The 57,082-nt window shown below is 59.7% G+C and carries 46 protein-coding genes and 1 pseudogene; 21 read left to right on the forward strand and 26 right to left on the reverse strand.

From position 1 onward, the window contains the following. Positions 1-72 precede the first annotated feature (72 nt). Positions 73-1,047, forward strand: coding sequence for a hypothetical protein (locus tag QVP03_RS03165; protein ID WP_141405568.1), 975 nt, complete (start codon positions 73-75; stop codon positions 1,045-1,047). Positions 1,048-1,336: 289 nt separating this feature from the next. Here QVP03_RS03165 and QVP03_RS03170 read toward each other — a convergent pair whose 3' ends face one another. Both QVP03_RS03170 and QVP03_RS03175 read right to left on the reverse strand, forming a co-directional pair. Next, a complete protein-coding gene (locus QVP03_RS03170) occupies positions 1,337-2,410 on the reverse strand; it encodes a TIGR04133 family radical SAM/SPASM protein (RefSeq protein WP_022332166.1) in 1,074 nt (357 codons plus the stop codon). 3 nt (positions 2,411-2,413) lie between these two features. Then, positions 2,414-2,740, reverse strand: a complete 327-nt coding sequence (locus tag QVP03_RS03175; RefSeq protein WP_022332167.1) for a hypothetical protein — start codon at positions 2,738-2,740, stop codon at positions 2,414-2,416. 290 nt (positions 2,741-3,030) lie between these two features. On the opposite strand from QVP03_RS03175, the gene QVP03_RS03180 reads away from it, so the two are divergent. Together QVP03_RS03180 and QVP03_RS03185 are read left to right on the forward strand one after the other, a co-directional pair. After that, the gene (locus QVP03_RS03180) at positions 3,031-3,837 is read left to right on the forward strand and encodes a toxin-antitoxin system YwqK family antitoxin (protein WP_022332168.1); all 807 of its coding nucleotides are present in this window, start codon (positions 3,031-3,033) and stop codon (positions 3,835-3,837) included. A gap of 237 nt (positions 3,838-4,074) precedes the next feature. Beyond that, complete coding sequence (locus tag QVP03_RS03185; protein ID WP_018697260.1) at positions 4,075-4,275, forward strand: cold-shock protein; 201 nt, start codon at positions 4,075-4,077, stop codon at positions 4,273-4,275. Between the two features lie 147 nt (positions 4,276-4,422). Here the strand turns inward: QVP03_RS03185 and QVP03_RS03190 are convergent, their stop codons facing one another. Then, a complete protein-coding gene (locus tag QVP03_RS03190; protein ID WP_022332170.1) occupies positions 4,423-4,995 on the reverse strand; it encodes a DUF4251 domain-containing protein in 573 nt (190 codons plus the stop codon). 184 nt (positions 4,996-5,179) lie between these two features. Between QVP03_RS03190 and QVP03_RS03195 the strand changes: the two genes are divergently transcribed. Beyond that, positions 5,180-6,415, forward strand: a complete 1,236-nt coding sequence (locus QVP03_RS03195) for a 6-phosphofructokinase (RefSeq protein WP_022332171.1) — start codon at positions 5,180-5,182, stop codon at positions 6,413-6,415. 125 nt (positions 6,416-6,540) lie between these two features. Here the strand turns inward: QVP03_RS03195 and QVP03_RS03200 are convergent, their stop codons facing one another. Next, positions 6,541-7,728 carry a DUF418 domain-containing protein gene (locus QVP03_RS03200; protein WP_022332172.1) on the reverse strand — a complete coding sequence of 396 codons (1,188 nt, stop codon included), beginning with the start codon at positions 7,726-7,728 and terminating at the stop codon, positions 6,541-6,543. 49 nt (positions 7,729-7,777) lie between these two features. Beyond that, positions 7,778-8,284, reverse strand: coding sequence for an SLOG family protein (locus QVP03_RS03205; protein ID WP_022332173.1), 507 nt, complete (start codon positions 8,282-8,284; stop codon positions 7,778-7,780). Between the two features lie 70 nt (positions 8,285-8,354). On the opposite strand from QVP03_RS03205, the gene QVP03_RS03210 reads away from it, so the two are divergent. Continuing rightward, entirely contained in the window at positions 8,355-8,564 is a 210-nt protein-coding gene (locus QVP03_RS03210; protein WP_022332174.1) for a YtxH domain-containing protein, read from the forward strand. Positions 8,565-8,591: 27 nt separating this feature from the next. Then, positions 8,592-8,924, forward strand: a complete 333-nt coding sequence (locus QVP03_RS03215) for a phage holin family protein (RefSeq protein WP_055202971.1) — start codon at positions 8,592-8,594, stop codon at positions 8,922-8,924. A 52-nt stretch (positions 8,925-8,976) separates the two neighbouring features. On the opposite strand, the gene QVP03_RS03220 is transcribed toward QVP03_RS03215, so the two are convergent. Together QVP03_RS03220 and QVP03_RS03225 are read right to left on the reverse strand one after the other, a co-directional pair. Then, the gene (locus QVP03_RS03220) at positions 8,977-9,531 is read right to left on the reverse strand and encodes an NADH peroxidase (RefSeq protein WP_018697267.1); all 555 of its coding nucleotides are present in this window, start codon (positions 9,529-9,531) and stop codon (positions 8,977-8,979) included. A gap of 216 nt (positions 9,532-9,747) precedes the next feature. Further along, positions 9,748-10,674 (reverse strand): DUF5106 domain-containing protein, encoded by a 927-nt coding sequence (locus tag QVP03_RS03225; protein WP_022332176.1) that lies wholly within the window; start codon positions 10,672-10,674, stop codon positions 9,748-9,750. A 140-nt stretch (positions 10,675-10,814) separates the two neighbouring features. Between QVP03_RS03225 and gadC the strand changes: the two genes are divergently transcribed. The 3 genes from gadC to QVP03_RS03240 all read left to right on the forward strand — a co-directional run bounded on the left by gadC (position 10,815) and on the right by QVP03_RS03240 (position 14,159). Next, positions 10,815-12,362 (forward strand): putative glutamine/gamma-aminobutyrate antiporter GadC, encoded by a 1,548-nt coding sequence (gene gadC / locus QVP03_RS03230; RefSeq protein ID WP_022332177.1) that lies wholly within the window; start codon positions 10,815-10,817, stop codon positions 12,360-12,362. A 20-nt stretch (positions 12,363-12,382) separates the two neighbouring features. Further along, a complete protein-coding gene (gene glsA / locus QVP03_RS03235; protein WP_018697271.1) occupies positions 12,383-13,366 on the forward strand; it encodes a glutaminase A in 984 nt (327 codons plus the stop codon). A 541-nt stretch (positions 13,367-13,907) separates the two neighbouring features. After that, on the forward strand, positions 13,908-14,159 hold the full coding sequence (locus tag QVP03_RS03240; protein WP_022332178.1) for a helix-turn-helix domain-containing protein: 252 nt from the start codon (positions 13,908-13,910) through the stop codon (positions 14,157-14,159). 193 nt (positions 14,160-14,352) lie between these two features. On the opposite strand, the gene QVP03_RS03245 is transcribed toward QVP03_RS03240, so the two are convergent. The 6 genes from QVP03_RS03245 to QVP03_RS03270 form a co-directional block, all read right to left on the reverse strand. After that, the gene (locus QVP03_RS03245; protein WP_022332179.1) at positions 14,353-16,080 is read right to left on the reverse strand and encodes an acyl-CoA dehydrogenase family protein; all 1,728 of its coding nucleotides are present in this window, start codon (positions 16,078-16,080) and stop codon (positions 14,353-14,355) included. Then, positions 16,080-17,099, reverse strand: coding sequence for an electron transfer flavoprotein subunit alpha/FixB family protein (locus QVP03_RS03250; protein ID WP_022332180.1), 1,020 nt, complete (start codon positions 17,097-17,099; stop codon positions 16,080-16,082). Before QVP03_RS03250 ends, QVP03_RS03245 begins: the two co-directional genes overlap by 1 nt. Positions 17,100-17,113: 14 nt before the next feature. Then, complete coding sequence (locus tag QVP03_RS03255; RefSeq protein ID WP_022332181.1) at positions 17,114-17,992, reverse strand: electron transfer flavoprotein subunit beta/FixA family protein; 879 nt, start codon at positions 17,990-17,992, stop codon at positions 17,114-17,116. 22 nt (positions 17,993-18,014) lie between these two features. Then, on the reverse strand, positions 18,015-19,280 hold the full coding sequence (locus QVP03_RS03260; RefSeq protein ID WP_022332182.1) for an adenylosuccinate synthase: 1,266 nt from the start codon (positions 19,278-19,280) through the stop codon (positions 18,015-18,017). A 258-nt stretch (positions 19,281-19,538) separates the two neighbouring features. Beyond that, a complete protein-coding gene (locus QVP03_RS03265) occupies positions 19,539-20,147 on the reverse strand; it encodes a leucine-rich repeat domain-containing protein (protein ID WP_022332183.1) in 609 nt (202 codons plus the stop codon). Between the two features lie 7 nt (positions 20,148-20,154). Next, a complete protein-coding gene (locus QVP03_RS03270) occupies positions 20,155-20,490 on the reverse strand; it encodes a hypothetical protein (protein WP_018697278.1) in 336 nt (111 codons plus the stop codon). A 139-nt stretch (positions 20,491-20,629) separates the two neighbouring features. Between QVP03_RS03270 and ligA the strand changes: the two genes are divergently transcribed. From ligA to QVP03_RS03290, 4 genes are read left to right on the forward strand one after another with little or no spacing between them, the layout of a single operon-like run. After that, positions 20,630-22,747 carry an NAD-dependent DNA ligase LigA gene (gene ligA / locus QVP03_RS03275; RefSeq protein ID WP_022332184.1) on the forward strand — a complete coding sequence of 706 codons (2,118 nt, stop codon included), beginning with the start codon at positions 20,630-20,632 and terminating at the stop codon, positions 22,745-22,747. Between the two features lie 54 nt (positions 22,748-22,801). Beyond that, positions 22,802-23,692: a 4-hydroxy-tetrahydrodipicolinate synthase gene (gene dapA, locus QVP03_RS03280; protein ID WP_018697280.1), complete on the forward strand. Its 891-nt coding sequence runs from the start codon at positions 22,802-22,804 to the stop codon at positions 23,690-23,692. Between the two features lie 39 nt (positions 23,693-23,731). After that, positions 23,732-24,469, forward strand: a complete 738-nt coding sequence (locus tag QVP03_RS03285; protein ID WP_018697281.1) for a DUF4919 domain-containing protein — start codon at positions 23,732-23,734, stop codon at positions 24,467-24,469. Continuing rightward, positions 24,430-25,959: a clostripain-related cysteine peptidase gene (locus tag QVP03_RS03290; RefSeq protein ID WP_022332185.1), complete on the forward strand. Its 1,530-nt coding sequence runs from the start codon at positions 24,430-24,432 to the stop codon at positions 25,957-25,959. The genes QVP03_RS03285 and QVP03_RS03290 overlap by 40 nt, the downstream gene beginning before the upstream one ends. Positions 25,960-26,326: 367 nt before the next feature. Here QVP03_RS03290 and QVP03_RS03295 read toward each other — a convergent pair whose 3' ends face one another. Then, positions 26,327-27,712, reverse strand: a complete 1,386-nt coding sequence (locus QVP03_RS03295; protein ID WP_022332186.1) for a pseudouridine synthase — start codon at positions 27,710-27,712, stop codon at positions 26,327-26,329. A gap of 176 nt (positions 27,713-27,888) precedes the next feature. Between QVP03_RS03295 and QVP03_RS03300 the strand changes: the two genes are divergently transcribed. Further along, complete coding sequence (locus QVP03_RS03300) at positions 27,889-29,214, forward strand: MATE family efflux transporter (RefSeq protein ID WP_018697284.1); 1,326 nt, start codon at positions 27,889-27,891, stop codon at positions 29,212-29,214. 148 nt (positions 29,215-29,362) lie between these two features. Then, a complete protein-coding gene (locus QVP03_RS03305; protein WP_018697285.1) occupies positions 29,363-30,109 on the forward strand; it encodes an AAA family ATPase in 747 nt (248 codons plus the stop codon). 244 nt (positions 30,110-30,353) lie between these two features. On the opposite strand, the gene QVP03_RS03310 is transcribed toward QVP03_RS03305, so the two are convergent. Continuing rightward, positions 30,354-31,703 (reverse strand): tetratricopeptide repeat protein, encoded by a 1,350-nt coding sequence (locus QVP03_RS03310; protein ID WP_022332187.1) that lies wholly within the window; start codon positions 31,701-31,703, stop codon positions 30,354-30,356. A 37-nt stretch (positions 31,704-31,740) separates the two neighbouring features. Further along, positions 31,741-34,290, reverse strand: coding sequence for a DNA gyrase subunit A (gyrA, locus tag QVP03_RS03315; protein WP_022332188.1), 2,550 nt, complete (start codon positions 34,288-34,290; stop codon positions 31,741-31,743). Between the two features lie 233 nt (positions 34,291-34,523). Between gyrA and QVP03_RS03320 the strand changes: the two genes are divergently transcribed. Then, entirely contained in the window at positions 34,524-35,303 is a 780-nt protein-coding gene (locus tag QVP03_RS03320; protein ID WP_022332189.1) for a formate/nitrite transporter family protein, read from the forward strand. A gap of 3 nt (positions 35,304-35,306) precedes the next feature. Here the strand turns inward: QVP03_RS03320 and QVP03_RS03325 are convergent, their stop codons facing one another. The 8 genes and pseudogenes from QVP03_RS03325 to QVP03_RS03360 all read right to left on the reverse strand — a co-directional run bounded on the left by QVP03_RS03325 (position 35,307) and on the right by QVP03_RS03360 (position 46,899). Then, on the reverse strand, positions 35,307-36,344 hold the full coding sequence (locus tag QVP03_RS03325; protein WP_022332190.1) for a hypothetical protein: 1,038 nt from the start codon (positions 36,342-36,344) through the stop codon (positions 35,307-35,309). A gap of 2 nt (positions 36,345-36,346) precedes the next feature. Continuing rightward, the gene (locus tag QVP03_RS03330) at positions 36,347-36,997 is read right to left on the reverse strand and encodes a hypothetical protein (protein WP_022332191.1); all 651 of its coding nucleotides are present in this window, start codon (positions 36,995-36,997) and stop codon (positions 36,347-36,349) included. A gap of 7 nt (positions 36,998-37,004) precedes the next feature. After that, positions 37,005-39,954: pseudogene (locus QVP03_RS03335) on the reverse strand (DNA translocase FtsK 4TM domain-containing protein). Positions 39,955-40,054: 100 nt separating this feature from the next. Further along, positions 40,055-40,861 (reverse strand): glutamate racemase, encoded by an 807-nt coding sequence (gene murI, locus QVP03_RS03340; protein WP_022332194.1) that lies wholly within the window; start codon positions 40,859-40,861, stop codon positions 40,055-40,057. A gap of 89 nt (positions 40,862-40,950) precedes the next feature. Continuing rightward, positions 40,951-41,475: a shikimate kinase gene (locus QVP03_RS03345; protein ID WP_022332195.1), complete on the reverse strand. Its 525-nt coding sequence runs from the start codon at positions 41,473-41,475 to the stop codon at positions 40,951-40,953. A gap of 10 nt (positions 41,476-41,485) precedes the next feature. Then, the gene (locus tag QVP03_RS03350) at positions 41,486-44,287 is read right to left on the reverse strand and encodes a DNA gyrase/topoisomerase IV subunit A (protein ID WP_022332196.1); all 2,802 of its coding nucleotides are present in this window, start codon (positions 44,285-44,287) and stop codon (positions 41,486-41,488) included. A 5-nt stretch (positions 44,288-44,292) separates the two neighbouring features. Beyond that, complete coding sequence (locus QVP03_RS03355; protein ID WP_018697296.1) at positions 44,293-46,167, reverse strand: DNA topoisomerase IV subunit B; 1,875 nt, start codon at positions 46,165-46,167, stop codon at positions 44,293-44,295. Between the two features lie 3 nt (positions 46,168-46,170). Further along, positions 46,171-46,899, reverse strand: a complete 729-nt coding sequence (locus tag QVP03_RS03360) for a lysophospholipid acyltransferase family protein (RefSeq protein ID WP_022332197.1) — start codon at positions 46,897-46,899, stop codon at positions 46,171-46,173. Positions 46,900-47,587: 688 nt separating this feature from the next. Here QVP03_RS03360 and QVP03_RS03365 point away from each other — a divergent pair. From QVP03_RS03365 to QVP03_RS03385, 5 genes are all read left to right on the forward strand, one after another. Continuing rightward, positions 47,588-49,954: an outer membrane beta-barrel protein gene (locus QVP03_RS03365; RefSeq protein ID WP_022332198.1), complete on the forward strand. Its 2,367-nt coding sequence runs from the start codon at positions 47,588-47,590 to the stop codon at positions 49,952-49,954. Between the two features lie 591 nt (positions 49,955-50,545). After that, complete coding sequence (locus tag QVP03_RS03370; protein WP_022332199.1) at positions 50,546-51,853, forward strand: retropepsin-like aspartic protease; 1,308 nt, start codon at positions 50,546-50,548, stop codon at positions 51,851-51,853. Between the two features lie 40 nt (positions 51,854-51,893). Beyond that, complete coding sequence (locus QVP03_RS03375) at positions 51,894-53,051, forward strand: 6-bladed beta-propeller (RefSeq protein ID WP_256166105.1); 1,158 nt, start codon at positions 51,894-51,896, stop codon at positions 53,049-53,051. A 153-nt stretch (positions 53,052-53,204) separates the two neighbouring features. Continuing rightward, on the forward strand, positions 53,205-54,359 hold the full coding sequence (locus QVP03_RS03380; protein WP_022332201.1) for a DUF4396 domain-containing protein: 1,155 nt from the start codon (positions 53,205-53,207) through the stop codon (positions 54,357-54,359). A 135-nt stretch (positions 54,360-54,494) separates the two neighbouring features. Beyond that, a complete protein-coding gene (locus QVP03_RS03385) occupies positions 54,495-55,208 on the forward strand; it encodes a Bax inhibitor-1/YccA family protein (protein ID WP_018697304.1) in 714 nt (237 codons plus the stop codon). A 75-nt stretch (positions 55,209-55,283) separates the two neighbouring features. On the opposite strand, the gene QVP03_RS03390 is transcribed toward QVP03_RS03385, so the two are convergent. Beyond that, positions 55,284-55,859, reverse strand: coding sequence for a LemA family protein (locus QVP03_RS03390; RefSeq protein ID WP_018697305.1), 576 nt, complete (start codon positions 55,857-55,859; stop codon positions 55,284-55,286). Between the two features lie 138 nt (positions 55,860-55,997). Then, the gene (locus QVP03_RS03395) at positions 55,998-56,906 is read right to left on the reverse strand and encodes a TPM domain-containing protein (protein WP_022332202.1); all 909 of its coding nucleotides are present in this window, start codon (positions 56,904-56,906) and stop codon (positions 55,998-56,000) included. Between the last annotated feature and the right edge of the window lie 176 nt (positions 56,907-57,082).

A 57,082-nucleotide genomic window follows, 5' to 3' on the forward strand; every position in this document is an offset into this window, starting at 1 on the left:
AATCAGTCCAAACTTTGGGGTGCACATCATTCGATATCCTCTTTTTTCGTATTGACCCTAACCTATCCCACGATGAAACTACTCCACATCTGTTTTTGCGTGCTGATCGGCACCGCGCTATCCGGTTGTGAAATACCGATGACCGCCCAAGACCGGATCGCCGTGACACGAATTTGCGAGGTGCTGGAGCTGAAAGCCCAGGTTGCCGCAGCCGTCTGGCCGGGATTCGACGATCCGCAATTCGAAGTGCCGCTGGTCTACTTCACCGACTCGCTTTGCTATGCCGTAAATCCCGAAGCGCGGTTTCTGGCGCAATATCCGGCAACGCTGCGTTACAGGGACGGTGAGTTGAAAATCTATACGACGCCCACGATCGACTCGCTCGAATTCCACATGCAGGGAACGATTTCCTTAGACCCGGCCGATGCCGGTTCGGCATACGACTACCGTTCGGCATACCTGCTGTGCAGTTCGCCCGAGATTACGGCCCGCTGCATACCCGGCACGGAAGAGGTAGCCATATGGCGGACGATGGTGCTGCATGAATATTTCCACGGATTCCAATTCCGGCATCCGGCGTATCTCGCGCAATTCGAAGCTTCGGGAGCGGGCCTCATCCCTTCGTCGGAGCTGGTAGGACACTATCAAAGATACGGCTGGTACAAAGAATCCGTAGACCGGGAAAACGCCTTCCTGCTGGATGCACTCGGGCAAACCGATGCAGAGATTATCCGCAGGGACATCGACGGGTTTAGGAAACTGCGCGCGGAGCGCCATGCAAGAATGCGGCGCGAACTGGCCCCGGAAGCAGTCGGAGCGGAACGGGTTTACGAAACGATGGAGGGCACGGCGCGTTACATCGAGTTCCATGCCTGTCCGGGCGGCTACGACCTTGACGCGAACGACTGGCTCTACCGGACGGACATATCCCAGTATATGTATGCCACAGGGTTCAATATCGTCCGGCTGCTCGACAAGCTGGGGGTCGATTACAAGACGAGGCTGTTTGACGAGGGGCTCGCATTGGACGGGCTTCTGCCCGAATAAACGGACACGGGCACAGGTGCCCCGGCAATGCCGCGGGTAAAAGCCGCCGAGGAAAGAACATCCGAGGATGAGCAGTCGAGATCGGAACAGCTAAGATCGGAGCCGACAAGGGAAGAACTGCCGAGCCCCGAGGAAGAGCCGACAAGGGAAGGGCATCCGAGGATGAGCAGTCGAGATCGGAACAACTGAGATCGGAACCGCCGAGGTAAGAGCCGACAAGGAAAGGGACAACCGAGAAAAAAAACAGCCGCCGACGGACGGCGGCCCCTTTTTCAGGAAGGGATATGCGTCAAAGCCGGTGATAGTGGCAATAGAGCAACCCGCCGTCGTCGCCGTGCAGGTGCATACCGCCGCCGAGGCAATAGCGGAACATCTTGCAGGAGGCGCATTCGCCGCACCGCGCCCACTCGCGGTTGCGGAAGGGTTCGAAGCGGTTTTGCCACACGTCCCAGAATTTGTCGCGGTAGATATTGCCCTGGTTGAAATTGGCACGGATCGACGTGCAGCCCGAAATGGCGCCGTCGACGCGGATCGAGGCGACGGAAACGCCCGCGGCGCACTGGTAGAAATGGTCGCGCACCTCGGTTTCATACCCGCCGAGGAAGCCTTCGCAGGCATAGCTGACGTCGATGCGCCCCTCACGGCGGGTCTGCCGGATAAATTCGAGCATCGTGCGGAACTGTTCGTCGGTCATGCGCAGCGTCGGATCGTCCTTGGCGCGTCCCATGGGGAAGATCGAGAAGAGCCGCCAGTGCTTCACACCCTCGGCGACGAGCATTTCGCAAAATTCGCCGAGCCTGGGCACCATCGCCCCCGAGACGCAGGTCACCACGTCGTAGGCGAGCGACGGCTCGCGGACGATCATGCGCAGGGCACCGAGCGCCCGTTCGTAACTGCGGGGGTTGCAGCGGATATAGTTGTGCTCGCGTTCGAAGCCGTCGAGGCTCACCGAGACCGTACGCAGCCCCGCATCGAGCAGGCTGCGGAAGCGGGATTCGGTCAGCCCCAGCCCGTTGGTCACCATGCCCCACGCATAGCCGCGGCGGGTGACCTCCGCTCCGGCGCGTTCGAGGTCGGGACGCACCAGCACCTCGCCGCCCGAAAAGATGACGAGCACCTGCGCAGGGTCGACATGGGGCGTGACCTCCTCATCGAGCACCTTCAGGAAATCTTCGAGCGGCATGTCCCGCACACCGGGATCCACGCGGCAATCGCTGCCGCAGTGGCGGCACGAGAGGTTGCAGCGCAACGTACATTCCCAGAAGAGCGTATCGAGCCTGTGCTCGGCGACGGCCGAGGAGTAAAGGTCGGAAAAAATATTGAGGGCCAGACGCTTGCGCAGCCCCAGGCGGCGACGGGACATGGGTTACTTCCCCCCTTCGGGAGCCTTCTTGCCCTTCGTGTCCATATAGGGCGTGTCGTCGGCGGGTTTCTCGGCTACGGGGTCGAGCTGCTCGTCTTCGGCAGGGCCGACCGCCGACTCCTTGAGCGGCACGCCGATCGTTTTCTGTCCGGGAGGGCGAACCCCGTACATCACCATCACGCGCGGGGGCGCAACCGAATCCCTGACTTCGGGCGCTCCGGCTTCCTGTCGCTGTTCGCCCTCGCCCTTGGCGGGCGCATTCCTGACCGTGGAACAGGCTGCCGAGAATCCCAGCAGTGTCGCAAGTGCGAGTTTCAGTTTTTTGTTCATATTGCGTCGACGTTAAAAACAATCTTCAGGACAAAGATACGAAATAAAATAATAGCGCATGCCATTGATATCATTATTTATTTGCACTTGCCTGAAGTTGACTGCCAACAAAAAAAGCCATTGAAAGAATACTCTCTCGGATAGAAGTCTTTCTGTGTATCCTATTGTAAGTAATTTGTTAATAGCACATTATCGGGCAGGGATAATAATTGGAAAACAAAATGATCGTTTTGGACAACTGATTATTTATGGATAACCGCTATTATTGCAAAATAAAAACAAATTTAAACATGGTAAAGTTAGCGATTTCACTCCTTTTCGTAGGATTGACACTTACAGGTATGGCGCAGGAAAAAGTCTATCAGGTAGATGAATTATCCGTCATCAATTATGGCGACGGACGGTTACTCTTTCGCCAGTATGACAAAGACAACACTCCGTTGAACGGTTCGCACCGCATTATCGACGGATACAGGTCGGAATATATCCTCGCCGAATTCAAAGACGGAATGTATAATGGCGACTATAAGTATTTTAAAAACAACAGGCTCAAAGAAGAGGGAACATATAAAGAAGGCTGCAAAGACGGAGTTTACAAGGAGTATTATTCGGATGGCGTAGCATTAAAAAAAGAGGCTCCGTTCAAAGAGGGTAAATTGAACGGCATCGTAAAAACCTATTACACCAACGGCAAACTTGAAACGGAGAAAGGGTATGCCATGAGCATAGAGGACGGAGTTGAACGTGATTACGATTATGAAAGCGGGGAAATTACCACGAACCGAAATTACAAGAACGGCGTTTTGCACGGAAGCCAAATTGCGCATTACGGCAGCAATATCGGTGATTTTATTCAGCGCGTCACCTACGAGAACGGAAAAATGACAGGTTCGTTTTCCGAAATCTTCACCGATGGTACAATCAAAAAAACCGGTAAATACAATAAGGACGGCGAAAAGGACGGCGAATGGTTGGAGCGTGACGACTTTCCCAATGATAAGGGTAAGTTCTCAGGCAAGCGTACCTTATACAAAGACGGCGAAATTATAAAGGAGGAGATCATTAAGGATTTTGTAAAGTTCCAGCAAAAAAAGTAATAAGGGAACGCATCCCCGCATCCATATCTGGGTTTCCCCATCGTCGTCCGACGACAAAACAATTCGATTTTTCACCTGCTTTGGCTGCCGATGGCAACGGTTACAAATGATAAGATGACTTTTAAACAAAAAAGATAAAAATTTTCTGCCAAAGATGAAAAAACATGCCAAAAAGTTTTGAAAGCCAATGTTTTTTATTTTACTTTGCCGAGTACAAACTTTTTAATTTACATTTTTATGACAGGCAAGGTTAAATGGTTCGATAGCAAAAAAGGCTACGGATTCATTACGGGAGAGAACGGCAAGGAAATCTTCGTTCATTTCTCGGGTATCGTGACGGACGGTTTCAAGTCGCTCAACGAAGGGCAGGCAGTCGAATTCGAAGTCGGCAGCGGTGCCAAAGGCGAGCAGGCTGTGAACGTAACCGTGGTTGAATAACCCGGCGTCCTCCAAATTCAGGGAATAAGAGCTGTATTTACTCAATATATCCAAGCACTGAATTTTATGTAATTTACGGTGTCCGGAGTTCCGGACACCGTTTTTCTTTGCGGAGCGCAGACCATGCGGCGGGCGGCCGCAGCCCCATCACTCCCCTGCCGGATGGATATGCCCGGTGAAATTGAGGAAATGGCTGCGCCTGTTGAGATCTTTATTGATCCGGACAAAGCACTTGTTCGAACCCTTATACAGCGTCACGATCACCTCCCGGTCCTGCGCGGTTTGGGGGCCTACGATCAAGAGCCGGTACTGCAGGTCGCCGTTGCGCTTGCGTTTGAGCAACGTCATTTCGGCAGCATCGTCCTCGATGTTCAGGGTGCGCCACGTACTGCGGGGAAAGAGGCTGGGTGACAGCCGGATGACGGCATGCGTCCCCTGCATGGAAATGTAACTGTCCGGAGATTGTTTCACCGGGATTTTATCGCCCGGCAGGTAAAATTCATCCCCTTTGATCACGAACATGCGGGCATCGAGCGCCCGGAGCGCCTGCTCGTGCAGGGCGGCCGAGGCGGCGTCCCCGTCAACGGATCGGGGTTCGGGGGCAGAGGCGGATTTGGTTGCCGCACAGCCGGCCAGCACCAATGCCAGCGCCAGGGTGGCGGAATATAAAAAATTCGATACGGTTCTCACGGCGAAACAATCGCAAAGAAGCTTTTTCACGGCAACATTTTTTAGTGAGACATGTTTATTATAAAGTCTACGCTTTATTTTATTCACAATATAATAAATAAAATTGCATCCTGCAAGAGGGCGGGCATTTTTTTGCCCGTTTGAAAAATAAATCGTAATTTTGGGCGGCAATTTAGGTTAATTCAGGTTCAAACATAAAAACCCAATCACAATCATGAAAGAAGCAATCGCAATTCTGACTGGCGGCGGCCCCGCACCCGGTATGAACACCGTGGTAGGCAGCGTCGCAAAGACTTTCCTCCGCAAAGGTTACCGCGTAATCGGCCTGCACGAGGGCTACACGGGGCTCTTCAACCCGTCGCCCCGCATGGTGGACATCGACTACCCCATGGCCGACGGCATCTTCAACCAGGGAGGTTCGTTCCTGCAGATGAGCCGTTTCAAACCCAAGGATTCGGATTTCGAAAACAACTTCAACCTCAAGTTCTTCACCGACAACAACGTCAAGCTGCTCGTGACGGTCGGCGGCGACGACACGGCATCGACCGCGAACCGCATCGCCAAGTTCCTGGAGGCCAAGAAATACCCCATCGCAAACATCCACGTGCCCAAGACCATCGACAACGACCTGCCGCTGCCCAAAGGCACGCCCACGTTCGGTTACGAGTCGGCCAAGGACAAGGGTGCCGTCATCGCACGCGCCGTCTACGTGGACGCCCGCACGAGCGGCAACTGGTTCGTACTGGCTGCCATGGGCCGCAGCGCCGGCCACCTGGCATTCGGCATCGGCGAGGCCTGCCACTACCCGATAATCGTCATCCCCGAGATGTTCGACAAGACGGAAATCACGGTCGAAAAGATCGTGAACCTCGTCATCTCGTCGATCATCAAGCGTAAGATCATGGGCATGGACTACGGCGCCGCCGTCATCTCGGAAGGCGTATTCCACGCACTGAGCGACGAGGAGATCCGCAAGAGCGGCATCCATTTCACCTATGACGAGCACGGGCACCCCGAGCTGGGCAAGGTGTCGAAAGCGCACATCTTCAACGAGATGATCGAGAAAAAGCTCAAGGAGATCGGTCTCAAGGTCAAGAGCCGCCCCGTGGAGCTGGGTTACGAGATCCGTTGCCAGACCCCGATCGCATACGACCTGACGTACTGCTCGGAACTGGGTATCGGCGTACACAAACTCTTTGCCGAGGGCAAGACCGGATGCATGGTCTACGTGGATTCGGAAGGCAACGTCAACCCGCTCTACCTGAAAGACCTGCAAGATCCGACGACGGGCAAGATACCGCCCCGTCTGGTGGACATCAAGTCGGACAAGTTCTCGTCGGTGGTGGACAACATCATCAACGCCATCACGCCTGCGGACTACGAGGCTGCGAAGCAGTATGTCGCAAACCCCGAGGAGTACGACTTCCACAAGATCCTCAACTGGAAATAATCCCGCGCAGGGACATTTTGAAAATCCCCGGAGGCGGAAAGTCTCCGGGGATTTTGCTTTGCAGCGGGAAGCAGCGGGAGGCGGCAGCGGGAGCGGAAACGGAAACGGAAACGGAAACCGGCAGGCTATTTATCGGTTCCGATCCAAGTCCACTTATGCCAGATATACTCCAACGGCCCTTGTTTGTATCTTCCCAGCCACCATTTGCAGAACCGCACCTGCAGCAGGAACACCAGAATCCCGACCAACAGGCTGGCCGTGTATCCGCACCGAGGGGCAAGATAAAGGCCGAACGGGAAATAGACGAAGGCCCCGATAACGGACTGGGATATATAATTGGTAAGGCTCATCCTGCCGTAGAAGCGCAGGCCGGCAACGGCGGCACTGAACTTCCTGCGCTGGTAAAGCAGGATGAACGAAGCGACCAAGACCAGCGTAAAAGCCAGCTTCTGCCACATGTCGAGCGCCGTTCCGGCTGTCTGCCCGACGACTGCACCGTTGTCCGTGACAAGCTCCCTGAGCGTATACAAAGGGGCAAAGGCAATGGCGGAGACGATCAGCGTTTTCACCCAGAAGCGGAGATTCTTTTCGGTGGCGGCGAACAACTGTTTCCTGCCGATATAGAAACCCAGCAGGAACAACCCGGCGGTCTGGACGAAACGCCCGGCGTTTACCGCCCACAACAGACTGGCCTTCTGCCCCAAGGTGACATTGCCCAGGATGAAATCCCCAAAATTCCCGGCTTTCGTGTATTCGGCCACTCGGGCATACATTTCACCGACCCCCAGGTCGGGCAACCGGTGGGCCGGATTCAGCAGGGCGGCTATGCAGTGGTACCATTCGACAGGCTGCAACAGGAAAACGACGGCGGCGGCGAGGATAGCCCCGTCGCCCCAGTTGCGCGTAAAAAACAGGACGAGTCCCGCAACGACGAACAGCAGCAGGACATCCCCGGCCGGGAAAAAAGCCGCGTTCAGGGTTGCGAACCCGGCCAGCAGCACCAGCCGCCACAGGAAACGATAGCCGAAGTCCCCGCCCCGCCGCTTCAGGTTGTCGCTTTGAATGTAGAACGTGAATCCGAACAGGAGGGCGAAAATCGCGTAGGCCTTTCCGGCAAACAGGGTAAAGACGACGTTGAAGACCCCCTGATCCAATGCATTCAGCCAGCCCGGGGAATCGGCAGGATAGACCGGGAAGATAAAATGTTCCAGGTTGTGAACCAGGAGAATAGCCATAACGGCAAAACCCCGTAAAGCATCCACGGCCTCTATGCGCGGGTGCTTGCCGATGAGTTGTTCCGATGAATTATTCATATATTATTTACAATTTGTCCGAGCCTTTTGTGCCGCGGGAGGAGCCGTGTCAGAAAAGCGTCGGTTCGGTCAGCGCGACTCCGGCACGCTGCGGGTGGAGGTTCACGAATTCCAGGCCCCGGCGCAGGGCGCGGGAAACCGTATGGCGCGTGCCGCCGGGCGAACCGTCGTACCAGGCGACGAGCAGCGAGGCATGGTCGACGAGGTAGTTGTTGCGCACGGCATAACACCCCGCACGGTAGACCGGAGACAGGACGACGGCATCGTCAGCCGAAGCCATCGCAGCGCGGTAGCGGGCGCGGTCGGCATGGGAGAAGCGCGCCTCCTGCCCGCCAAAGGGCACTACGGCGACGAGCCGCAGCCCGGGGAGGGAACCGCGCAGTTCGAGCACCGCCTCGGCGGCGGCCAGGTCGAAGCCTACGGCCATGCCGCAGAGGAACGTCCTGAAACCATGGGCATGAAGCCCGCGGATGGCGGCGGCAAGCGCGGCGGCGGCCTCGCCGCAATAGGTACGGTGGCCGGTGAAGGCCACGGTTGTGCAGGGATCGGGGATCATGCTCCCAAAGGTAACAATTTGGCGCGGACTTTGCAACTCGAAGGGCTGAATCAAATAAACACCAACAGCTATGAAAAACACAGGAATCGTCATCGCATCGCTCGTGGGCGGCATGATTATCGGATCGGCCCTCACGATGCTCTTCACGCCCCAGTCGGGTGCGGAACTCCGCAAACAAATCAAAGACCTGATCGGCGACGAAGTCGACAAGGTACGCGAAAAAGTGGACGAAGTGCGCGGCAAGGTCGAGGAGGCACGCTGCAAATGCGAGGAAAAGTAAACATCGCCTGAATGACGTCTCATGGGGATGGATAACAGAAAAACTTCGGGCGGCTCCTTCGTCGCGGCGCTGGTCTTCTTCGTGATGACGGCCTCGATCGCCATCTTCCTGCTGCTTACGGCACTGGTCGTATGGCTGTCGGAGGTGACGGGCTCCTTCATCCTTTCGTCGCTCATCGTCGGGGGATTCTTCGCCGTGCTCGCAGCAGTGATCTACCTGCTCGCCATACGCGAGGGCGTGGAGCGCATCCGCGACCAGGTCGAAACGGTCTACGACGTGGCACGTGCCGCAAAGGAGGGGTACGAGTGGCTCACAGACAAGTTTTTACTGTTTATGAAGCTGCGCGAAATGCGCAAATGAAAAGGGCGGCACACTGGTGCCGCCCTTTTCGCATATAGTGCAATACCTAATACTATTTGCCGAAATAACGCTTGTAGAGGCCTTCGAAACCTTTGCCGTGGCGGGCTTCGTCCTTGGCCATTTCATGTACGGTGTCGTGCACGGCATCGAGGTTCTGCTCCTTGGCCATGCGGGCCAGACGCATTTTGTCCTCGCAGGCGCCGCTCTCGGCGTTCATGCGCTTGTAGAGGTTGGTCTTGGTGTCCCAGACCACCTCGCCGATCAGTTCGGCGAACTTCGAGGCGTGCTCGGCCTCTTCCCATGCGTAACGCTTGTATGCCTCGGCGATCTCGGGATACCCTTCGCGGTCGGCCTGGCGGCTCATCGCAAGGTACATGCCCACCTCGGTGCACTCGCCCATAAAGTGGTTCTGGAGACCTTCCCAAAGCTCCTTGCTGGCGCCCTTGCCGTCACCGATGACATGCTCGGTCACAAATTCGAGGTTGCCCTCCTGCTCCACGACCTCGACGAATTTCTCCTTGCCAACTTTACACATCGGGCACTGGTCGGGTGCCTCGGGGCCTTCGTGAATGTAACCGCATACGGTACAACGCCATTTCTTTGCCATAATCGTAATAATGTTTGAGTGTTAGTTTTTCTGTTTGTGCAGTGCAAAGGTAACGATTAGGCACAAAATCCGGATAAAATCCCGATTGTCTTTTTTTATAGGGCGATAAGCAACGCTTATAGCCGATGTCATGTGCACGCGCGCAGAGGCGGGGAGGGCGGAGAAGAACGGTATGAAGAGCCGGCGGAGAAAGCGGGCCGCCGGGAACGGGACGCCCTACCCTCTCCGGTCGATAACCTCCTCGATATAGGGCACGTCGGTGGAATCCTTCACCAGCACGCGCTTGTCGCTGTCCAGCAGGTAGAGCGACGGAATGGCCGTCAGGTCGTAGGTGCCGTTTTCGCGGACGAGGCAGCCGGCATCGTAGGCGTTGATCCAGCTCGCGGGGATATGGTCGCGGTAGTTCCGCCACTCGGTGAGGTCTTCGTCGGGATAAAGCGCCAGTATTTTGAGGCGGCCGCGCTCGATCATTTCCGAAAGCATGGGCGAGCCGGCGATCTGCTCGCGCAACTGCTTGCACATCGCACAGCCGGGGTTGTTGATGAACAGCAGCGTATATTCGGCCTTCACGCCGTAGAGCGTGCCCGTGGCGCCCGAAGCGAGCGTGTAGCGGAAATCGTTGGCACGCTGCCCGAGGCGGTTCTGCGAGGCCATAGCGAGGTCGTAGGCCGGCCCGATGCGTTCGTATTCGTCGTAATAGGGACTCGCCAGCACGGCCTGCATCACGGGGATGAAGAATTCGTCGTTGCGCAGCGGGGAATTGGGGTCGTGGATCACCTGTTGGGCGAGCATCGTGAAGTAGTCGAGCATCGGGCGCGAGGCGGAGGCGCGGCGCATGAGCGAATCCATCGGCGCGGCGTCGGCCGGACGGTCGGAGATCAGGGCCACCCACCGGGCATAGGCCTCGACCATCTGCACGGTATCGGCCTCGCGGACGAACAGGGTATCGGCGAAATCGAAGCGATCCCAATAGTGCCAGCGCAGGTAGTCGCGCTGCTTCTGGGGCGAGAGGCGCGCCGGCGCGATCGCCGGGAGGAACACACGGGGCTGCGACACGCAGGCCGTCTGCTGCGGCCGAGAACGGCGTCCGCCGCAGGAAGCGGCGAAGATGGACAGGGCCAGGATTAGCGCGATACGGTACATAGGCGTAAAGTTTATGTGCAAATATAGTTTTTTTCGGCAATACGGCCGCTATCGCCCGGGCAAAAAGAGCCTGTACGGCAGATTTGCACGGTAGTTGCAACCTCAATGAGCGTTAAAACCAATTTCAATCAAACCGAATTATGGATGTAAAGAAAACTACCACAAGCACAGGGTTCAAACTGAGTGTCATGACACTCGCGATTATGAACGTGACTGCCGTAGTAAGTCTGCGCGGCCTCCCCGCCGAGGCCGTCTACGGACTTTCATCGGCATTCTACTATCTGTTTGCCGCCATCGTCTTCCTCATCCCGACGGCCATGGTCGCCGCGGAGCTGGCCGCGATGTTCTCCACCAAACAGGGCGGTGTATTCCGCTGGGTCGGCGAGGCGTACGGCGCCCGCACGGGGTTCCTGGCCATCTGGCTGCAATGGATCGAGTCGACGATCTGGTACCCCACCGTACTGACGTTCGGTGCCGTGTCGATCGCCTTCATCGGCATGAACGACGTGCACGACGCGGCGCTGGCCTCGAACAAGGTCTTCACGCTCTGCATGGTGCTGGCAATCTACTGGATCGCCACCTTCATCGCACTCAAGGGCCTGGGATGGGTCGGCAAGATCAGCAAATGGGGCGGTATGATCGGTACGATCATTCCCGCAGGCCTGCTGATCCTGCTGGGCATCATCTACATTTCGACCGGCGGACACAACCACATGGACATGTCGCAGGGTTTCTTCCCCGACCTGTCGAAATTCGACAACCTGGTGCTGGCCAGCAGTATCTTCCTGTTCTATGCGGGTATGGAGATGATGGGTATACACGTCATGGACGTGAAGAACCCGTCGCGGAACTACCCCAAGGCCATCATCATCGGTTCGCTCGTAACGGTCTGCATCTTCGTGCTGGGTACTTTCTCGCTGGGCTTCATCATCCCGGCCAAGGACATCAGCCTCACGCAGTCGCTGCTGGTGGGCTTCGACAACTATTTCCACTACCTGCATATGTCGTGGGCGGGCCCGATCATCGCCATCGCCCTGATGTTCGGCGTGCTGGCCGGCGTGCTGACCTGGGTGGCCGGCCCTTCGAAGGGTATCTTCGCCGTGGGTAAGGCGGGTTACCTGCCCCCGTTCTTCCAGAAGACCAACAAGAACGGCGTACAGAAGAATATCCTGCTCATCCAGGGCTGCGTCGTGACGCTGCTGGCGCTGCTGTTCGTCGTGATGCCCTCGGTGCAGTCGTTCTACCAGATACTTTCGCAGCTGACCGTACTGCTGTACCTGATCATGTACATGCTGATGTTCTCGGCGGCGATCGTGCTGCGCTACAAGATGAAGAACACCGACCGCCCGTTCCGCCTGGGCAAGGGCAACGGCCTGATGTGGTTCCTGGGCTGTCTGGGTTTCTGCGGAGCCCTGCTGGCCTTCGTCCTGAGCTTCGTACCGCCCAGCCAGATCTCGACCGGCAGCAACACCGTTTGGTTCTCGGTGCTCATCATCGGTTGCGTGGTAGTCGTGGGCGCCCCGTTCGTGATCTACGCCATGCGCAAACCGTCGTGGAAAGACCCCGAGGCCGCGGCCGACTTCGCCCCGTTCCACTGGGAGCAGCAGCCCGTCGTAGCGGCTCCGGTACATACCAACGCTCCCGAACCGATGGCGAAACCTTCGGATACGGAACTTCACAACAAATAAATCGGTAAATACATCAGACAATGATCCAGAAAATCGACAACGCAACGGTTCGCGAGGCCGTACAGCAGGCCTACGAGCGCTGCAAGAACGAAACGGGCGGCAAGAACGCCGACTATATCCCCTACCTGGCCAACGTACCGTCGACCCTCTTCGGCATCGCGGCCTGCCTGCCCGACGGGGAGGTGATCGCCGTGGGCGACACCGATTACAAATTCGGCATCGAATCGGTATCGAAAGTCCCGACGGCCATCCTGGCGATGAACCAGTACAGCGCACAGGAGGTGCTGACGAAGATCGGCGCCGATGCGACGGGGCTGCCTTTCAATTCGATCATGGCGATCCTGCTCGAAAACGACCATCCCTCGACGCCGCTGGTGAATGCCGGGGCGATCAGCGCCTGCTCGATGGTGCAGCCCGTAGGCGACAGCGACGGCAAATGGAAGGCGATCACGGGCTTCATCGAAGGGCTCGCAGGCTCGCAGGTCGAGGTGATCGACGAGTTGTACAAGTCGGAGACGGCGACCAACTTCAACAACAAGTCGATCGCATGGCTGCTGAAGAATTACAACCGCATCTACGACGACCCGGACATGGCGCTGGACATCTACACGCGCCAGTGTTCGATCGGCGTGACGGCCAAGCAGCTCGCCACGATGGCGGCGACGATCGCCAACGGAGGCAAGAACCCCGTGACCAAACAACAGGTCTTCAAGCCCGAGCTGTCGCCCAAAATCGCCTCGATGATGGCGACCGTGGGTTTCTACGAGCACACGGGCGACTGGCTCTTCACGACGGGGCTCCCGGCCAAGACGGGCGTGGGCGGCGGCATCATGGGCGTCGTCCCGGGCGTGATGGGTGTAGCGGCCTTCGCCCCGCCGCTCGACGAGGCCGGCAACTCGGTCAAGGCACAGAAGGCGCTGGCCTACATCGCCGGGCACCTCAACCTCAATATTTTCGGCACCACGCGCTGCGTGATGGCCGAGAAGGAAGCTGCGCAGGCGTAGGCCTGCAACGGCAACTGGGCAAAAGGCCTGCGCATGACGTGCGCAGGCCTTTTCCATTGCGGGATGCACCGGGAGGCAAAAACAGGGGGGGGGCGAAAAAAACGGGTACGGCCGGACGAACAATAGTGACGCTGTTCAGGGGAGAAGAATTCATCGCCCGAACCGTACCCGGAGGCGGCATACGGCCTGCGGCCTGCGAAAAAAAGCAAGGGCGCAGGTGCAAACTCCCCCACTGGTCTCGCGAACCGTTTCTGGAAGTTGCCCTTACGCCCAAGCCGTCCCGGCACGAGGCCGGGACATAGCAAAGGTTTCAGACAATATTTACACCACGCATAAACCTGTCATAGCAACAGTCGGAAGTTTGTTAACGGCGTAAAGGTTGTCTTAACCTTATGGTATGTCGTTACGGCGATGCCGTATTGTTCTGCAAAGTTAGCATAATTTCTGTATTCTGAATTTTACTGGTACAAATATAAGTAAATTACTTAATACTTAAACATGTTTAAGTGCAAAAAATCGACTTATTCCATTTTTTTGTAAAATGGAACGGAAAAAACAACGCCGCGACGAAGAATTGCTTCAAAAAATCATTCTGCGGGTGAAGGAACTAAGGCACATGCACAACCACCAATCGCAGGAGCAGTTGGCCGAAGCGACCGAGCTGGGAATTGCACAACTCGAATCCGGCAAGAATTTCCCGAATCTGACGACTATTTCGATTATTTGCAAGTTTTACAATATTACCCTCGACGAATTTTTCGCCCCGCTCCATTACCCGCCGAAAGAAAAATAAACCCCTCGGGGGCTTCGGCGGCGGCTATCGCCGGGGCAAACCCGATAAGCGGCAAACAAATAACCGGCAAACAGATAACCGAAAAACAGATAAACAGCAATCAAGAACCGGCGGCAACAATCGGCAACGGACAACGTACAAAAAAAAAGGTTCCGCTTTTGCGGAACCTTTTTACATACTGAAATACGGCACCTTACTCCGCCTCTTCGGCAACGGCGCGGAACAGCGCGACGTCTTCGAGCGTGGAGTTCATGACGTAGGTATAGGCCTCCGAGATCTTACCCTCGGCAAGTTTGCAGAAGATTTTCGCCGAATCGGCATACTCCTCCGAATCGCCGGCCTGACGGGCCAGCAGGTAGGTGATGATGATATGGCCGGCGGTCTCGACCAGACGGCGTGCGTGGAAATCCTTGAAGCCGCAAAGTTCCTTGTCCCCGGCTTCGACATGGGCGGTCATTTCCGAGAACTTCGCGGTCAGCTCCTTCAGCTTCGCAACGACGGGCTGCATGGGCTGGTTGTATTCGGCGGCAGCGTAACGCTCGATCTGCTCCATGAAGGTGCCCTTGGTCACGGCGTTGATCGCCGCCACGACCTGCAGCTGCGAAGTACCCTCGTAGATATTCATGATACGTGCGTCGCGGTAGAGGCGCTCGCAGGGATAGTCCTTCATGAAGCCCGAGCCGCCGTGGATCTGGATGGCGTCGTAGGCCTGCTGGTTGGCGTACTCCGACGAGAAGAGCTTGACGAGCGGCGTGAAGCCGTCGGCCAGGCGGTTGTAGAACTTCATCTCCTGACGCTCATCACCTTCGAGCGGACGCTCGTGCGCGATATGGCCGTACTGCTTGTAGACCTCGACGAAGCGCGTCGTCTCGTACAACAGCGCACGGACACCCTGCAACTTGGCCTTCATGTTGGAGAGCATCTCCGCAACGGCCGCGAAGCGGATGATCGGCTTGCCGAACTGCTCGCGCTCCTGGGCGTATTTCAGCGCCTCGCGGTAGGCGGCTTCACACAAGCCCACCGACTGCGCACCGATACCCAGGCGGGCGGCGTTCATCAGCGACATCACGTATTTGATAAGGCCCATCTTGCGGTCGCCGACCAGCTGCGCGGGGGCGTTGGTGAAGACCAGCTCGCACGTCGGAGAGCCCTTGATACCCATTTTGTTCTCGATACGGCGTACCTTCACGCCGCCGTCGCGCTTGTCATAGACGAGCATCGACAGCCCGCGGGCGTCGGTGGTACCCTCTTCAGTACGCGCCAGCACGAGCGAAACGTCGCCGTCGCCGTTGGTGATGAAGCGCTTGACGCCGTTCAGCAGCCAGGTCTGCTTCTCCTCGGACCACGTAGCCTTGAGCATCACGGCGCCCAGGTCGGAACCCGCATCCGGTTCGGTGAGATCCATGGCGCAGGTAGCGCCCGCGGAAACCCACGGCAGGTATTTGGCCTTGAGCTCCTCCGAGGCGAACTCGTTGAGCGTCTCTGCACAGTCCTGCAAACCCCAGATGTTCTCGAAGCCGGCATCGGCGCGGGCAACCATCTCGTTGGCCATCACGAAGCAGACCAGCGGGAAATTCAGGCCGTCGTACTTGCGGGGCAGCGTAAGGCCGCTCAGGCCCGCGTCGACGATGGCCTTCATGTTCTGAACCGTGCCCGCAGCGTACTCCACGTGGTCGTTCACGACGCGGGGGCCTTCGTGATCCACGCCCTCGGCATTCGGAGCGATGACCTCGCCGCAGACTTCACCGGCGATCTCCAGCACGCGGCGGTAGGAGTCCATGGCGTCTTCGAAATCCTGCGGCGCGAAATCGTAGAGGTCTTTCTCGGCGAAGCCGCGCTCTTTCAGCTCCACGATCTTGCGCATCATCGGATGCTGGAGGTGGAACTGCAAATCCTTATTGTCTGAAAAGAAATTAGCCATTACTTCGAATTTTGTTTGTAGTACTTAATCATCTTGGGGATCACCTCGTTGACGTCGCCCGTGATGGCGTAGTCGGCAATCTTGTTGATCGGGGCTTCGGGGTCGGTGTTGATCGAAATGACCATGGCCGAGCCGTCCATGCCGGCCGTATGCTGGATCTGCCCCGAGATACCGCAGGCGATGTAGAGTTTGGGGCGTACCGTCACACCGGTCTGCCCTACCTGGCGCGCATGGTCTGCGAACCCGGCGTCGACGGCTGCGCGGCTCGCGCCCACCTCGGCACCCAGCACGTCGGCCAGCTCGAACACCAGGTCGAAATTCTCCTTCGACCCCATGCCGTAACCGCCCGCGACGATGACGCCGGCACCCTTGATGTCGATCTTGCTCTCGGCAATCTCACGGTCGATGATCTTCACCGCGAGGTCTGCGTCCTTCACGAATTTCTGCCACTGGATCTTCTTCACCTCGCCGGCACCCGGCTTGGCGGCATATTCGCGGCGCATAACGCCTTCGCGGACGGTGGCCATCTGCGGACGGTTGTCGGGGTTGACGATCGTGGCGATGATGTTGCCGCCGAAGGCGGGGCGGATCTGGTAGAGCAGGTCTTTGTACTCCCTGCCGCTCTTGGCGTCTTTGTGGTCGCCGATCACCAGCTGCGTACAGTCGGCCGTAAGGCCGCTGTAAAGCGCCGACGACACGCGCGGCGCGAAATCGCGGCCGTTGCACGTCGCGCCGAACAGCACGATCTGGGGTTTCTCCTGCTCGATCAGGCCGCACATGACGGCCGTATGGGGCAGCGTACGGAACGGTGCGAACACCTTGTCGTCGGCGATCCATACGGTATCGGCGCCGTATTTGGCGAGCTCGTGCTCGATGCCGGCGAGGTTCTCGCCCAGCACCACGGCTTCGAGTTTCACGCCCAGCGTCGTGGCCAGTTCGCGGCCCTTGGTCATCAGTTCGAGGCACACCTCGGCGGCCTTGCCGCCCTCGTTCTCGATATATACGAATATGTTGTTCATCTCCTATGCACGTATTAACCGAGCGTGTGGCTCGCGATAAGTTCGACCATCAGTGAATTGATATCCTCGTCGGCAGCAGTGAGCTTCTTGGCCTCCTTGGCCTGGAAAACCACGTTCTCGATCTTCTTGACCTTCGTGGGCGAACCCTGAAGGCCGAGCTGCTGCGGGTCGGGATCGACGTCGGCGGCAGCCCACTCGACGATCTGCAGGTAGGGCTTGGCGGCGGCGCGCCGTGCGGCTTCCGATTCGGGCGCCGCGGCGATTTCAGACCCCGAGAGGGCGAATTTGTAGGTCATCACGCGCTTGGCGTTGCGCGGACGGCACTCGGGAGCCGAGGCATTGACCGTAATGACAGCCGGGACGGGGCACTCGACGGTTTCGGTACCGCAGTTCAGGCGGCGCCGGATAACCAGCGTGCTGTCCTTGATGTCGAGGATCTCTTCGGCATAAGTAACCTGCGGCAGGCCGAGTTTCTCAGCCACCTGGGGGCCGACCTGCGCCGTATCGCCGTCGATGGCCTGGCGGCCGGCGAAAATGATGTCGGGGCGGATCTTTTTCAGGGCGCACGACAAGGCGTACGACGTGGCGAGCGTGTCCGAACCGGCGAATTCGCGGCCGGAGAGCAGGTAACCGCCGTCGGCGCCGCGGAACATCGCGTCGCGGATGATGTCGGCGGCACGCTGGGGCCCCATCGTCAGGATATGAACCGTCGAAGCGTCGGTGCGGTCTTTAAGCGCGAGCGCCATTTCGAGCGCATTGAGATCTTCGGGATTGAAGATGGCCGGCAGCGCCGCACGGTTGACCGTCCCTTCGGGGGTCATCGCATCCTTACCCACGTTGCGGGTATCGGGCACCTGCTTTGCCAATACAACAATTTTCAGCTGTTTTTTCATAGTAGGTATTTATGGTTAATAGCTATCTTACGATGGTTTCGCCGCGGTCGGGGCCGACGGAGATGATCTTCACCGGAACACCCGTCTCGCGTTCGATGAACTCGACATAGGCCTTGAATTCCGCGGGGAAGTCCTCGTAGCGGGTGAAGGCGCGCAGGTCGCATTTCCACCCCGGGAACTCGCGGTAGACGGGTTTCAGGTCGTCGCCAACCTCATAGGGGAAATACGACGTACGTTTGCCGCCGATCTCGTATTCGGTGGCGACGCGGATGGTCTCGAAATCGTTCATGACGTCGGACTTCATCATGATGAGCTGCGTCACGCCGTTAATCATGATCGAATACCTGAGCGCCACCATGTCGAGCCATCCGCAACGGCGCTCGCGCCCCGTGACGGCTCCGTACTCATGACCGATGTCGCGCAGCCGGGCACCCGTTTCGTCGAACAGCTCCGTGGGGAACGGGCCGCTGCCGACGCGTGTGCAGTAGGCCTTGAAGATACCGTAGACCTCGCCGATGCGGTTCGGGGCGATGCCCAGCCCGATGCAGGCGCCGGCGCAGACGGTATTCGACGAGGTGACGAACGGATAGGAACCGAAATCCACGTCGAGCAGCGTCCCCTGCGCGCCTTCGGCCAGGATGCTCTTGTCCGCGGCGAGGCACTCGTTGACGAAATACTCGCTGTCGATGATGTTGAAACGACGCAGGTACTCGACCGCCGCAAACCACTTCTGTTCCAACTCGGTGATGTCGTACTCGCAGGCCAGGCTGCGCAGGATCTTCTCGTGGCGAGCCTTGGCGCGGGCGTATATCTTTTCGAAATCGGCGCTCAGCACATCGCCCACGCGCATGCCGTTGCGGCTGACCTTGTCGGTATAGGTCGGGCCGATGCCCTTGCCGGTGGTGCCGATCCTGGCGCTGCCCTTGGCCGCCTCGTACGCAGCGTCGAGGATGCGGTGCGTGGGCAGGATGAGGTGGGCCTTCTTCGAAATGCAGAGCTGCTTGGTGAGGTCGTGGCCGCTGGCCGCGAGCGCTTCGGCCTCTTCACGGAAAAGGACGGCGTCGATCACCACACCGTTACCGATGATATTGGTCTTACCGCCCTGGAATATGCCCGAAGGGATCGAGCGGAGCACGTATTTCTCGCCGTTGAATTCCAATGTATGACCGGCATTGGGGCCGCCCTGGAAGCGGGCTACGACCTGGTAGCCAGGCGTCAGCACATCCACAACTTTTCCCTTGCCCTCGTCACCCCATTGCAGGCCGAGGATAACGTCAACTTTTTTCATTGTATCCGGTAATATTTATGGCGCAAAAGACATTTTTTGCACCCAAAGGTAAGAATTATTATCCGAAATACCCAACCCGCGGCGGCGACTTTTCAACAATGTATCAGAAATAAGCGTGCCGCAAACCCGCTGCGGAAGGCAAATGACAGTGCCGGGGGGGGGCAGCAGCAAACAACGCAGCAACCGACAGGAAGCGATGCGGGCAGGTGACGGGAAGCGACGCGGGCAGTCAGCGGAAAACGATGCGGGGGGGGGCGGTCAGCGGACGACCACCTCGGTCGGCCCGTTGCGGTCGACGCCCTGCGAAGCGAGGCAATAGACGGTCGTAAGGAAAGGATTGTCGCGCGTGTCGGCCTGCAACTGCCCCGAGCAGGGGGTCAGGTCGAGCGTCACCAGCAGGTTGCCGCGGCAATCGAGCGAGCGCAGGGAAGAGTTGGATTTCAGGTCGAGGCGTGCGAGCAGGTTTTCGGCACAGTCCAACTGCGTAAGCCCGCGCAGGCCGTCGATGTCGAGCGACGTGATTTCGTTGTCGCCGCAATCGAGCTTTTGCAGGTCGGGGCATTTGCGCAGGTCGAGCCGCGTGAGATTATTGCCGCTGCAATCGAGCTCGCGCAGGCGGGAAAACTCGCCGATCTCCCACATCGCGGAGATGTTGCGGCCGGAGCAATCCATCACCAGGACGCGCTGCGCCTCGTAGCGCGAAATGCGTCCGTCGTGATCCAAATCGAACATTCCGAGACAGAATCGTTCGAAGGCGGGATCTGCGAAGGTGATATAAATACGCTTGTTCTTATCATCCTGCTCGTTCTCAGCAAGGCCGCAGGCCGTGAACAGCAACAGAGCGAGAACAGGGATAAAGCGCAGCATGGCCGGATCAGATATTCACGTCGTCGTCGGAGTCGCCGCCGCCGTCGTCGGAATTGGCGTCGTCCTGGATTTCGTCGGCGCCCTTGATTTCGTCGTCGTAGTAATCCTTGTCGTCCTCCTCCTGCGCATTGTCGTCGATCTTCACGTCGATCTTCACCATATAGGCGATCTCGTCGGTATCGAACGGCACGGCATAGAAAAAATCGCCGTTGGGTTTGTCCACGCGCATCATCGCTTCGGTGAACCCCAGCGGGTATTTTTCCTTTACGGCATCCTGCAGTTCGGGAGTCAAGTTGTGAAAGCTCGTTACGATATGTTTCTTCGTCGTATTCTGTTTAGCCATAGTAATGCTTGGAAATTTTCTGCAATTATAAGCAAAATTTACATATCGCACCACATCCGTAATTTTTTTTTGCATTTTTTTTGAATTTGCAGGATGTTATAAACAAAATACGTACCTTTACGCAGGTTATACTTATATTATGATACGCGAGAGAGTCGAAGAGCTGCGGCGGCAGCTCGAGTACCATAACTTCAGATATTACGTCGAAAACGCCCCTGAGATCTCCGACTTCGAATTCGACACGATGATGCGCGAATTGCAGGATCTGGAACGGGCGCACCCCGAACTGTCCGACCCCAATTCGCCCTCGGTGCGTGTCGGGAGCGACATCACGTCGGAGTTCCGGAGCGTAAAGCACCGGTTCCCGATGCTTTCGCTCGGCAACACCTATTCGCTCGACGAACTGCATGAATTCATCGCCCGCATCGAAAAGGAGGCAGGGCCAACGGAGTTCGTCTGCGAACTGAAATTCGACGGCACGGCCATATCGCTCACCTACGAGGACGGGCGGCTGCTGCGTGCCGTGACGCGCGGCGACGGCACGCAGGGCGACGACGTGACGGCCAACGTACGTACGGTGCGCACGGTTCCCCTGCGCCTGAGGGGCGACGACTGGCCGCCCTACTTCGAAATACGGGGCGAGATCCTGATGCCCTACGCCTCGTTCGACAAAATCAACGCCGAGCGCGAGGCGGCCGGGGAGACGCTCTTCGCAAACCCGCGCAACGCCGCGGCGGGGACGCTCAAGCAGCAGGCGTCGTCGGTGGTCGCACGCCGCGGCCTGGACTGCACGCTCTACCAGTTGGCGGGCGACGACCTGCCCTTCACGAACCACTGGGAAAGCCTGCAGAAAGCCCGCGAGTGGGGATTCAAAGTCTCGGACGCGGCGCGCATATGCCGCACTGCGGAGCAGATCGACGCCTACATCGCGCATTGGGACGAGGGGCGCCATGCCCTGCCCTTCCCGACCGACGGCGTGGTGATCAAGGTCAACGACTTCGCCGTAAGGCGGCAGCTGGGATTCACGGCCAAGGCCCCGAAATGGGCCGTGGCCTACAAGTTCAAGGCCGAGCAGGCGCTCACGCGGCTGGACAGCGTGTCGTTCCAGGTGGGACGCACGGGGGCCATAACGCCTGTGGCGAACCTCGAACCGGTGCTGCTGGCCGGGACGACCGTGCGGCGTGCGACGCTGCACAACGCCGAGCAGATGGCCCTGCTGGACATCCGCCCGGGCGACATGGTATACGTCGAGAAGGGCGGCGAGATCATCCCCAAGATCACGGGGGTAGACCTCTCGCAGCGGCCTGCGGACAGCAAACCGTTCGAATACATCACCGTATGCCCCGAATGCGGCACTCCGCTGGTGCGCTACGAGGGCGAGGCGAAGCACTACTGCCCCAACCAGGGGGGATGCCCGCCGCAGATCGTCGGCCGCATCATCCATTTCATCCGCCGCAAGGCGATGGACATCGAAGGGCTGGGCGAGGAGACCGTGGAACTGCTCTATGAAAACGGGCTGGTGCACGACGTGGCCGACCTCTACGACCTGAAGGCCGGACAGCTGGCGGAATTGCCGCGGCTGGGCGAGAAGTCGGCCGACAACATCATACGCAGCATCCGCGGATCGGTCGAGGTGCCCTTCCGCCGCGTGCTGTTCGGACTCGGCATCCGCTTCGTGGGCGAGACGACGGCCAAATACCTCGCGGAGCATTTCCGCTCGCTCGACGCCGTGATGCGGGCCACGCGCGAGGAGCTGACCCAGGCCGACGAGGTGGGCGGGCGCATCGCCGACGCGATCATCGAGTATTTCGCCGACGAGCAGAACCACGCCATCATCCGCCGCCTGCGTGCCGCGGGGCTGAAGTTCGAGGAGGAGGCGCGGGAGCTGGCGTCGGAGTCGCTCGCAGGCCGCAGTTTCGTGGTGTCGGGCAAGTTCTCGCGCAGCCGCGACGAAATGAAGGAGCTGATCGAAATGCACGGGGGCAGGAACCTCGCGGCCGTATCGGCCAACGTCGATTACATCGTGGCGGGCGACAACATGGGCCCGGCGAAGCTCAGGAAAGCCGAGAAGCTGGGCGTGAAGATCATTTCCGAAGAGGAGTTCATCGCCATGGTCGGCGGGCAGGAAGCCCCGGCGGCAAACGGGACGGAAGCCGACAGCGCAACAACGGCAAATACCAGAGGTAGGAACAATGGCGCCCCGGCCGCGACGGAAAGCGGGGACGGCGAACCCGTCCAACAAGGCGAGTTGTTCTGAGCCCCGCGGAAAAGGAATACGCATAAAAAACTACATAATGCCAAACAGAATCATATGATACGACACAAGCTCTGCGGCGTGGGGGCCGCCATGATAACCCCCTTTACACCCGAAGGAAAAGTCGACTATCAGGCGCTGGCACGCATGATCGACTATGTGATCGAAGGCGGCGTGGACTACATCGTGGCGCTGGGCACCACGGCCGAGACGCCGACGCTCTACATGCCCGAGCGCGCCGTGATAGCCATGTTCATCACCAACCACATCGCGGGGCGCGTACCGCTGGTGATGGGCTGCGGCGGCAACTCGACGTCGGAGGTACTGGATCAGCTGCGCGAATTCGACCTGCGGGGCGCCGACGCCATCCTGAGCGTTACGCCCTACTACAACAAGCCCTCGCAAGAGGGGCTCTACCAGCATTTCCGCACCGTATCGGAGCACTCGCCGCTGCCGGTGATCCTCTACAACATCCCGGGACGCTCGGGCGTCAACATGACGGCCGAGACGACGCTGCGGCTGGCTCGCGGGATGAAGAACGTGATCGGCATCAAGGAGGCATCGGGCGACATCGAACAGATGCAGCACATCCTCGACCGGCGCCCCGAAGGGTTCATCGTGCTGTCGGGCGACGACGGCATGACGCTCGAGCTGATGCGCCGCGGCGGCGACGGCGTGATCTCGGTGGCCGCGAACGCTTTTCCCAAGCGGTTCATGGAGTGTGTGAACTACGCCAAGGCCGGGGAGTTCGACCGTGCGGAAAAGGCATACGAATGCCTCGCCGAAGCGGTGCACGCCCTGTTCGAAGAGGGCAACCCCGTTGGGGTGAAGTGCGCACTGGCCGAAATGGGCATAATCGGCCCGACGATGCGGCTGCCGCTCGTCGAAGGTTCGGGGGCGCTGCGCGAAAAGTTCCGCAAACTGATCGCGGAATACGATTTGCGCTGATTTGAGCGTTAGTGCCTAAAATACGGACAAAACACGGATATGAAAAATTTACTGCTGACATTGCTCCTGCTCCCGGCGCTGGCCGCGGCGAAAGTCCCCGTCGAGGAGGACATCGTCGCCAAGACGTCCGACCCCGATTCGCCGTTCTACTACACTTCGCTGATGATGCGCTACAACGCGGGCGACGAGACGCTCACCGACGAGGATTACCACTACCTCTACTACGGCTACGCCCACCAGGAGAGCTACAAACCGATGGAGGCGAACCCCGACCTGGACAAGCTGCTGATGTTGGCATCGGGGCTCGACCCCGACAACCCGCTGGCCGAAACGCTCGACGCGATGCTCTACGTGGGCGAAGATGCGCTCGCCCGCGACCCGTTCAGCCCCAAGATCCTGAACCTGATGGCCTATGCCCACGGGGCGCTGGGCAACAAGCTGCAGGAGAAGATGTATTACAACAAGGTGAAGGGGGTGCTCCGCGCGATCGAGGATTCGGGGGATGCCCTCACGCAGAAGACCCCGCGCCATATCCTGATGTTCGACCATGCGCTCGACGTGATGGCATCGGAGGGTTACACCTACGGCAAGAGCCGCATCATCAGCCGTACGGTGGAATTCATCCCCTTCACGGCGCCCCGGATGGTCGGCGACAAGAAACGCAAAGGGCTCTATTACGACTTCGGCCGCGTATACTGGAACAAGCCCGAAGGATATACCTATAAACGTGACCGCACATGGCAATTCAACAACCTAAAACCCCGTACCTACAAATAATCCGGCGCACGCTGAGCCTGCTGCTGGCAGTGACGCTGCTCGCCGGGTGCGAAAAAACAGAGGAACGCGCAGGGCTGACCACGACGCAGGACGAAGTGGTATTGCGCAGCACGGCGGGTTCGGAGGCGGCATTCACGGTGTCGTCGACCGAAGCGTGGTCGCTCACCACCACGGGAAGCGGCTTCGACGTCTCCCCTACCCAAGGCGGCCGCGGGGAGACGACGGTAACGGTGAGGGCGCAGGACGACAATACGACGCCCCGGCGCAAGGCGCTGGGCAGCATGGCGCTGCGCCTGTCGTCGGGAAGGGCCGAGGCCACGGTCACCGTAGTGCAGAGCCCGACCGTCGCACCCCAGACGGTCGTCATGTACCTGCCGTGGTCGGGGAACCTGTACACGCATTTCCTCCAGAACATCGAGGACGTGAAGAAAGCCGTGGCAGGAAACATCCTGCATGACAGCCGCCTGCTGCTGTTCCTACAAACGAGCACGACGAAAGGTACGCTCAGTGAGCTGTACTACGACAACGGAGAGTGCCGCGAAACGGAACTGCGCACGTACGAAGACCTCAACGTGACGCAGGCCGAGACCATCACCGGGATTTTCGACTACATCAAGCAGACCGCACCCGCCGAACGCTATGGCATCACGATCGGGTCGCACGGCATGGCGTGGATCCCCGCATCGGGCTCGGGCCGGAGCGCTGCCGACGCGAAGGCCGGCACGGAACCGACGGCGACAACCGTCCCCGAGAAATGGCACTGGGAATACGTTTCGCCCGACGGGCAGTTCACCCGCTGGTTCGGCGACGGCGGTTCGCGGTGTACCAACACGACGACCTTCGCCGAGGCGATAACGGCCGCAGGAATCCGGTTCGAATACATCCTCTTCGACGACTGTTTCATGTCGTCGATCGAGGTGGCGTACGACCTGCGCAAAATCACCAGGCACCTGATCGCCTCGCCCTGCGAGGTGATGGCCTACGGTTATCCTTACGACCTGGTGATGCCCTACCTGTTCACCGACGGCGGCACGGGATACGACCTGGACGGCGTATGCCGGAGTTTCTACGAATTCTACGAGCAATACGAGCCCCCGAACTATAACTGCGGGGCGATCGCCGTGACGGTATGCGACCAGGTGGAACAGATGGCAGAAGTCATGCGCCTCATCAACAATGCATCGCCCGCGTACATCCCCGACCCGGAGAAACCGTTGCAGCAATACGAGTACCTCTATGCCCCGACGCGGTTCTACGACCTGGCGGATTACGTCTACCAACTGTGCGACGACACCGCCCTGCTAAAGGAATTCGACGAACAGCTCGCACGCACCGTCCCCGAACGCTACCGGCTGCATACGGAGTATTTCTATTCGGGCGGCAAGCGGCCGATCACGACCTATTCGGGCATTTCGACCAGCGCGCCGAGCACGAGCGGGATCGTGGTGAACAATATCCGGGACACAGGCTGGTACAAGGCGACGCACTGACAAGGCGGGCAGGCAGTATTTGCCCGGCAGCATGGCGGCCTGAAGACAGCAGCAGAAAGACAGCAGCCGGAAGACAGCAGCCGGGAGATAGCAGCCGGGAGACAGCGGCCGACGGGTGCAGCTGGCATAGCGGCAACAGGTACGGCGGCAACAGGCACGGCCCGTCACCATACGCTTCCGCCGCGTGGGTGCCGTGGTTTTCCGGGCGCACCGGAATCGCCGCCATACCACAGGAATGCGGGGACATCCCGCAACCACCCGGATATGCCGGGATTATTGCTGTTAAAACAGAAGGAGGCTCCCTCGACAGGAGCCTCCTTCTGATTGTACCCTCTTATCCCTCCGGACAAAGACCGGATGCAGGGACTTATTCGTACTGGCCGGACTTGAGCCGTTCGACCTCCTCGCGGGAGAGGAAACGCCAGGCTCCGCGCTTGAGGTTCTTCTTGGTCAGGCCGGCGTAGTAGACACGGTCGAGCTTGGTGACCGTGTAACCCAGGAATTCGAAAATACGGCGCACGATACGGTTGCGGCCGGAGTGTATCTCGATGCCGATCTCCTGTTTGTTCTCCTTGACATAGGAAATTTCGTCGGCGAAGATTTCGCCGTCTTCGAGCGTGATGCCCTCGGCGATGCGATCCATATCGGCACGCGCCAGGGGCTTGTCGAGCGTCACCTGGTAGATTTTCTTTTTCAGGTACGAGGGGTGCGTGAGCTGCTTCGTAAGGTCGCCGTCGTTGGTGAAAAGCAGCAACCCGAGGCTGTTCTTGTCCAGACGGCCTACGGGGTAGATGCGCTCCGTGCAGGCACCTTCGACCAGATCCATGACGGTCTTGCCGGCATGGGGGTCGTCGAGCGACGTGACATAACCCTTGGGCTTGTTGAGCACGAGGTAGACCTTCTTCTCGCCCTGCACGCGGCTGTCGTTGAATTTCACCTCGTCGGTGGGAAGCACCTTGGTGCCCAGCTGGGTGACGATCTGGCCGTTGACCGTGACCAGGCCCGCGGTGATGAAATCGTCGGCCTCGCGGCGCGAGCAGAGGCCCGACTGCGCGAGAAAACGGTTCAGGCGCATTTCGCCGACCTGCTTTTCGGGCGTGAATTTCGGGTAGGAAGCCGGTTTGTCGTCGTGCTTCCTCGGCCCCGGCTTATAGGGTTTGTCGCCGAATTTACGGTCGCCGTATTTCTTATCCCCGAACTTGCGTTCACCGTAGGCGGGCTTGTCGCCATACTGGCGGCGCGGTTTGTCACCGTCGCGGTGCTCGTAGCGGGGCTTGTCGCCGAATTTGCGCTCGCCATAGGCAGGCTTGTCGCCGAACTTGCGTTCGCCGTAGGCGGGCTTGTCGCCGTACTGGCGGCGCGGTTTGTCGCCGTCGCGGTTTTCGTAGCGGGGTTTATCGCCGAAACTACGTTCGCCGTAAGCAGGCTTGTCGCCGTACTGGCGGCGCGGTTTGTCGCCGTCGCGGTGCTCGTAACGGGGTTTATCGCCGGACTTACGCTCGCCGTAAGCCGGTTTGTCGCCGAACTGGCGGCGCGGTTTGTCAAATGCAGGGCGGTTGTCCGCCGTGAAATGGGGATTGTAGGAGGCCCGCTCACGGGGCCCCTCGCTGGACGGTTGCTCCGAATCGGCAGCATCACGCTGTAAACGCGGGCGACGCTCGACACGCTCCGCCGTAGCAGTCACGGTACGCTGGCGCTTGTCGCGTCCGAAACGCGAAAGTACCGTGGTCGAGTCGTTTTTGTTGTCTTTCATACGTATTTGAATGAGTTTGTGGGGCAAAGGTAATCCATTTTTCCGGATTACGGCATATTGCAGACCCGATTTGGCGATAAAAGACAGGGGCCGTTACAAATTCGCCGCTTTTGCCTTATCTTTGCACCCGTAAACGACGTCCGGCAGGGGTTGCCGGACATCCCCGCCCCGCACCTATGAACATGAACCGCGAAATACTGCGCATCGCGCTCCCGAATATCGTTTCGAACATCACCGTGCCGCTGATGGGAATCGTGTCGACGGCCATCGCCGGGCACTGGGGCGCGGATTCGGCGGCGACGATCGGCGCACTGGCCATCGGGGTGTCGATCTTCAACTTCATCTACTGGAACTGCTCGTTCGTGCGCATGGGAACCAGCGGACTCACGGCACAGGCGTTCGGCGCAGGGAATTTCCACGAATGCACCAACATGCTCGTAAGGGCGATGGTCGTGGCGGCAGGCATGGGATTGCTGATGCTCGCCCTGCAATACCCGCTGGGCGAGCTGGCCCTGTGGGGACTGAACGGCAACGAAATGACGCGCGAATATTTCTACGCCCGCATCTGGGCCGTACCGGCTGGCATCCTCCTGTTCGGGTTCAACGGCTGGTTCACGGGTATGCAGAATGCCATGATACCGATGTTCACGGCTATTTCGGTCAACGCGGTGCATGTCTTGTGCAGCCTTTGGTTCGCCTTCGGCATGGACATGGGGATCGTCGGCATCGCCTACGCCTCGGTGATCGCACAGTGGACGGGCGTGGGACTTTCGCTGCTGCTGCTCATGCTGCGCTACCGCAAGGTGCTGACGGGAATCGACTGGGCCGAGGTATTCGACATGAAACCGCTCAAAACCTTCTTCATCGTCAACCGCGACATCATGCTGCGTACGCTCTGCATCGTGGCGGTCTACACCTTCTTCACGGGGGCTTCGGCCCGCATGGAAGACCCGGTGCTGCTGGCCGTGAACACCCTGCTGCTGCAGCTCTTCACGCTCTTCTCGTACATGAACGACGGCTTCGCATATGCCGCCGAAGCGCTGACCGGACGGTTCATCGGCGCCCGGGACGTAAGGGCGCTGCGCGACTGCCTGCGGCGCTGCATCGCATGGGGCACGGCCGTGTCGGTACTGTTCGTGGGAATCTACATCGTCTGGTGGCGCGACCTGGTGGGGCTGTTCATCGACGATTCGGCCGCAAACGCCGCGACGATCGTGGAGGTCGCCGGACGGTATATCGTATGGATCATCCTGATCCCCGTAGCCAGCGCCATGCCCTTCATCATGGACGGCATCATGGTGGGCGCCACGCAGACGCGCGTCATGCGCAACTCGATGTTCTGGGCTACGGCAGCCTATTTCGGCATCTTCTATATCGGGCATACGCTCATAGGCAACAACGCCCTGTGGCTCGCCTTCACGCTGTACATGTTCCTGCGCGGCGTGCTGCAATACTTCATGACGCACAGCCTGCGGACAATCTACCGCAAAGCCGGCGCATAAGGAAGAGGCGGTGAATCCCCGGGCAGGGAGAGGCCGGAACGGCCCGGGAGAGGCAACGTCCGGAATCTGGAAGGTTTCCTGCGATAACAGGCCGCATATCCGGGGAAAATCACTAAATTAGCGGAACGGAACCCAAAAAAAGCCCGCCATGATCTTATCCGAAAACGCACTCTATATCAAATATATCCGACTGAAAGAGGCCGGAGATTTGCCGCACGAATACCCCTATACGGTGCCCGCGCTGGCGGGGTTCAGCGGGTTGCGGTTCCGCCGCCCGGTGACGTTCATCGTGGGCGAGAACGGCATGGGCAAATCGACGCTGCTGGAAGCCATCGCCGTAAAGGCGGGATTCAATGCCGAGGGCGGGTCGAAGAACTTTCGGTTCGCAACGCGCGAGACTCATTCCCCGCTATACGGGAACCTCGTGCTCGGACGCGGGTTGCAGCCGCGCGACGGCTATTTCCTGCGTGCCGAGAGTTTCTACAACGTCGCCACCGAGATCGACCAGATAGCCGACGGCATACACCGCTATTACGGCGACAAGTCGCTCCACAGGCAATCGCACGGCGAAAGCTTCCTGAGCCTGCTCGAACACAGGCTCCGCGGAAACGGGCTCTATATCTTCGACGAGCCCGAGGCCGCCCTCTCGCCGTCGCGGCAGATGTATATGCTGTGCCGGATAAAACAACTCGTGGAAAGCGGATCGCAGTTCATCGTCAGCACCCACTCGCCTATCGTCATGGCCTACCCCGGCGCCGACATCTACGAGATCGCGGACAACGGACTGCAACTCACCGAACTGGAGCAGACGCCGCATTACCTGCTGATGAAACGCTTTTGCCTCGACCACGAAGGGATGCTCCGGCAGTTGGGCTTCGACATCCGGAAACCTTGAAGCGCGGGTCGCGCCACAGGCAGAATGCCCGGAGATCGGCACAACAGCACAGGCATTTCGCACGGATGCCGCACAGGATTTCTTGCACGGATATCTTGCACGAGTATCTTGCACGGATATTACCCTACGAATTCGACGGCACGGACATCACGACAGGCGCATCGGCGCATGAAAAATCCCGGCTCCGAAATGCGGAGCCGGGATTCCTGTAAGCGCAGGGCGGCAGCGCCGCCCCCGCAGGGGATTATTCTTCGCCTTTGGCTTCTTTGAGCAGGGTGTTGTACTTGTTGTACTTGTCCATCATGCCCTCCTCGTCGCGCAGGCGGAAGCAGATCGACTTGAGGAAGTCGAGCGTATTGACGTCGTCCTTTTTCAGCTCGTAAGCCTTTTCGAACCAGGGCACGGCATCCATATAGACGGCATTCACCTCCTTCAGGTCGGTATCGTAGGCAGTCTGGCTGCTATACTGCTTCTCGTTCATCACCTTGTTCATCTCGTCGGCCTTGATCGTGTAGAACACGCCCAGGTAATAGTTGCCTTCGAACAGGTCGGGCTTCAGCTCCACGACCTTCTTGAACGATGCGATGCTCTCGTCGTAGTTTTTCAGCGCATAGAAGATACGGCCGCGGCCGAACCAGAGGTCTACGTTCTCGGGGTTGTCGGCAATGGCCGAGTCGATCAGCGTTACCAGGTCGGCAGGGTCGCCCACGCCCTCTTCGGAGGTGTAGAGCTGCATCAGGCCGTCGAGGATACGCTCGTTCTTCGGGAATTTCCCGATACCCGTGATCAGGGCGTCCTTGGCCAGCATGACATTGTCCTGGCTGACATTCTTCAGGCCGTAGTAGCAGTGGAAGAGGTAGTAGTAGATGTTACCCTCCTCGTCGGTATACCCCAGGTCGATCGCTTTCTTGAGGTACTCGGCACCCTGTCCGAACGACGAGGGGTGCGCCGAACCGTCCACCGTGCGCAGGTAACCGGCATAGTAAAGCAGCGCGGGGTCAGCGGCTGCGCCGTAAGCGGGGCTCGACTGCGCCTGGAAAGCCGTGGCATAGGCGTCGGCAGCGGCTACGTACTCGCCCGTGTCGATGCCCGTATTACCGACCTGCGAACAGAAATCGCTGATCTGCTGCAACCCGTCCTTCGCCTTCGCAGCGCTCTTGGGGTCGATCTCGTAAGCCTTGTTGTAAGCCTCGATGGCCATGGCAGGGGCCTCTTTCAGCACCCAGTCGGTCTGCGTCCAGGTAACGACCTTGCCGTCCTTGATGTAGGCGATGAAATAGGGGTACTCCCACGCTTCGTAGGGAACGTTGAGAAGCGTCACCTGCTTGGTAGCCGAGGGTTCACCCACGGCCAGTTTCAGCATCGCGGCGTCCATGTTGACGAAGAGGCTCTTCGTCGGTTCCACGGCAGCCTCGTACAATGCTTTGCCCCGGTTGATCCACGTGGAGGCCTTGGCGTTCTTCTTCGCGTCGGCGATGTCGGCGTCGCTCTTCTCGATCTTGGTGAGGAGCCCGCTCTTGTTGACTTTCTGCGCCTGCACGGCAGGGATAGCCACGAGCAGCGCCGCGAAAGCCGTCAAAAATGTTTTCTTCATAACAAAATTTAATTTAAAGTTTTCAAATTCATTTCATCTATTCCTCGGCCGGCTGTCCTGCTTCGGGCGTTGCGGCCCCGTTTTCAGCAGCCTCCGCGGACTGTACTTCTTCTTCATCGCCGGCAGCAGGCACGGCCATCACCGAGGCAATGGCATCGCCGTCGCGCAGGTTGATGATACGCACGCCCTGCGTGGCACGACCCGCCAGGCGGATCTGCGACACGGCCGTACGTATGGTAAGTCCCGAACGGTTGATAATCATCAGGTCGTTGTCGTCCGTAACGGCCTGTATGGAGATAAGTTTGCCGGTTTTCTCCGTCACGTTGATCGTCTTCACACCCTTACCGCCGCGGTTGGTGATGCGGTATTCGTCGAGGTCGGTACGCTTGCCGTAACCGTTTTCGCTCAGCACCAGCACGTCCTGCGTCGAATCGGGTTCCACACAGATCATGCCGATCACCTCGTCGGACTCCTCGATCGAGATGCCGCGCACACCCGCACCGACACGCCCGATCGGGCGCACCGTCGACTCGTTGAAGCGGATGGCCTTGCCTTCGCGGGCCGCAATCATCACTTCGGCGTTGCCGCTGGTGAGCTTAGCCTCGATCAGCTGGTCGCCCTCGCGGATGACGATGGCGTTCACGCCGTTCTGGCGCGGGCGCGAGTAGGCTTCGAGCTTCGTCTTCTTGATCGTACCGTCCTTGGTACACATGATGATGAAGTTGTTGTTCACATACTCGGCGTCGTTCAGGCGCTTGACGTTGATATAGGCGCGAACCTTGTCGTCGGGTTCGATCTGGATGACGTTCTGGATGGCGCGTCCCTTCGAGGAGCGTGCGCCCTCGGGGATCTCGTAGACCTTGAGCCAGTAGCAGCGCCCCTTCTCCGTGAAGAAAAGCATCGTATTGTGCATCGAAGCCACGTAGATATGCTCGATGAAGTCCTCGTCGCGCGTGGCACTGCCCTTGGCGCCGACGCCGCCGCGGTTCTGCGTGCGGTATTCGGCCAGCGGGGTGCGCTTGATGTAGCCCATGTGCGAGATGGTGATGACCATGTCGTCGTCGGCATAGAAATCCTCGGGGTTGAACTCCTCGGAGGCATAGACGATCTCCGAACGGCGCTCGTCGCCGTATTTCTCCTTGATTTCGAGCAGTTCGTCCTTGACGATCTGCATCTGCATGCCGACATTCTCCAGCACGTCCTTCAGGTGGGCGATCAGCTTGGTAAGATCGTCGCGCTCGGCGGTCAGTTTGCCGTACTCCAACCCCGTCAGGGCGCGCAGGCGCATCTCGATGATGGCCGAAGCCTGGATGTCGCTCAACTCGAAACGCTCGATCATCGCCTGCTTGGCAGCGTCGGGCGTCTGCGACGAGCGGATGATGTGCACGATCTCGTCGATGTTGTCCTGTGCGATCAAGAGACCCAGCACGATATGCAGGCGCTCCTCGGCCTTGCGCAGGTCGTAGCGCGTGCGGCGCACCACCACGTCGTGGCGGTGGTTGACGAAGTGCATGACCAGATCGCGCATCGGCAACAGCTGCGGACGGCCGTTCACAAGCGCGATATTGTTCACTGCAAACGAGGTTTGCAGCGGCGTATTCTTATAAAGGGTGTTGAGCACGACGCTCGCCACGGCATCGTGTTTGAGGATAATGATGATCCGCAGGCCGTCACGGTCGGACTCGTCGTTGATGTAGGAAATGCCGTCGATCTTCTTCTCGTTGATCATGTCGGCGATCTTCTTGATCATCTCGGCCTTGTTGATCATGTAGGGGATTTCGGTGATGACGATGCACTCGCGGCCGCTGGGGGTATGCTCGATGTCGGTCTTGGCACGCATCATGACGCGGCCGCGGCCCGTAAGCATGGCCTCCCGGACACCCTCGTAGCCGTAGATAATACCGCCCGTGGGGAAATCGGGGCCCTTGATGAAATGCAGCATCTCCTCGCCCGTGATCTCGGAGTTGTCGATATAGGCGCAGCAGGCGTCGACCACCTCGCTGAGGTTGTGCGGGGCCATGTTGGTGGCCATACCGACGGCGATACCGCTGGCGCCGTTGACGATCAGCAGCGGGATCTTGGTGGGCAGCACCGTGGGTTCGGGGATCGTATCGTCGAAGTTGAGCGTCCAGTCGACGGTCTCCTTGTCGATGTCGGCCATCACCTCGTCGGTGATCTTCTTCATGCGGGCCTCGGTATAACGCATGGCAGCCGGCGAGTCGCCGTCCATCGAACCGAAGTTACCCTGGCCGTCGACCAGCGGGTAGCGCATCGACCACTCCTGCGCCAGACGCACCATCGCGTCGTAGACCGACGAGTCGCCGTGAGGGTGGAACTTACCGAGCACGTCGCCGACGATACGCGCCGACTTACGGGTCGGTTTGTCGGAGTAGAGGTTAAGCTCCGCGCTCATATCGTAGAGGATACGGCGGTGCACGGGCTTCATGCCGTCGCGCACGTCGGGAAGCGCACGCGACACGATGACCGACATCGAATAGTCGATGTACGCCGACTTCATCTGCTCTTCGATATTGATAGGAATGATACGTCCTGTCAAACCTGCATTCTTTTCTTCTTCAGTTAGCATCTTATCTCTTTAAAATTACAGTCTTTTAACGAACAAAAATACGATTTATTTCCGATCTGAGCAACTTTAAGCCGATAAATATCGCCTCCGCGCGGAAGATTTCCGGAACGATGCCCCGTTTTTGCCCCTTTTCCGGCGATCTGACGGCCTCAAAAAAAATTCCCGGCAGACTGACGGCGTCCGCTTGCGCGTTCCGGATCGTTTCACTACCTTTGCGGCCTCTATTCCCGAACATGGCACAGATAAACACACCCCAGGAAGTACTCGCGCGGGCTCAGCAGTCGGCAACGGGCAAAATGCAACTCCCGGCGGGCAAGACCCTCCTGCTGGCATTCCTGGCCGGCGCATACATCGCCATGGGCGGACTCTTCTCGCTGATGGCGGGGTTCGGGTTCCCCGGGGTGGCCGAAGCGCCCGGGTTGCAGCGCCTGCTCTCGGGGCTGGTATTCCCGCTGGGGCTCATCCTGGTGGTATTCGCCGGGGCGGAGCTCTTCACGGGCAACAACGCCGTGCTCGTACCCGGGGCGCTGGGCCGCAGGTACGGATGGGGCAAGGTGCTGCGCAACTGGGGGCTGGTATACGCGGGGAATTTCATCGGGGCGGCCTTCTTCGCCTATTTCCTGGTGGTGCTGCCCGGCGTACTCTCGTCGGAGCTGTGGCGCGAAGCGGCCTGCAACGTGGCGCAGGCCAAGGTCTCGATGCCGTGGCTGACGGTATTCCTGCGCGGCGTGGGCGCCAACTGGCTGGTATGCCTCGCGGTATGGCTCGGGCTGAGTACCGACGACGCGGCAGGCCGTATGATGGGGTTGTTTTTCCCGGTCATGTGCTTCGTGGTGATCGGCTACGAGCACTGCATCGCCAACATGTTCTTCATCCCGCTGGGGATGATGCTGGGCGCCCCGGTGACGGCGGCGGACATGGTCGCCGCAAACCTGGTTCCCGCCACGCTCGGGAACATCGCGGGCGGCGGCATCTTCGTCGGCGGGCTCTACTGGTACCTCAACCGGAAATAGGGGTCAATCCGCCAGCCTGAGCCACAACCGCCCGTGGCGGAAATCGAAGACCACCCGGAATGCGGAGAAGAATTTTACGCCGAGGAAACCGTCGCCGGGGAGTTTCATCGGTTTGTCAAGCACCACGACAGGCAGCCCGCCGAAGGAGTAACACCCCATGAAAGTGGCGACGGCGGGCATCAGCACCCGCAGGGTCATCCCGCCCGGCGTATGGCCTTCCACCAGATCGACAGGGGCGCGTGACACGAATTTTCCGACCTCAGGTTTGAACGCAAAGAGTGCCAGCAGGTTGGCGTTGCCCAAATCGACGACCAGCCGCATCGGCATCGCACGGCTGCGTCCCCGGTCGTCGGACAAGCGCACCGTATCCATGACCCAGAACATCCCCGACTGCCCGTCGGGCACCAGTTCGTAGGCCTCCCACCCGTCGCCGGGCTGCGGCAGGCTCCCGGATGAGAGCGGGCGGAAAATGCCGCGGCGGACATCGAGCTCGAAAATACCGGGCGCGGCCACGCTGTCGGTCGTGAAGGTATGGAGCGGGTAGAGCAGGTCGCAGGGCCTGCGTCGCCTGAGGTCGACGACATAGCTCTCGCGCAAACTGCGCGTATCCCCCACCCTGAGCCCCGGCGCCAGTTTATAGCGGGCCGAATAGTCCGTGCCGCCGGCCATGCGGAAACGCACGGGACGTTCGAGTTCGACGGGTTCGAAAAGCCCGGGGTGCGACCAGACCAGCGCGCTGTCGATCAGCGGAAAATAGACGCCCGATTCGAGGAACACCCGCACCGGTATGGAATCCCCTACGAAAGACGCCGCATAGAGCAGATCGCGCTCGCAGGTAAGCTCCCATGCCGTGCCGGAAGGCTGTTGCCCGGCCGGGCTTCCGGCTCCGGGAACCGAACCGGGCATATCCGCCGCAGGGCGGTCATGTCCGGCGGCAGGGGTATGCCCGCCCGCCGGCGACGGGTTTCCCGGCGCCGCAGCCAGCATCGCCGCGGGGATGGCGACGAACAACAGCAGCATGATGGGTCGGCAGTGCAACATGGTCAGCGGAAGTCTATGAATTCGTACCCGGCGTAGTTATCTTTCGCAAAGGCCTTGAGCGGCGTTTCGAGGGGCTTGATGCCCAGCACCGAAACCTGCACCTGCTCGCCGTCGTAATCGTAGCGGAGCGACACGGGACGCATCGCGGCGGTATCGACCGTAAGGACGATATTGCCCGCCGAGGAGGTATTCCCCGGCGCAGGGGTCAGCCGCACCACGGCACGGCCCTCCTGCTCGCCGGCGAGCGACGCGGCGTATTCGCTGCCGAGGAAATCGAAGGCATGGACGGGGTTATTGAGGATATTGCGGCTGTCGGTGTCGACCACGTCGATCGTCACCTCGCGGCGGCGGTTGTCCACCTCGTAGCGCACGGCTCCGTCGCAGTAGACCTCGGCATCGCCCAGCACGAGGTAATAATTCTCCCCCTCGACGGCATAGCGCCCGCGCGTGACGTATTCGTCCGAGCGCACCTCGAACGACACCCCGTAGGCACCCAGCGCCCGGAAGCCGTCGCTGACCCCGGCCAGGATCGCGTCGGCACGGTCGGCGGCCGGGACATTATTTGCGGCAGCCGGAACATTGACAGCGGCCGGGACTGCGGCGACGGATTGCATCGCGGAAAGCAGCAACAGGAGGGACAGGAGTCGTTTCATGGCAGCATCAGAATAGGCCCAGCTCCTGCAACTTGGCTTCGAGCGAGGGCATGTCATGGAAAAGGATGTCGCGCGGCTTGGCTCCCTGCTGGCGGCCGACGATGCCGGCACGTTCGAGCTGCATCATGATGCGCCCGGCACGGTTGAAGCCCACCTCGTAGTTGCGCTGGATCATCGAGGTCGAGATATTGCCGCCCGAAACGGCGTCGCGGGCGATCTCGGCGAAGAGTGAATCGTATTTCACGGGGGCGGAGTCCTCGCTGCCCATGCTCCCCGAAGAATCGCCCGTATCGGGCGTATAGTCGGGCAGCGAATAGGCCGAAGTATAGCCCTGCTGCTTCGATATATACTCGACGATGCGTTCGACCTCCTTGGTTTCGACCAGCGCGCACTGGATACGGGTCAGTTCCCCGTCCTTCGAGAAGAGCATGTCGCCGCGGCCGATAAGCTGGTTGGCCCCCGGCTGGTCGATGATCGTACGCGAGTCGATCATCTGCATCACGCGGAAGGCGATACGCGCGGGGAAATTGGCCTTGATACCGCCCGTGATGACCTTCACGTCGGGGCGCTGCGTGGCGATGATCAGGTGGATGCCGACGGCACGCGCCTTCTGCGCGAGGCGCATGACGGGCCCCTCGACCTCGCGGGCGGTCATGATCAGGTCGGCGAACTCGTCGACCACCACGACGATATAGGGCAGGTAGCGGTGCCCGTTGAGCGGGCTGAGCCGCCGGGCGGTGAATTTCTCGTTGTACTCGGCGATGTTGCGCGCCCCGGCTTTCTTGCAGAGTTCCAGGCGGCTGTCCATCTCCGTGCAGAGCGAATTGAGCGTATAGACCGCCTTCTTGGGGTCGGTGATGATGGCATCGTCCTCGGACTCCATCTTGGCGAGGAAATGGCGCTCGATCTTGGCATAGAGCGAGAACTCGACCATCTTGGGGTCTATCATCACGAACTTGAGCTGCGCGGGGTGCTTGCGGTAGAGCAGCGAGGTGATGATGGCGTTCAGCCCCACGGACTTACCCTGTCCCGTGGCGCCGGCCACTAGCAGGTGCGGCATCTTGGCCAGGTCGAAGACATAGTTTTCGTTCTGGATCGTACGGCCGATCACCACCGGGAGCTCGGCCTTCGACTCCTGGAAACGCAGCGAACGCACGGCGGAGTACATCGACACCACCTGCTTGTCGCGGTTGGGCACCTCGATGCCGATGGTTCCCTTGCCGGGGATAGGGGCGATGATGCGGATACCCAGCGCCTTGAGGCTCTGGGCGATGTCGTTTTCGAGCCCCTGGATCTTCGAGATCTTGACGCCCTGCGCCTGCACGATCTCATAGAGCGTCACGGTGGGGCCGACCGTGGCTTTGATACGCTGGATGGGGATGCCGAAATTGCGGAGCGTGTCCTCGATCTTGGTCTTGTTCTCGAAAATCTCCTCGTCGCTCACTTCCGAGTCGGAAACATAGTCTTCGAGCAGCGTCACGGGCGGCTTGTGGTAGTTCACGAGGTCTTTCAGCGGGTCGTAGCTCTCGGTCGGGATCGCCTTTTCGTCGACCAGGCGGGCTTCGTTGGCCTCGACGGTCACGACGACGCCCCCGGCAGGAACGGGTATCTCGGTGAACGGCCCGTCGGGGAGCGGCTCCCCGGATACAGGAGCGGCAGCGGAGGGCATCCCGGCAACAGAGGGCATCCCGGCAACAGAGGGCATCCCGGCAACCGGGGCCGGTGTCCGGACAGGTTCTTCCCCGCCCAGGGATAATTCGGTGAAAGGTTCGTCGGACACGGGCGCAGCAGGCCGGACAGCAGTGCCGGCGGCAGGACGCACCGCGGGGCGTTCCAGCTCGACAAGCCCGCTGGGGCCGATCACCAGCCGGCCTTCGGGGCGCGACAGGTCGACCTCGGTAAACTCGCCGTCGTCATCGGATGCGGCGGCCTCTGCCGCCTGCGGGGCTTCGGGCACAATGGGCATGCCGTCGGGGCCCAGTTCCACGAACGGATTGTCGTCCGCATCGCGGCGGGCGGCCTGCGGGGCGGCGGGAGTCCCGGCGGCAGCAGGCCCGGGAGTACGCACGGCGCGGGGCATTTCCGGCACCGGACGCTGCACGGCCAGTTCGGGTTCGGGACGGCGCACGACCACCTCGGGCTCCGCCTTCACGGCAGACTCCACGGCCGGAGTGTCGGCCGACCGCCCCCCCGGCGGGGGTGCCGGCGGCCCGCCTGGCAGGCCTCTCCCCGGGATTCCCGGCGGATTCCGCGGCTACGGCAGCCGCATCCCCGGCGGCATCGGACGTTTGCCCGTGCGCGTGCACGACCTTATGTTTGACGATCTCTACGATCCTGCCGCTCTTGTCGACCATGACGTTGCCCGCACGGTTGACCTTGTTGATGAAGTTGCGGTTGATGAATACCCCCGTAAGGATCCAGCAGCCCAGCAGCAGGATCAACGTCCCCAGCACCCCGATATGCGTGCGCAGCAGCGCTGCGGTCTCGATGCCGAAGGCACCGCCCCACCCCGTCGAACTGCAAAGGCTCCACTTGTCCGAGAAGGCGAAGCCCAGCGTCAGCGAACCGAGGATCAGGATGAGGAAAAGCGAGAGGATCGAATGGTTGAACAGCAGCGGGCGCTGGCGGATGACGCGCACGCCGACGAGCACCACCATCACCGGGATCAGAATGCCGGACACGCCGAACGAGTTGTCGACCAGCAGGCGTCCCAGCCTGGCACCCGCCCAGCCGCAGAGATTTCCGGGCTCGACGCCCAGCGTGGCACGTTCCTCGGGCGAGAGCAGCAGCCCGCTCTGGTCGGCCGCCCAGGTAAAAAACGAGAACAGTACGGCCGAGGCGGCGAACACCCCGATGAAAAGCAGCAGCAATCCTGCGACCCAGCGCGCACTGTCGCTGTTGGAACGCTGGACTTTCTGCCGTCCGTTGGGGGATGAGGATGTATTTTTAGATGCCATCTGTGTTGCGCTTGATTTTTATCAAGCGAAGTTACGCATTTTTTTCGACATTTCGGAATATCGCGATGTAAAATCGGGTTCGGAAGCGAATCCGGCGCTATTAAAGTGCCCCCAAGGCCTTGCGTTCCAGGCGGAGGCGGTAGGCCTCGTCGGCAAAGGTGCGGAACGTATATTCCGCGCGGTGGGCGGGGTCGACGTGCAGGCCGTAACGGTCGAGCAGCTGCACGACGCGGCGGGCGACGGCGGGCGAAGGGTCGACGACCGTGACGCCGCGGCCCGCGACGACACGTTCGAGGACGGGAAGCAGGAAAGGATAGTGCGTGCAGCCGAGCACGATCTGGTCGGCCCCGTGCTCCAGCATCTCCGCGACGGCGGCACGGACGGTAGCCTCGGCCTCGGGCGTAGCTTCGAGGTCGTTTTCGACCAGTTCGACGAAGCCCCGGCCTGGCGCCGTGACAAGGTCTACGCCGTCGCCGTACCTGGCCGCCGTGCGGCGGAAGAGCTCGCCGTCGAGGCTCCGTTCGGTAGCCAGTACCCCCACCACCCCGCTGCGGGTCGCCAGGCAGGCGGGTTTCACGGCCGGCTCCATGCCCACGATCGGCATGGGGGCGTATTTTTCGCGCAGGAAGTCGATGGCGGCGGCCGTAGCGGTATTGCAGGCCACGACGACCAGCTTGCACCCCTGCGCCACAAGGAAGGCGACCGCTTCGTCGGCAAGGCGCCGCACCTCCTCGCGGGGGCGCGACCCGTAGGGGCAGTTCTTACCGTCACCCAGGTAGACGAGCGACTCAGCGGGGAGCGCACGCCGCACCTCGCGCCAGACGGTCAGCCCGCCCAGCCCCGAATCGAAAACACCGATGGGTGCATTATTTGAAAGTTTATCCACGTCTTTCAGGAGTTGCAGCATATCATCGTCCGCGGCACGGCCGCGTCGTATCGTTCGCTGCGGTTTCCGCGCCCCCGGGTACTCCCGGGGCCGCAGCCGCAGGGTCTTTTCTATTTCAGGCCGAGTTGCCTCAGGATATGCTCCACGACCTGGTCGTCGGACATCGCATCGCAGTCGACGACCAGATGCGCCTGCGCATAGAAGGGTTCGCGCACGGCCATATCGCGTTCCATGAAAGCGACCAGTCCGGCATCGTCCAGCCCCCGCAAGCGGGGACGTTTCCGGCGTCCGTAGGGGCTCAGGCGGCGGGCGATTTGCTCCGCAGTGCGGTGCAGGAAGACGGTATGCCCCACGCCGTTCATGCGCTGCATGTTATCGCTCCAGGTGGGGAGCCCCCCGCCCGTCGAGACCACCGTTTCGCCGCCTGCGGCGATCGCCCGTTCGAGCGCTTCGCGCTCCGCTTCGCGGAACCGTGCCTCGCCTTCATAACGGAAGACATCGGCCACGGAGGCTCCCGCCTGCTCCTCGACCAGCGCATCGGTATCCACGAAGCCGACGCCCAGCCTGCGCGCCAGCTTGCGCCCGAGGGTGCTCTTGCCGCATCCCATGTAACCGACCAAAAAGAGGGGTTTCATCGCCGGCAGGTCAAAACAGGTTCAGTTGTTCGGGGTCGATCACCTCGTCGGCATCGCCCCGGGCGCGTTCGATCTCGAACTCCACCCCGCCGGAAACAGCCGCAGCGTCGCCGGCACCGGCATCCGCCGCCCCGTCATCCGCCCCGCCGCCGGAGAGCAGGCCGTCGGGAATCTCCCCGGCATCGCCGTCATCCGAAGGTTCGGACTCGGGCGGCAGTTCGGGTTCGATGAAGCGCAGCGTAGCGACCTCGTAGGTCGTCAGGCGCTTGCCCTTGGCGCGGTGGCTCTTGACGCCGACGAATTCGTCGACGTCGACCTCGTCCGCTGGACGCGACGCATGCGCCCCCTTGTAGGTGATTTCGAGTTTGGCGCCCGTGCGTTCCGTCACGGCGACCAGATCGGCCTGTCCGTCCTCGTCGAGGAAGAACTGCATCTTGTCGCTCATCTCGGCCGTGAAGCGCTTCATGTAATAGAACTGCTGCGAGCGGTCGTAGTAGCAGACGCTGTAAACGCGGTCGGGCTCATAGCGGCTCACGCGCACGGTCTCGTCGGGGAAATGCTGCCCGAGGTCGTAACCCGTGATATAGTACTGGTTCTTCGACGTCCAGACGATGATCCGGTCGTCGCCCTTGAACTCGCCCAGCAGCTTGCCGCGGCCGTCGGCGTTCAGGCGGCGGACATCCTCGTCGAACCAGACGTTCTGGCCGCCGAGCGTCGAGGTGCCGCGCTCCTTGAGGACGATCTTGTGGATGCCGTAGCGCGAGAAGAGGTTGCCCTGGCTCTGGCGCCCCTTGATGGCGAGGGTCGAGAAATCGAGGTCGACGATCACCTTTTTCAGGCGCGGACGGGGCTTGAAGTAAACCTTCAGCACCTCGGCCTCACCGTTCGGATTGACAGACATATAGAGTATCTCGCTCTTGGGCGTGCCCTTGGTGATGTCGTACTCCTTGTCGCGCGTGATGGCCTTGATGGCGCAGCGCTTCATCATGATCGGGCCGTTCTTGCCGTCGCGGTACAGCACGTTGTAGATCGTGCGCTCGTCGTTGCGCTTGAAGACCCCGATGTAGTAGATGCCCTTCTCGAAGAAGGCCTTGTCGCTCACCTTGGTGATGACGTAGCGGCCGTCCTTCGTGAAGACGATCACGTCGTCGATATCCGAGCAGTCGCATACGAATTCGGCGTCCTTCATCGACTTGCCGATGCCGAAGAAGCCCTCGGCGCGGTCGACGTAGAGCTTGGCATTGGTCACGGCGACCTTCGTGGCCTCGATGTTGTCGAACTCACGCAGCTCGGTGCGGCGCTCCTTGCCCTTGCCGTACTTGTCGCGGATACGCTCGTAGTAGGCCACGGCGTACTCGGTGAGATGGTCGAGGTCGTACTGCGTGGCCTTGATGTCCTCCTCGATCTGACGGATCTCGTTGTCGGCCTTGTCGCTGTCGTAACGCGAGATGCGGATGAACTTCAGTTCCGTCAGGCGCTGCACGTCGGAGAGCGTGACCTCGCGGCGCAGCCGTTTCTTGAACGGCTCCAGCCCCTTGTCCACGGCGGCGTAGGCCTCTTCGCGGCTCTTGCAGCCCTCGATGAGCTGGTAGAGCTTGTTCTCGATGAAAATGCGTTCGAGCGACGCGGCATGCCAGGCTTCGTTCAGTTCGCCGAGCCGGATCTCCAGCTCGCGCCCCAGCAGCCACTTGGTATGCTCGGCCGAGCGACGCAGGATCTCGCTCACGCCCAGGAAATGGGGTTTCTCCTCCCAGATGACGCAGGCGTTGGGGGCGATCGAAACCTCGCAGTCGGTGAAGGCGTAGAGGGCGTCGATGGTTTTGTCGCTCGACTCGTCGGGCGAAACCTGGATGATGATTTCGACCTTGTCGGCCGTATTGTCATCGACCTTCCTGATTTTGATCTTGCCCTTATCGTTGGCCTTGATGATCGAATCCTTGATCGACTCGGTGGTCGTGGTATAGGGGATTTCGGTGATGGCGAGCGTGCGTTTGTCGATCTTCGAAATCTTGGCACGCACCTTCACCGCCCCGCCCCGCAGGCCGTCGTTATAGCGGCTCACGTCGGCCATGCCGCCCGTCGGGAAGTCGGGGTAAAGCTGGAATTCGCGCCCTTCGAGGTGTGCGATGCAGGCATTGATGAGCTCCACGAAGTTGTGGGGCAGGATCTTCGACGCCAGACCCACGGCGATGCCGTCGGAGCCCTGCGCCAGCAGCAGCGGAAACTTGATCGGCAGCGTGACGGGTTCCTCCTTGCGGCCGTCGTAGGACAGCATCCACTCGGTGGTTTTCTTGTTGAAGACCACTTCGGAGGCGAACTTCGACAGGCGCGCCTCAATGTAACGCCCCGCGGCGGCCTCGTCGCCCGTGAGGATATTGCCCCAGTTACCCTGGCAGTCGATCAGCAGGTCTTTCTGCCCCAGCTGCACCAGTGCGTCCTTGATCGACGCATCGCCATGCGGGTGGTACTGCATGGTCTGTCCCACGATGTTGGCCACCTTGTTGTAGCGTCCGTCGTCGACGACCTTCATGGCGTGCAGGATACGCCGTTGCACGGGTTTGAGGCCGTCCTCGACATGGGGTACGGCGCGTTCGAGGATCACGTACGAAGCGTAGTCCAGGAACCAGTTCTTATACATGCCCGTCAGTTTGCGCACGCCCCCTTCGTCCTGCGTCAGGCGGTCGAACTTGCCCGCCCTGGCCGGGGCGTCGGCCGCAGGGGCCGCGTCGGCCGCATTGCCGGCGGTCTGAGGGGTCGGGGCCTCTTCGTTGAGCGGCTCGTCCCGCCCGATGGTATCTTTTTCTTCTGCCATATTGCTTAGTTGATTGCGAGATCCTGCTCGACGATGTCCTCCTCGATGCGCAGGTTGTCGATGATGAAGCCCTGCCGTTCGTAGGTGTTCTTGCCCATGTAGAACTCCAGCAGGTCGTGGATCGGGTCGTCCTTGGTGATGCGAACCTTGTCCAGGCGGATGTTCTCGCCGATGAATTCGCGGAACTCGTCGGGCGAAATCTCGCCGAGGCCCTTGAAGCGCGTGATCTCGGCATTGGCGCCGCAGCGTCCGACGGCCTTCTGCCGCTCCTCCTCGGAGTAGCAGTAAAACGTCTCCTTCTTGTTGCGGACGCGGAACAGGGGGGTTTGCAGCACGAACAGGTGCCCCTGGCGGATCACGTCGGGGAAGAACTGCAGGAAGAAGGTCATCATCAAAAGGCGGATGTGCATGCCGTCGACATCGGCATCGGTGGCGATGATCACCTTGTTATAGCGCAGGTTGTCCATCTCCTCCTCGATGTTGAGCGCAGCCTGCAAGAGGTTGAACTCCTCGTTCTCGTAGACCACCTTTTTGGTCAGCCCGTAGCAGTTGAGCGGCTTGCCGCGCAGCGAAAAGACAGCCTGCGTGCGCACGTCGCGGCTCTTGGTGATCGAACCCGAGGCCGAGTTGCCCTCGGTGATGAAGATCATCGACTGTTCGGCCAGCTCGTGCTTGTCGGTGCGGTGTATCTTGCAGTCGCGCAGTTTCTTGTTGTTGAGCGAAACCTTCTTGGCCGTCTCGCGCGCCTTCTTCTGGATGCCCGAAATGGCCTTGCGCTCCTTCTCGTTCTCGACGATCTTCCGCTGGAGCACCTGCGCCGTCTCGGAATGCTTGTGCAGGTAGTCGTCGAGGTGCTTGCCCAGGAAATCGACGACGAAATTGCGCATCGACACGCCCGGCTCGATCTCCTTGGAGCCGAGTTTGATCTTGGTCTGCGATTCGAAGACCGGGTCGGTGACCTTGACCGAAATGGCGGCGATGATCGACGTGCGGATGTCCGAAGGATCGTAGTCCTTGTGGTAGAACTCCTTGACGGTCTTGGCGATGGCCTCGCGGAAAGCCGCCTGGTGCGTACCGCCCTGCGAGGTGTACTGGCCGTTGACGAACGAGAAGTAGCTCTCGCCGTAGCCCGTGCCGTGGGCGATGGCCACCTCGATGTCGTCGCCCGAAAGGTGGATCGGCGCATAGAGCGGCTCTTCGGTCATGTTTTCGTTGAGCAGATCCAGCAGGCCGTTTTTCGAAACGTAGCTGTTGCCGTTGAAATTGAACGTCAGCCCCAGGTTCAGGTACGTATAGTTGCGCACCATCTGCTCGACGTATTCGAGGTTGTAGGCATACTCGCCGAAGACCTCCTCGTCGACGCGGAACGAGATGAAGGTGCCGTTTTTCTCGCGCACGCCGCTCTCCCACCTGTCGCTCACCTCGAGCCCCTTGGCGAAGGTCACCGTGCGGGCCTCGCCGTCGCGTACCGAACGGGCCGTGAACTCGCCGGAAAGCATGTTGACGGCCTTAACGCCGACGCCGTTCAGGCCGACGGTCTTCTTGAAGGCCGAGCCGCCGTACTTACCGCCGGTGTTCATCTCGCTGACGGCCGCCGCGAGCGATTTGAGGGGGATGCCGCGGCCGTAGTCGCGCACCGACACCACCTTGTCCTCGATCGAAATGTCGATCTGGCGGCCGGCCCCCATGATGAATTCGTCGACCGAATTGTCGACGACCTCCTTGATGAGGACGTAAATGCCGTCGTCGGCCTGGGTGCCGTCGCCCAGCTTGCCGATATACATGCCGGGGCGCAGACGGATATGCTCCCGCGGCGAAAGCGTAACGATGGCGTCGTCGCCGTAGCTGTCGTTAGGATTGGTATTGAGTAAATCTGCCATAGTCTATTTTCGGTTTCGGATCTGGGCAAGGGCCGCGCTCATGGCGTCGTGCACCTCCTCCATCAGCACGTGCGTCTCGGTCGAGACGACCTTCGCGGCCGGTACGGGGGGCAGCACGCGGATGGTGATGCGGTTGCCCCAGTTGAACATCGCGTTCTTGCGGATAAGCGTCTTGGTGCCGTCCAGCACCACGGGGAGTATCTCCACGCCCGCCTCCCGGGCCAGCGTGAAGGCGCCCGCCTTGAAGCGGTGTATCTCGCCGTCTTTCGAACGCGTACCCTCGGGGAAGACGGCGACCGAAGCGCCGCGCGAGATCCACAGCTTGCCGTCGCGCACCATCTGCTCCAGCGCCTCGGAGGCGCGGCCGCGGTTGATGCAGATGTCGCCGTGGAGGATAAGGTACTGCCCGAAGAAAGGCGTCTTGAAGACCTCGCGCTTGGAGACCCAGCGGAAATTGAGCGGGATGTAATAGAGCGTCGGGATGTCGATCACCGTATTGTGGTTCAGCACGATGACGTAGCTTTTCTTCCGGTCGACATGTTCGAGCCCCTCCACACGCTGCCGCCAGCGGGGCGGAATGGCGAAGAAGGTGCGCACCAGGATGCGTGACAGCTCGTGCACCACGCGGCGGCCCTTGTCGAAGGGATAGCACACGACCAGCGCCAGGGCCGACAGGATCATGAAGAAGGTGCACAGCAGCACCAGGAAGATATAATAAACCGCGCTTATCATAGTTTCAGCATTTTTTGCCGGGCATTCCCGCCCCGCCGTGCCTGCCCTGCTGCCGGATCGCGTCGGAAACGGCATGGCGGAGCGTTCGGAATCACATCGGGGGACAATGAGCCATAATAATTCAATCTGCAAATTTAGGAATTATTCGCGGGATTCCAGCCTCGCGGCGCACGATTTTTCAACAAAATTTCGACGACACCTATTTTATCGGGGACAGCCCTCCCCCGCTTTCCGCGACGCAGAAAGCGTACGCCGACAACTATACAAAGGCGGAATGCTGACGGGGGTGCGGGACGCGGCAGCCGGCCGGTCGCCGCAGGTAATAGGCAGCAAAGCGGGAGATTCCGTTTTGAATTTCCTGCCTTTTTTATAACTTTGTGCCATACATATTAGCGAAAGCTATTGTTTTTGGGTAGATAAAACGACCAATTTTAACGAAGCCAAGAAAACAGTAGTATTCCCGCGTCACGCGCGGGCTCTACCTGTTTGGCTTCGGGTGCTTGGTCGTACCCATCTACCGACAGAGGGGAGTCCGCGTTTTTTCATGCATGAACGGCCGCCCCTCCCCGGGAAAGGATAATTTTTTTCGTAAAATTTAGTACTATGTATTGCAAAGTACAAATATTTTTACATATCTTTGCCTCGTCAACTAAAATGCAGTGCAGATTACAAACAACGACAGAATAGTATGAAAAAACTTATCTTCCTCATCGTAATACTGGCGCTGGCCGCCGCAAACGCATTCGCAGCCCGCATCTATCCGGCCGAGGGCCGCGTGGTGGACGAACAGGGACAGGCCGTGGAGTACGCTACGGTCGTGCTGCTGAAAGGCAGCGACCAGGTGGCGGGCATGGCCACCGACGACACGGGCCGCTTCGTGCTGAAAGTGCCTTCGGGCGAGTATACCCTGTCGGTACAATACCTCGGGTTCGACCCCGTCGTGCGGCAGGTGCGGGTCGAGGAGAACAACGACCTGGGCGAGATCGTGATGAAAAGCTCGACGACCCGGATCGAAGGCGTGGTGGTCAAGGCGCAGCTCATCCGCCGCGAGGCCGACCGCTTCGTGGTCGACGTGGCCAACGCACCGGCGGCGATCGGCAAGGACGGCATCGAGCTGCTGGAACGCGCACCGGGCGTTTGGATCGACGACGAGAAGATCTCGATAAACGGCAAGTCGGGCTCGAAGGTCTATGTCAACGACCGCGAACTGCGCATGGAGCCCGAGCAGCTGCTCACCTACCTGCGCTCGCTGCGCGCCGAGGAGATCCAGAAGATCGAGGTCGTACCGACGACGGGCGCCGACTACGACGCCGATTCATCGGGCGGCATCATCAGGATCACGCTCCGCAAACGCCGCGAGAACGGGTTGGACGGGTCGCTGTCGATGCGCACCACACAGAACGGGCGCCACCACTTCTATACGCCGAGCGGCAACATCAACATCCACACGGGGCGCCTCGACCTCTATGCCTCGGCGTGGGCCGACCTGGGAAAGGACACGGCCGTCTCGGACGAACACACCGACTACACCACGGGCGACACGAACCTCACGTCCCATTCGGAAATCGCCGAACGCGACCGCAACTTCGGCGGCAGCATCGGCTCGGTATTCGAAATAAGCCCCAAGCACAGCATCGGCGCAGAGTTCGAATACTGGCGCAACAACGAAAAGGGCCCGAACGACTCCTACACCGACTTCACGGACGCGGGCGTCGTGACCCGTACGCAAAGCCGTTACGACACGCGCAACATCCGCAACAACTATTCGGCGACGTTCAACTACATCTACAAGCTCGACACGCTCGGGTCGACGCTCAAGCTGCTGGCCGACTACACGCGCCGCGAAACGGAGGCCGGCAACGACAATTTCAGCCGCATCACCTCCCCCACCACGGCCGTCGACTCGACCTACCGCGACAACTCGTCGAGCCTCTACGACATCACGACCGCCACGCTGGCCCTCGACAAGAAATTCTCGCCCCGCTGGTCGCTGCGCGCAGGCGCCAAGTTCACCTACAACGACATGCACAACGACGCGCTCTACGAATACGTGAAGGACGGCGCGTGGGTGCGCAACGACAACCAGAGCTTCACGATCAACTATACGGAGAACATCGCGGCGGCTTACGGCATCGCCTCGGCCAACCTCGGGCGCTGGAGCCTCGTGGCAGGGCTGAGGGGCGAATATACCCACACCCGGGGCAAGGGCGGCGACATCTCGCAGAACTACTTCAGCCTCTTCCCCAACGCGAACGTCTCCTATGCCCTGACCAAAGACGGGGCCTACTCGCTCATCGCCCAGTATGCCCGCACGATCGAGCGCCCGCGCTTCTGGAGCCTCAACCCGCAGCGGTTCCAGATCTCGGACTACACCTACCAGACGGGAAACCCCGAACTCGACCCGGCTTACAAGCAGGACATCAGCCTGACGCTGGTGCTCAAGCACAAGTACACCCTCACGGGCGGCATGACGATCCAGCGCGACGAGATACAGCAGACGATACGCCCCGACGCGGACGACCCGGCGCGCCTGTGCCTGGCGTGGACCAACTTCGACACGACGAAAAACTATTACCTCACGGCCAACGCACCGTTCCAGTTCACCAAATGGTGGACGATGAATCTCAACCTCACCTACATCCGGCAGGGACAGCGCATCGACGAGCACAGCGCCGAAAAACATTACAACTTCTATTTCGTAAACAGCTCGACGACCTTCTCGCTGCCCGCGAAATTCTACATCGACCTGTCGTACCGGTTCCAGAGCCGCATGGACTTCGGCAACTGCTGGGTAAAACCGCTCCATTTCCTGAACGCAGGGATCAAGAAGCGTTTCGGCGACAAGTTCACCGCCTCGTTCTCGGTGCGCAACCTGATCGAGCGCCCGCAGCACATCGGTGCCCGCGGCGACGGGTTCGTGCGCATGGTCGACGTCAAACAGCAGTGGAACGACCGCAGCTTCACGATCGGGGTGACCTACAACTTCAAGTCGGGCAAAACCTTCAAACGCAAGGCGGTCGAAGCAGGTTCGGCCGACGAGAAGAACCGCCTGTAAAGCTCCCGGGGCAGCATCACGGGACACACGACCCGGATCGCATGACCCGAAACACAATATCCCGGAACGTACACAGCACCGCGGCACACAACATCCCCAAACGTGCACAGCAGGACACAGCATCGCGGGATACAACCCGGATCGCGTGACGGGGAACACAGCAACCCGAAAAGCAGCATCCTGAAACGCCCCCTCCCGACCAGTCGGCCGGGAGGGGGCGTTTGTCCGGTTGCCAAAGGCCGGCAGGGAAAGGCAGACGGCAATTGCAGGATACAGTTAAAAAAAATAAAATAGTATTTAATCGACTGAATAATTGTAAAATAAATTATTTATCCGTATATTCGATTTAAATTATTTCACAATTACAAACCCAAAACACATTGCATCCCTGCTCATCCCGCGTCTGAAAATAAAAAAAAACATCCTTCCGGAATACCCGGATCATAGCAGGCCGGATTCCGGCCTGTGCAACAAACCGGTCGTGCGGCGACTCCCGGCTCAAACCGGATTCGGGTTTTTGACGGACGATTGCGGATTTTCATAACGAAAATCGGTACTACACAGTAAATTGCAACTAAAACAAGGTCAACCATGTTACGAAAAATTTTCGGGCTGCTCATTTTCCCGATTCTGGGCGCTTCCGTCCATACTTATGCCCAGGAGGAGTATGACCAGCAAATTTTCCAATACATCAACCAGGAAAAATGGTTCGATGCCAAATCCCTTTACGACACCCGCCACGACGACCTGTCCGAGGTTATCCGCCTGATTTCCGGCGCATTCCTGGGAGCATATTTCAACAGGCCGGCCGAAGGGGTGGCCGCTATCGAAGAGCTGCTGGCCAAATACGGCGGACAGCTCGGGGGACAAGCCGTCATGTACAGGATGCTGGCTGCCAAGAATTTTGCCTCTATGCGTGCCTATGCGAAAATGGATTCTGTATTCACCTATATGCTGGCCTACGACGCCCCCTACCTCGACGACCAGACCCGGAAGGGGATTGCCTCGGGGCTGGAGCAATGCCGGAAGATAGCCCGGCTGCCCCGGACGGAGGTGATCGACCGCTCGCGGGAGGGTTCCCCCGGCACGGTCGGCATGGAGTTGGAGGACGGCCTATTTTACCTGAACGCAGGCTATTGCGGCAAAAGCGTGAAAACCCTGCTGGATATCGGGGCCGAATATACTTCGATAGACCAGAGCCTGGCCGACGAACTGGGTGTCCGGATATTTCAGGATTCACTGCGGATGTCCCCGGCATCTTACATGAAACTGGGAATTCTCGACTCCCTGCAAATCGGATCCATCACCCTCAAAAACGAGATTTGCTGTGTCTTCCCCGACGGTCTGGCGGCACGGAATCGGGAAGCGACCGCCGATTCGGGCATCACACGGATCCGGGCGATGCTGGGGATTTCGACGCTGAGGAAACTATCGGCCCTGACCGTGGATGTAGAGCACGGAACCATCACGTTCGACACCGGGAAGCAACCGCAAACCGGGATTGCCAACTTCATGCTGAAAGACAACATCCCCTACCTGTGGCTGGAACTGAACGGGATTCCGGCGATGATGCACTGGGACACGGGGATGAACGCCAAACCCCGCTTATCGGGCAAGTTCTATGCGGAACACGCATCGTCGCTCCCGGAACTGGGCCCCGTCCGCAAGGGGTCGGAAATAACCGCGGCCGGGGCAGCGGAATACCGTTACCATGCACTCGGCGGCATTTGCGCGAAGATAGGATCGCGGGAGGTGATCCTGCCGGAGGTGCGGGTCGTTTTCGACACGGAGGACATGCATACGGCGGAGGTGCCCGGTTATGACGGGCAGATGAACAACATCGTCGATGTGCGCCGGATACGGATCGACTTCGAAAATATGTGCGTGACGATGGAATGACGGCACCCGGATAACGGAAATGAAATTCAGATGTGAGGCTATGAATCGGACAGCAGTAATTGTTATAACCTGTATTACGGCCGGATATTTTACAGGCTGCGGCGCACCACAATCTGCGGATCGTATCGACGAGAGCCGGGCTACTACAATTAAAATAGCCACAAACAACGGCACACCCGATTTGGACAGTATTGTCCGCAACCATAAATTCACCCTCCTCGAGACATCGGAAGAATGTCTTGTCGGCGAAGTTTATAAATTATCATGCCGGAATAAAAAGTACTACATACTGGACCGGCACCTGCAAAAAGCCCTGTTCGTATTCGACGAAGAGGGTAAATTCCGCAATCGTATAGGACGCAGAGGCCGCGGCCCCGGAGAGTTTATCGAACCGACGGATTTCATCGTGTCAGACTCGACCGTAACGGTGTTCGACATGTTCGGCCATAAACTTCTCTATTACAATCCCGACGGAACATTTATAAGATCGGTACGCCTGCCCTACTCAATTTATGAGATAGAGTCGGGCGGCGACGGTTCTGCCATTTATGCCGTCGGCGGGGATAATTCCAAATGCGATTCGCTGAAAAACTACGAATTGCTCGAGATAGGCCCCGAGGGGGATATTCGGGCAAAAGTCTATAAAAACAAGTACTCGATGGATTTCAGCAACAAATACGATTTGCAGGGCTTCGACGAAGATGTTATCTACAAAAAGGCATTCCGGCCGGCAGTATACATGCTCCGGGATAAAAAATTATATGCAAAATATATTTTCGACATTCCTTCCCATGCACTTCCCGGCGACTATGAAAAACTGTGCAGGGGGAATTTCGAAAGGTTTATAAAACAATACAGGGACGAATACACCTATTTCAACGGTCAATTCTGGGAGACAGACCGTTATGCAGGAATCGGCATCACGGCCAAACGCATGCCCTACCTGGTGGTTTACGACAAGGATACGCACCGTACCGTATCGGGACTGGTCGGTATCACGTTCGGGGGAAACGAGCCAGACAGGAACGGACTGTTCGCCACGGTAATGAACGGCCCGATAGACGTAGCCGGGAACCGGATTACAGGTGTGCTCGACCAAACCAGGTTATCCCCCGGCATGCAAGCGGCATTGTTCGGCCAACGGGAGGAAACCGGCTATGCCAATCCGGTGATCGTCACATTGGATTTGATGCCCTGAGTTATTCGAGCGCACGCAGTGCGGGGTCTGCGAAACCAATTTTTCGGTTCCAGTCCAAGCCGACCCGGCTGAATCCCCCGCCCGGCTTTCGATGGCAGGACAGAGCGCAGTGCGGTATATAAATTGCTGCATGGCGGGGAAAAACACCTCGTCATGCAGCAATTCTATTATCTGGCAGTCCTGTTCGTGGCGGGCGGCGTGGGCTCGGCGCTCATCGTCGCGGCCGACCTGCGTACGCGCCGGCAACCGATGCGCATTATGGAAAGCGTATGGGTACTCACCGCCCTCTGGGCGAGTTTTTTCGGGCTATGGGCCTATTACGCCTTCGGACGCGCCACGCGGCACATGCCCGTGCAAAACAACGGCACCGGAAAGCAGAAAGACTCCGCGAAAATCAGCGAGCCGGCAAAAGGCGGCGGCATCGGGGAAAACGGAAACGAACGGAAGGTCGGCAGCGCCGGGCAGGAAACGGAGAACAGAAAGCCCGGCACGGGCCGACGGAAAGACCTGTCCGTAGCGGGGACGGATCCATGGAAGGTCTCGGAGCCGGAACCGGCCATGAACATGCCGGAACCGGCGATGACCGGGATGCAGATGGAGAACGGAACCACGACAGGAGCGGACGGGGCGGAAGATATGCCCGGAATGAAAGGGACGGCGCTCAAAGCGGGCATGGCAGATGAGGCGGGCATACCGGGAATGACAAACAGGATGGATATGCCGGGAATGACAAACAGGGTGGATATGCCGGGGATGGCTGACAAGGCGGACATGTCGGGGATGACAAACGAGCCGAACATGTCCGGGACTATGGAAGGCATGGACGGGATGGGGAATATGCCGGGGATGAAAGGGCGGCCGCGGTGGCAGCCGGTCGTCTTGTCGACGCTCCACTGCGGGGCGGGGTGTACGCTGGCCGATATCGTCGGCGAATGGTTCCTCTTCTTCGTCCCGGTAGCCATAGGCGGAAGCATACTGGCAGGGACATGGGTCGTGGATTACCTCCTGGCCCTGGCATTCGGCATCGGGTTCCAGTACGCCGCGATCCGGGGCATGGAACGCACGCTCCCGCGCGGTGAAGCGATACGCCGTGCCGCCAAAGCCGACATACTCTCGCTCACGGCATGGCAGGCCGGCATGTACGGCTGGATGGCCGTGGCGATCTTCGCGCTCAACGGCGGTGAGGCAATGCCCCGCACCTCGTTCGTATTCTGGTTCACGATGCAGGTCGCCATGGCATGCGGGTTCCTCGTGGCGCTGCCCGTAAATATCCTCCTGATCCGGGCCGGCATAAAAAAAGGGATGTAGCCGCACCGCATCCCCGGCGGCCGGCCGTGAAATTTACGCGGCTTTGCCCGAAAACTCCGATTTAATCGTTACCTTTGCGCCGACAGCGGAAAAACCGCAACGAAACGTAATTTCAGGTATACACAGGAAAACTTTATGGAAACAAGCACCAATTACAGCAAGACAGCCGGCGTGCGCAGGGCTGACAAGTCCGAGAACACCACCCTGTTCCGCAACGTCTACCTATGGATGACGATGGCCCTCTTCATCACGGGCGCAACGGCCCTGACGGTCTCCGACTCGCCGACGCTGCTCAATGCCATCTTCGGCAGCAAAGTCGCATTCTTCGGCCTGATCATCGCCGAACTGGCGCTGGTCATCATCCTCTCGTCGTTCATCTTCCGCATGTCGTTCCTCACGGCAACGCTGATGTTCATCGCCTACTCGATCCTCAACGGCGCGACGCTGGCTTCGATCTTCCTGCTCTACACCGCATCGTCCATCGCATCGACCTTCTTCGTGACGGCCGGCACGTTCGGCGCCATGGCGCTGTTCGGGTATTTCACCAAGCGCGACCTCTCGGGCATCGGGAACATGGGTTACATGGCGCTTATCGGCATCATCATCGCAACGGTGGTGAACCTTTTCCTGCGCAGCGAAACGATGATGTGGGTGATAACCTACATCGGCGTACTGGTGTTCGTCGCCCTCACGGCCTATGACACACAGAAGATCAAGAAGATGGTGATGAACGCCGAGGTCGTGGACGAATCGACGCAGAAAATCGCACTGCTGGGATCGCTGACCCTCTACCTGGACTTCATCAACCTGTTCCTCTACCTGCTCCGGATTCTCGGAAGCCGCAAGTAGTCAGGCACCGACAACACAAAAGGGACGGGATACGCTGGCGCGTCCCGTCCCTTTGCTTTCTACCCCGGAGCCGGGCTAAAACTGCACCCGGGGTGCGGTTTCGGTGCCTTCGGCAGCCTCGAAGTAGGGCTTCTGCCCGAACCCGAACAACTTGGCCACCAGATTGGCCGGGAAGCGGCGCACGGCGACGTTGTAGGTCTTGGCCACTTCGTTGAACTCCTTGCGGGCCACTGAAATACGGTTCTCGGTGCCTTCGAGCTGCGCTTGCAGTTCGAGGAAATTCTGGTTGGCCTTCAGGTCGGGATAGCTCTCCGACACGGCGATCAGGCGCCCCAGCGCCGAGCGCACCTGCGCCTGCGCCTGCTGGAACTCGGCGAGTTTCTCGGGCGTGAGGTCGTCGGCCGAAAGGTTGATCGAAGTGGCTTTCGCACGGGCCTCGGTTACGGCCTCGAAAGTCTGCGACTCGTGTGCGGCATAGCCCTTGACCGTGTTCACCAGGTTGGGAATCAGGTCGGCACGGCGCTGGTACTGCGTTTCGACATTCGACCATGCGGTCTTCAGCCCCTCCTCCTTATTGACAAATCCGTTGTACGTTGCGTAGAAGAAGATCACCACGACGGCGACGACTCCAATCCAAATCCATTTCTTCATAATATAAAGTGTTTTAAATTCATTCCAATCTTATCCCGTCGGGGCCGGGAAAACCATTCCGGCCGCCCGCAAAGCCAGCCTTTGTCCGGCAAACAGCCGCCCGCAACCGGCAAAGCCGCCCGGCATGCCCTTCGGCCTTTACCAGCGCGAGCCGGCACCGCCGCCACCGAACGAACCGCCGCCGAAACCACCGCCTCGCGACCCTCCGCCGAAGCCGCCGAAACCACGCCCCCCGATGATCGTGCCGCCGCCCGCGCCGCCGCCGAAATTGTCGTCACGCAGGTTTTTGGCCTGCCGTTTGACCACGGCGCCGCAATTCGAGCAGACGTAGGTATATTCGACCAGCCGGTAGTTGGGCGTCACCTTCAGGATGTCGCTCGACTGCTGCCGGAGTGTCAGTTTATGGCATTTCGGGCAACGCTTGCGGGCGTAGTAACCCAGCAGGATCACGCCCATCGGCACTACGACGAACCCGGTGACGATCAGGAAAACCGCCCATGCGGGCAGCTCGTCGCCGCCCGCATCGGCACCGCCCAGATCCAGTTCGCTCCCTTCGAGCAGCTGCGACACGGCTTCGACCCCCTGCACCATGCCGAGGCTGTAATCGCCCTGGCGGAATGCCGGGAGCATGTATTTGAGCTGGATGCGCTTGCAGATCGCATCGGGCAGCACGCCCTCCAGCCCGCCGCCCGTGACGAAACGGATCTCGCGGCGGTCTTTGACCAGCAGGATGCCCAGCCCGTTGTCGTTGCGGGCCTGCCCTACGCCCCATGCGGAGAAGAGGTCGATGGCGAAGTCGAAGACGTCGCCGCCCGCGATATCGTCCACGGCGACCACGGCGACCTGGGCGACGGCCTGCTCGCGCAGTGCAGCGCACAAACGGTCGATATGCGCCACGGCCTCGTCCGAGAGTATCCCGTCGGGGTTCGAGACGTAACGCGTGCGGTCGGCGCGCTGGACATTGGGGATGTCTTCGACGCGGTAGGTTTCGGCCTGTGCCGCGAGGCACGGGACGAACAGCAGGCAGAGGAGAAGGAAGCGTTTCATAATCATGGGCAAAAATAGGAAAAATTCCATAAAAGGAACGCGACCGCGCGGGGATTCGTATTCCGCGGCGGATAAAAACGGTACGCCGGCCCCGAGCGGGCGCCCCGGGCCGGGTTTGCAGGCCGCAGCCGGGCATCGGGCGGGGAAGCAGCCAGGCATCGGGCGGGCATCGGGCG

The sequence above is a fragment of the Alistipes sp. CAG:29 genome (genome assembly GCF_000435435.1).
Taxonomy (GTDB): domain Bacteria; phylum Bacteroidota; class Bacteroidia; order Bacteroidales; family Rikenellaceae; genus Alistipes; species Alistipes onderdonkii.

What these genes read in the sequence shown, in the direction of transcription:
- QVP03_RS03285 (WP_018697281.1), top strand. Translation starts at nt 23,732, where the DNA reads ATGAAAAATTTACTGCTGACATTGCTCCTGCTCCCGGCGCTGGCCGCG.
- QVP03_RS03360 (WP_022332197.1), bottom strand. Translation starts at nt 46,899, where the DNA reads ATGATAAGCGCGGTTTATTATATCTTCCTGGTGCTGCTGTGCACCTTC.
- QVP03_RS03165 (WP_141405568.1), top strand. Translation starts at nt 73, where the DNA reads ATGAAACTACTCCACATCTGTTTTTGCGTGCTGATCGGCACCGCGCTA.
- QVP03_RS03320 (WP_022332189.1), top strand. Translation starts at nt 34,524, where the DNA reads ATGGCACAGATAAACACACCCCAGGAAGTACTCGCGCGGGCTCAGCAG.
- QVP03_RS03325 (WP_022332190.1), bottom strand. Translation starts at nt 36,344, where the DNA reads ATGTTGCACTGCCGACCCATCATGCTGCTGTTGTTCGTCGCCATCCCC.
- QVP03_RS03345 (WP_022332195.1), bottom strand. Translation starts at nt 41,475, where the DNA reads ATGAAACCCCTCTTTTTGGTCGGTTACATGGGATGCGGCAAGAGCACC.
- QVP03_RS03295 (WP_022332186.1), bottom strand. Translation starts at nt 27,712, where the DNA reads ATGAAAGACAACAAAAACGACTCGACCACGGTACTTTCGCGTTTCGGA.
- QVP03_RS03245 (WP_022332179.1), bottom strand. Translation starts at nt 16,080, where the DNA reads ATGGCTAATTTCTTTTCAGACAATAAGGATTTGCAGTTCCACCTCCAG.
- ligA (WP_022332184.1), top strand. Translation starts at nt 20,630, where the DNA reads ATGATACGCGAGAGAGTCGAAGAGCTGCGGCGGCAGCTCGAGTACCAT.
- QVP03_RS03385 (WP_018697304.1), top strand. Translation starts at nt 54,495, where the DNA reads ATGGAAACAAGCACCAATTACAGCAAGACAGCCGGCGTGCGCAGGGCT.
- QVP03_RS03395 (WP_022332202.1), bottom strand. Translation starts at nt 56,906, where the DNA reads ATGAAACGCTTCCTTCTCCTCTGCCTGCTGTTCGTCCCGTGCCTCGCG.
- QVP03_RS03290 (WP_022332185.1), top strand. Translation starts at nt 24,430, where the DNA reads ATGGCAATTCAACAACCTAAAACCCCGTACCTACAAATAATCCGGCGC.
- QVP03_RS03305 (WP_018697285.1), top strand. Translation starts at nt 29,363, where the DNA reads ATGATCTTATCCGAAAACGCACTCTATATCAAATATATCCGACTGAAA.
- QVP03_RS03220 (WP_018697267.1), bottom strand. Translation starts at nt 9,531, where the DNA reads ATGGCAAAGAAATGGCGTTGTACCGTATGCGGTTACATTCACGAAGGC.
- QVP03_RS03310 (WP_022332187.1), bottom strand. Translation starts at nt 31,703, where the DNA reads ATGAAGAAAACATTTTTGACGGCTTTCGCGGCGCTGCTCGTGGCTATC.
- QVP03_RS03200 (WP_022332172.1), bottom strand. Translation starts at nt 7,728, where the DNA reads ATGAATAATTCATCGGAACAACTCATCGGCAAGCACCCGCGCATAGAG.
- QVP03_RS03180 (WP_022332168.1), top strand. Translation starts at nt 3,031, where the DNA reads ATGGTAAAGTTAGCGATTTCACTCCTTTTCGTAGGATTGACACTTACA.
- QVP03_RS03215 (WP_055202971.1), top strand. Translation starts at nt 8,592, where the DNA reads ATGGATAACAGAAAAACTTCGGGCGGCTCCTTCGTCGCGGCGCTGGTC.
- QVP03_RS03240 (WP_022332178.1), top strand. Translation starts at nt 13,908, where the DNA reads ATGGAACGGAAAAAACAACGCCGCGACGAAGAATTGCTTCAAAAAATC.
- QVP03_RS03260 (WP_022332182.1), bottom strand. Translation starts at nt 19,280, where the DNA reads ATGAAAAAAGTTGACGTTATCCTCGGCCTGCAATGGGGTGACGAGGGC.
- gyrA (WP_022332188.1), bottom strand. Translation starts at nt 34,290, where the DNA reads ATGCTAACTGAAGAAGAAAAGAATGCAGGTTTGACAGGACGTATCATT.
- QVP03_RS03375 (WP_256166105.1), top strand. Translation starts at nt 51,894, where the DNA reads ATGAATCGGACAGCAGTAATTGTTATAACCTGTATTACGGCCGGATAT.
- QVP03_RS03205 (WP_022332173.1), bottom strand. Translation starts at nt 8,284, where the DNA reads ATGATCCCCGATCCCTGCACAACCGTGGCCTTCACCGGCCACCGTACC.
- QVP03_RS03350 (WP_022332196.1), bottom strand. Translation starts at nt 44,287, where the DNA reads ATGGCAGAAGAAAAAGATACCATCGGGCGGGACGAGCCGCTCAACGAA.
- QVP03_RS03225 (WP_022332176.1), bottom strand. Translation starts at nt 10,674, where the DNA reads ATGTACCGTATCGCGCTAATCCTGGCCCTGTCCATCTTCGCCGCTTCC.
- QVP03_RS03390 (WP_018697305.1), bottom strand. Translation starts at nt 55,859, where the DNA reads ATGAAGAAATGGATTTGGATTGGAGTCGTCGCCGTCGTGGTGATCTTC.
- QVP03_RS03330 (WP_022332191.1), bottom strand. Translation starts at nt 36,997, where the DNA reads ATGAAACGACTCCTGTCCCTCCTGTTGCTGCTTTCCGCGATGCAATCC.
- murI (WP_022332194.1), bottom strand. Translation starts at nt 40,861, where the DNA reads ATGCTGCAACTCCTGAAAGACGTGGATAAACTTTCAAATAATGCACCC.
- QVP03_RS03370 (WP_022332199.1), top strand. Translation starts at nt 50,546, where the DNA reads ATGTTACGAAAAATTTTCGGGCTGCTCATTTTCCCGATTCTGGGCGCT.
- QVP03_RS03365 (WP_022332198.1), top strand. Translation starts at nt 47,588, where the DNA reads ATGAAAAAACTTATCTTCCTCATCGTAATACTGGCGCTGGCCGCCGCA.
- QVP03_RS03270 (WP_018697278.1), bottom strand. Translation starts at nt 20,490, where the DNA reads ATGGCTAAACAGAATACGACGAAGAAACATATCGTAACGAGCTTTCAC.
- QVP03_RS03380 (WP_022332201.1), top strand. Translation starts at nt 53,205, where the DNA reads ATGCAGCAATTCTATTATCTGGCAGTCCTGTTCGTGGCGGGCGGCGTG.
- QVP03_RS03170 (WP_022332166.1), bottom strand. Translation starts at nt 2,410, where the DNA reads ATGTCCCGTCGCCGCCTGGGGCTGCGCAAGCGTCTGGCCCTCAATATT.
- QVP03_RS03175 (WP_022332167.1), bottom strand. Translation starts at nt 2,740, where the DNA reads ATGAACAAAAAACTGAAACTCGCACTTGCGACACTGCTGGGATTCTCG.
- glsA (WP_018697271.1), top strand. Translation starts at nt 12,383, where the DNA reads ATGATCCAGAAAATCGACAACGCAACGGTTCGCGAGGCCGTACAGCAG.
- QVP03_RS03195 (WP_022332171.1), top strand. Translation starts at nt 5,180, where the DNA reads ATGAAAGAAGCAATCGCAATTCTGACTGGCGGCGGCCCCGCACCCGGT.
- QVP03_RS03185 (WP_018697260.1), top strand. Translation starts at nt 4,075, where the DNA reads ATGACAGGCAAGGTTAAATGGTTCGATAGCAAAAAAGGCTACGGATTC.
- QVP03_RS03300 (WP_018697284.1), top strand. Translation starts at nt 27,889, where the DNA reads ATGAACATGAACCGCGAAATACTGCGCATCGCGCTCCCGAATATCGTT.
- dapA (WP_018697280.1), top strand. Translation starts at nt 22,802, where the DNA reads ATGATACGACACAAGCTCTGCGGCGTGGGGGCCGCCATGATAACCCCC.
- QVP03_RS03255 (WP_022332181.1), bottom strand. Translation starts at nt 17,992, where the DNA reads ATGAAAAAACAGCTGAAAATTGTTGTATTGGCAAAGCAGGTGCCCGAT.
- QVP03_RS03355 (WP_018697296.1), bottom strand. Translation starts at nt 46,167, where the DNA reads ATGGCAGATTTACTCAATACCAATCCTAACGACAGCTACGGCGACGAC.
- QVP03_RS03210 (WP_022332174.1), top strand. Translation starts at nt 8,355, where the DNA reads ATGAAAAACACAGGAATCGTCATCGCATCGCTCGTGGGCGGCATGATT.
- QVP03_RS03250 (WP_022332180.1), bottom strand. Translation starts at nt 17,099, where the DNA reads ATGAACAACATATTCGTATATATCGAGAACGAGGGCGGCAAGGCCGCC.
- gadC (WP_022332177.1), top strand. Translation starts at nt 10,815, where the DNA reads ATGGATGTAAAGAAAACTACCACAAGCACAGGGTTCAAACTGAGTGTC.
- QVP03_RS03265 (WP_022332183.1), bottom strand. Translation starts at nt 20,147, where the DNA reads ATGCTGCGCTTTATCCCTGTTCTCGCTCTGTTGCTGTTCACGGCCTGC.